The organism is Candidatus Viridilinea mediisalina, assembly GCF_002532535.1.
GTDB classification, from domain to species: Bacteria; Chloroflexota; Chloroflexia; order Chloroflexales; family Chloroflexaceae; genus Viridilinea; species Viridilinea mediisalina.
Map to the genome: position 1 here is coordinate 1 of NZ_NQWI01000016.1, position 57,671 is coordinate 57,671.

Consider the following 57,671-nt stretch of genomic DNA (forward strand, 5'->3'; position numbering starts at 1 on the left):
GAACAGCGTGCATGCGTGGTCGGATATCGATCTCGTAGTGATCCAGGAGACACAAGAACGCTTTCTCGATCGTAGCACGAGGCTCATCCGCCTCTTGCGGCCCCAAGTAGGGTTAGACATCTTCGTCTATACGCCAGCCGAGTTTCGCCAATTGGCACAAGAACGCACCTTTGTGCGTAATGAGATTGTGGCGAAGGGCAGGGTTTTGTATGAACGAGGCTGAACGCTGGCTACAGTTGTGCTAGGATTGTCAGGACGTCGTGGGGCTTATGTGCTAATAAAGCGAGGGAGCAAAGAAAGATGGGCAAGACAGCGCAATGTATTATATGCCATTCAAAGACCAAATCTCGCAAAAAATATAATCCACGTTCGCTAAATTCTTTGTTTAAGCATAATATTAAGCGATTTTTGCTTGATCCATTCTCTCAGATCAAGAAAATAGGTCGGAAGCCAGTGTTTGGAGGTTATGTAATCGTTTGTGATAATTGTGGACATGGCATGTTAGAACACCCTCCTACGAAGAGTGTATTGCAAGATTATTATCGAGATCAATATTGGTCAGATCGTTTTGTGGATACAATTGACAAAATAGATTTAGAAAAAGAACCGAGAGCTAACGCACAGATGGACGTAGTATGTAACTTTGTAAACTGTCACGATATTAATAATGTTTTGGAAATTGGTGCAGGATCTGCAAAAGCCTCTTTACTAATTCAAAAAAGATACGGTAATAAACCTCAATTACATGTTTGTGAACCTAGTTCTAAATGGGTTGATTATTATAATCATTTCGGCATAAGAAAAATAGCCGATTATTTTCCGTATGGAGATTCTGAAAATTTTATTTTTGACTACATTCATACCAGTCATTGGTTGGAGCATGTACTTGATTTGCATGAGGTATTAATAAATTTGCATCAAGTACTTGCACCAAACGGTTATATTTTCCTTGAAGTACCCAACACTGAACATTTCTATTGGGATCTACCCACAAGAAATGACATTCCACATATCCACTTCTTTACACGTCGCTCATTATTGCAAGCCATGAATTCTTATGATTTTGAGTGCTTATCGATCGAAGAGTATGGGATTACATTCGCGGAAGCACAACAAGGAATACCCTTGACGGCAGATCGTTATGGCCTGTGTGAGCAAGGCTATTGGATTCGTGGGTTGTTTCGTAAAACCCGCTAGATTTCTCACGTTATCATGAAAATCTTGGCACTTATTCCCGCACGTGCTGGATCTAAAAGGTTGCCTCAAAAGAACATAATGTTACTTGCTGGCAAACCTCTCATCTTCTGGTCAGTTAAAGTTGCATTGCAATCTCCAATCATTGATCGGGTGATTGTATCTACAGATTCATCTGAAATTGCGCAGATTGCGCGAAATGCCGGTGCTGAAGTTCCATTTCTTCGTCCTGCTGAACTTGCAGCGGATCATACTGCAGATTTTCCTGTGTTTGAGCATGCACTTGTTTGGCTAGAACAACACGAGGCGTATACACCTGATTTAGTAGCTTGGTTACGACCAACATCGCCACTTCGTACCGTTGAAGATCTTGCATCCGCATTTGACACCTTATTGCGCACGGGGGCCGATAGTGTCCGTTCTGTGGTTGAGGTAGAACACCATCCCTATTGGATGAAGTGGATTGAGCAAGAATGTCTCGTGCCATTTTTATCTTCCAAGGACGAGACAGTATACTATCAGCATCAACTGCTGCCGCCCGTCTATCGTCTCAATGGTGCGGTTGATATAACATGGGTTGCTCAGGCGCGCCTACATGACACACTGTTTGGCAAAACTGTAGCTGCCTATGTAATGCCGCGAGAACGCAGTATTGATATTGATACGATCATGGACTTGAAAATAGCTGAATTATTGATGCAAGAAAGAGGTGATTGAAGTGCAAATCCAACTTGCTAATCGTCGCATTGGTGCAGGACAGCCCTGTTTTATCATTGCTGAAGCAGGAGTTAATCATAACGGCGATGTCCAATTAGCTAAAGAATTGATCTATAAGGCAAAAGAGGCTGGGGCCGATTGTGTAAAATTTCAGACCTTTAAGGCTGAACGGATCATTACCGCAACCGCTCCAAAAGCAGCCTATCAACTACAAACTACCGATCCACAAGAATCACAAATGGAGATGTTGCGAAAGCTTGAGTTGGCGATGAAAGTGTATGGTGAATTACTTGCCTTAGCTAAAAAACTAGATATTTTTTTCATGTCCACTCCTTACAGTGTTGAAGATGTAGATTTTCTTACGGATATTGGTGTTTCTGCTTTTAAGTTGGCTTCTATTCAAATTGTTGAACCCTATTTACTACGTCATGCTGCTCAAAAAGGAATTCCGATGATTATATCTACGGGTATGGCCTATTTGTCAGAAATTGACACGGCATTGCGAACAGTCCGTCGCACGGGAAATGAGCAGATCGTCTTATTGCAATGTACAACCAACTATCCATCACGCTTGGAAGATACACATTTACACGCTATGGTGATGATGCGTGATGCGTTTGGCACCCTTGTTGGTTATTCAGATCATACGCAAAGTGACATTGCTTGCATTGCTGCGGTGGCGCTCGGTGCCTGCGTGGTTGAAAAGCACTTTACTTTAGATAAACACCTTCCAGGGCCAGATCAGTCAACTTCGTATGATCCGCAAGAATTTGCGCGCTTGGTTCGCGCAATCAGAGACACCGAGCTGGTTCTCGGAAGGCGCATCAAGGAACCGACCGCGACCGAACAAGCCAATATGATGGGGATGCGCCGTAGCATTGTGGCCAAGCGCGACCTCCAGCTTGGCGAAGTACTGACCGCAGCCGATCTTACGTTCAAACGTCCGGCCAATGGTCTTGCTCCAGCAACGCTTGATGCGATCGTTGGGCGACGCTTGGTGCGAGCAGTTGCCGCCGATGCTTGTATTGACTTTGCCGATCTGGGTGAATATGATGGTGGTTGATAAGCTCCAGATTCGCTCGCTTGAACCGAATGACGTTGCCGCTTTTGCTACATTTTTGGCTGATGCCGAGGCGAGTGGTGCTGCACATTTCTTTCATCCGCACGACTTCTCGGCAACAGAAGCGCAACGCATCTGTACCTATACTGGTCAAGATGCCTATTATGCGCTCTGGATAGGGCAACGCATTGCTGTCTATGGCATGCTGCGCGGCTGGGATAGTGGCTATGATATGCCTTCATTGGGTGTTATTGTGAGTTCGCAGGATCGTAGGCAAGGTCTAGGGCAATTGTTTATGTCTTTTCTCCATTGCGCAGCCAAGTTGCATGGTGCCCAGCGCATCCGACTCAAGGTCTATCCTGAAAATGAGCCAGCGCTGCACTTATATCAACAACTAGGCTATCAGTTTACGGCGAGTGAAGCCGGTCAGTTGGTAGGATACATTGAGCTATGATGGTAACACCTGCTCCAATTTTTGTGTCTACTGCCTGTCTTCCGCACACCGAACCACTCTTGGCGCGGGTTGTGGCGTACCATAACTGCGGTCTAATGTTTGTTGAGCTTGGGGCCAGGGTCGAGTTAGATTTTGCAGAGCCACTCTGTTCCATCTTGCCAGTTGGATCGTACCTCATTCATAACTACTTTCCACCGCCTGCTATTCCCTTTGTACTTAACCTCGCCTCGGCTGACACCACGGTCTACCAACACAGTTTAGAACTGGTGGAGCAGGCTTTAGAGCTTACCGCACAGCTAGGAGCACCGTTCTACTCGGTGCATGCCGGGTTCATCACCGATCCTACCGCTTTTGGTACGACGAGTTTCGTCTTTCCACCGCCACAGAACCCTGAAGATACAGCGGCTGCGCTCCAGCGGTTCATCAGCGCGATGCATCGTTTAGCTGACACCGCGCAGCGCCGTGGGGTGTACCTGCTGATTGAAAATAATATTTGCTCACACGAACTGGTCGGGAAACTCCTGCTCCAGAATGCTGATGAGTTCTTGCAGTTCTTCCAGGCGTTACCGCATCCCAATCTTGGTATTCTCCTCGACACCGGGCACCTCAACGTGAGCGCACATACATTAGGTTTTGATCGTCTGGCGTTCATTGAGCAGGTAGCGCCATACATCAAAGCGTTTCACATCCACGACAACGATCGACAAGCTGATCTTCATCAGCCGATCCAGCCTGATAGTTGGATTCTTGAGGTACTCAAGCGCCCTGAGTTTGTGGCCCTGCCTATAGTAGTTGAAGCGACGTTTGCCCACGTCACTGCATTGCGCGACCACGTAGCCTGGTTGCGCGGGGAGTTGGGTCGTGATTGATCGCATGAACTGTATCCTCTGCCATTCGCTGGCAACGCCCGAACTTGTAAGTTCGTCTGTGCGCGATGACAACCATTTTAGGGTTGTCCGCTGCCTTACATGCGGCCATGTGCAACTCGACCCACTACCATCAGAAGAAGATGATGCCAAATTCTATGCCGATGATCAACAGACCCGTAGACTTGTCGGTGATGTGGATTTTGATCTACTAAGGAGTAATACTACTACGGACACTCAGCGACGCGTTGATTGGTTGCGTTCTGTCGCCTCGCCACAAGCAGGCGCGGTGTTAGATGTCGGCTGTGGCTATGGATTTTATGTAGAAGCCCTGGTTCAAGCGGGCTATCGTGCAACTGGATTAGATGTCAGCCATGCACGTGTTAGTTTGGCAAGAATGCATACAGAGGGTGAATTTATCAATGGAAGCATTGATGAGGATTTTACTATCCGCTATGCTGCGAGTTTTCATGTAATAACTTTATTTCATGTCTTGGAGCATGTCCGAACGCCGATGAATTTTTTACATGATTGTGCTAAATTGGCCACCTCAGGTGGTAAACTTCTGCTAGAAGTCCCCAATCTAAACGATGAGTTACTTGAGGTGCAAGCTGCATACCGGGCTTTTTATTGGCAAAGAGCACACCTTAGCTACTTTGATCCAGCATGACTAGAATTAACCCTGCGTCGAGCAGGCTTCAAACACTTCACAATTCGTGGCGTGCAACGCTACGGATTGCGAAATGTACTCCATTGGTTAGATGAAGCTAAGCCTCAATTGTCAGCGCCTTCTTTTGAAACAAGTGAACCAATACTACACCGTGCAGAACAACTCTATCGTGCCGATCGCGAGCGATCCATGCGTTGTGATACGCTAATCGCTGAGGTATACCTATGAAATTTGACATTCAACATACGATTACCATCCTCACGGTACCATCAAGCGCTACGATCAGGCAAGTGATGCAAGCCATTGATCGTGGTGCCCTCGGCATTGCCCTCATTGTTGAGCCAGAAACCGAACATTTCGTGGGCCTGGTTACTGATGGTGATGTGCGTCGTGCGCTTTTGAGAGATTGTGGCCTTGAGTCACAAGTGCTTGCGATCAAACACCTACCTTCGGTTACCGCTCCAATGGGAACACCCGTTGAGCAATTGCTCAATTTGTTGGAGGGGGACATTAAAATCGTACCCTTGCTTGATGCGGATGGCAAGGTGGCTGATCTTGTGCGCCTGGATCGCCACGTTCGTCTACCAGTTGCCGAGCCATCGATCGGCGAACGTGAATTGCAGTATGTAAGTGAGTGCATCTTAACTGGCTGGATTTCTTCAGCCGGGAAGTTTGTGACCCAATTTGAGCAGCAGTTTGCGGCGTTTTGCAACACGAGCCACGCGGTTGCTGTATCAAATGGAACCGTTGCCCTACACTTGGCGCTTGAAGTCCTCGGCATTGGCTCCGGTGATGAGGTCATTATCCCGAGCCTAACCTTTGCAGCAACTGCGAACGCTGTCATCCACACTGGAGCAACCCCCGTGATGGTAGACTGCACGCTTGATACTTGGACTATTGATCCAGTTGCAATTGCCGCGCACATTACTCCCAAGACAAAAGCGATCATCCCCGTCCATCTGTATGGGCATCCAGCCGATATGGATCCCATTATGGAACTTGCAACCCAACATGGGCTCTTTGTTATTGAAGATGCCGCCGAAGCGCATGGAGCCCGCTATAAGGGTAAGCCCGTTGGCTCGCTGGGCGACATTGGCTGCTTCAGTTTCTACGGTAACAAAATCGTGACGACAGGTGAAGGGGGTATGCTCACCCTTAACAATGTTACTTGGGATAGCAGAGCAAGGGTATTACGCGATCATGGTATGGATAAGCAGAGGCGCTACTGGCATACTGAGATTGGCTATAACTACCGGCTCACCAACCTTCAGGCTGCGATTGGGGTAGCGCAAATGGAGCGCATTGAGCAGACCTTGGACAAACGGGCTGATTTAGCAGCAACCTATCGGCGCATGTTAGCCGACGTACCAGGTATCACCTTTCCGCCTGCTGCGCCATGGGCCGAACCAGTCTGCTGGTTATACTCAATCTTGATTGATAAGAACCTAGCAGGCTTCTCGCGCGACACTCTAATGAGTGCCTTAGGAGCGGAGGGGATCGATGCACGTCCCTTCTTCTTCCCGCTTTCTGCTATGCCCATCTATGCCGACCACGCCCGCCTGACCAACAACTACCTAGTGACAGATGAGATCTCAGCGTGCGGTGTGAGCCTGCCCTCTTCGTTGAAAATTGGTGAGCGTGATATTGCTACTATTCGTGAGACGATGCTCCTTTTACGTGCTGCTGCGATGAAGTCATGAGGCACGCCCCCCATGCTCTCCGATCTCAAAGGCCTCGCCTCGCGCTCGATTGTCTATAGTTCGGGCGATCTGTTGCTCCGAGCGATTAGTTTCTTGCTGTTGCCCATCTATACGCGGGTGCTTACGCCGACCGATTATGGCATTCTTGCTGTGACGGGCTTGGTTGCGGCAATACTTGCCCTGTTGAGTTCTCTCAGTCTGCACGGGTTTGTTTATCCTACCTACTTTGCCCAGACGAATGAGCTAACGCGCCGTCGGGCTCTAGGCACACTTTTTGTTGCGATTCTGCTCATCGGCTTTACTTTTACCCTCATTACTGATCAGGTTGGTACGCTCCTTTTCCCGCTTATCTTTCCTGATGTATCTTTTCAACCCTACATTCGTATCGCCATCTGGACAACCTTCCTCGCTTCGTGGCAGTTGGTGCCTCTTGCCATCCTCAAAGCCCAAGAGCGGAGCGTTACCTATGTACTCCTTACGGTCGCGGGTTCGCTCTTGCACTCTGCGATCGCGCTGGGCTTGGTAGTCTACCTGGGCCAGGGGGTATGGGGCATGCTGGTTGCGGCTTTTGCTGCTGCCATTCTTATGCTCATTCCGTACCTCGTAGTAACGTTGCGTAACATTACCCTAGCTTTGGAGCGCGAGACGCTCAACGCCGCGCTCATCTTTTCGCTCCCGCTTGTGCCCCACGCCCTCGCCGGATGGCTCTTGCAACTCTCCGACCGCGCCATTTTGCAGTGGTATGTTCCGCTTGAACAATTGGGCATCTATTCACTGGCCTACACCCTTGGCATGCTGATCAGCATTGTGGCTACCGCAATGAATGCGGCCTGGGTTCCCTTCCTCTTTCGAACTGATGCCAACGAGGGGCTTAGTGCTTCTACACGGCTTGGCCAGTTGGCAACCTACTATGCCCTTATCCTCTGCTTCGTTGCCCTTGGTTTTCATCTGTTAGCCGAACCGATCCTTACGATCATGACCCCAGCGAGTTACCATGGGGCGATTGCGCTTATGCCTTGGATGATTGCCGGTCAACTGCTCTCCGGCCTCTATTTCATTCCTGTCAGTTACCTCTTTCTGCGTCGTAAAACGCGGCTGGTTCCACAGATTACAGTCGTTGCTGCCATTGTAAATTTGTTTTTGAATCTCTGGTTTATTCCATCTTTTGGGGTGATAGCAGCAGCATGGACGACCTTTATCAGTTATGCTATAATGCTATTTCTCGCATGGCGTTTGGCTTTTAAGGTCTATCCAGTGGTATATGAATATAGGCGTCTAGCAATAATTGCTCTAATTACGATACTACTCTGGCTTATTGGTCATTACCTTTCTTTGGCAAGTCTTTGGTCATTGGTTTTTGCTAAGCTAGGCTTGCTGCTTCTATTACCGCTACTTCTTGTAGCGTTTGGTTTTCTTTCAACAGGAGAGAAACGGCGGATTGGGTTGTTGTTTCGAAAAAAGATCGCTTAATCTATGAATATTCGCAATCTAACGCATCATCTTAGATTACGTCTTGAGCAATTTCGTGCAATTCTTATTCCTGATACATTTAAGAAGCTTAAACGTTGCGATGTTCTCTTGTGCTGTCATGATGCAAATCGTGGTGAGACATTAGAGGGTTTGGCCTATTCAAGGCTTCTGGATAGTGTTGCTGAAGAGTTAATGCACAAAGGATTGCATTGTGCACAGTTTGCCTTCCACTATAATGTCTTGGTTGGGGCAAAGGCATGGGGTAGGCCCGTTTCAGTTAATCGTAGACGATTCTTAAATGGCTTTATTCTCTTCTTGTTGCGCCGGTTTAAGCATTTGCGCTTGCTAGACTTTGGGAAAGTCGTTGCGTATCAAGAGCAGCATGAGCAACATTTGTATGCTCAACTGCTTGAGCTAACAGATTGTCGCTGTGTTGTCGCGATAAATGCAGCACCCGCACTGTGCCAGGTTGCTCGCCGGAAACGGATACCAGTAGTTGAATTGCTGCATGGTATTGGCTATACGCCTGTGCCATGGGGTTGGGGTACGGCAGCGGCTGATGGTTTGCCAACCAAGATTTTATCCCTGGATGATGTGAGTACCAAGACATTCTCCACACTTAAGCATAAGGGTATCGAAGTACGACAAATCCCACATCCTTGGTTTAAGCGTTTTGTTGATCCAGCGCTACGTCAACAGTTGCCCGCAGAGTGGCGCGTGCTGCCATCATGGATGCAGACTGATCGCAAGATTGTGATGGTAACGTTTCAATGGGGATTTTCTGGTGAAATACCTTATCTAAAAGGCATTTTACCTAATGGCTTGATTCATGATGAACTCATTCGAACCATTGAACTTACACCTTCGGTTCTTTGGTTGTTGAGGCTGCATCCTGTACAATTACGTAGAACATACTATAAAAACCAACATTTATTTATTAGTAAATTAACTAAAAAATACACGAATTGTGAATGGTTTCAGGCTTCAACGCTGCCACTTCCTTTACTTTTTCACAAATGTCATGGACATATCACAATGACTAGCATGACGGTTTATGAAGCTGCATTTTTAGGTGTTCCTTCGTTGCTATTAAGTCCAACGCTTCAATCGGGTGGCATCCATGAAAATAGCTTTCTCGATCTACGCCAAACTGGTTACGCTACACTTGGCACGCTCAATGCTGAGGCGATTGCCGCTTGGGTGAGGCAAACGCAGCGTTGTGCTACGGCGTTTCAAACTCAAGGCGGTGATGATTGGGATGCGACGGTAGAGTGGATGTTTCAACCTAATCAGAGCACATGACCATCCTCACCATCATCGGTGCGCGCCCACAGTTCATTAAGGCTGCTGCCGTGAGCCGCTTGCTGCGCCAGCAGTGCCGTGAGTTGTTGGTGCATACCGGCCAACACTACGACTATGGTATGTCACAGGTCTTCTTTGATGAACTGGCCATCCCTGCGCCTGAGATCAATCTGGGCATTGGCTCGGGTGCCCACGGGGCGCAGACGGGGGCGATGCTTGCGGCTATTGAGCAGGTGTTGCTTGAGCAGCGCCCCGATGCGCTGCTGGTCTATGGTGATACCAATTCGACCCTGGCGGGTGCTTTGGCGGCGGCTAAGTTGGGGGTGCCGGTTGCTCATATTGAGGCTGGGTTGCGTAGCTTCAACCGGACGATGCCCGAAGAGATCAACCGTGTCATGGCCGATCATCTTGCGACCCTGCTGCTCTGCCCGAGCAGTACGGCGGTAGCCAATCTTGAACGCGAGGGGCTTACCAAAGGGGTACACTTGGTGGGTGATGTGATGGCTGATGCGCTGCTGATGGCGTTGGCGCGTGCCCAAGATCGTTCGACCATTCTTGAGCGGTTGAAGCTCAATCCAGGTGGCTACCTGCTGGCGACGGTGCATCGCGCCGAGAATACCGACGATCCCGCACGCCTCCAGGCGATTCTTGCGGCCTTTGCCGCTCTTGACGAGCCGCTGATCTTTCCGGTGCATCCGCGCACGCGTAAACTGATGGGGAGCTACCAGCCACCACCGCATGTGCATCTGATCGAGCCGCTCGGCTATCTCGATATGGTTCGCTTGCAACAGGCGGCACGTATGATTCTCACCGACTCGGGCGGCATCCAGAAGGAGGCATATTGGCTGGGCGTGCCATGTGTTACTATGCGTGATGAAACCGAGTGGGTCGAGACGGTCGAGTTGGGTTGGAATCGCCTCGTCGGTGCCGACACGGGGCGCATTGTGGCAGCGGTGCGCGACTTCACGCCCCCCGCTGAGCGCCCGCCGCTCTATGGCGGCGATGGTCATGCGGCGGAGCGGTGTGTGGCACAGTTGAAAGAATGGCGCTAATATCAGATGAAACAGACGGTTTGCCTAATTTCATTCTCACCCATTGCCTATGATGCGCGAGTTCTACGGCAGATCAAATTCTTATTACCCCACTACGATCTGATTGTGCTTGGCTATGGCGATCCACCAGCACTGCTCGCTCCCCATCCTGGTGTGCGTTGGATCAGCATAGCCCAACCCAATTGGCGCCCGTTGCGCCGCTTGGCTAATCTTGGCCTATTCTTGCGTATGGGTCACTATTGGTCAACTTTTTACTACCTCTGGCATATGAGCCTTAATAGTGCGCGTGATGCTCAACGCAAAGCGGGAAAGTTGCGCTGTGATGTTGTGCATGCCAATGAGTGGGAGGCACTTCCCCTCGCGGCTGATCTTGCCCAACGTAACAATTGTCCACTGGTCTTTGATGCCCATGAATATAGCCCGCTTCAATTCACGACCGGCAGTCTCGCAAGTCGCCTCTTTGCCCCAGCCATTAGCTATATTCTGCATACCTATGGACCTCAAGTGACAGCCTCAACGACTGTCTGTGAACCCTTAGCGGAGCGCTATCGCACAGAGTTTCAGCTTGATCCCATGGTGGTCATGAATGCGCCGGAGTATCGTGAGGTTGAGGGGGCGGATCATCCCGTTGATCCGGAGCGCGTTAGGCTCATTCACCATGGGGCTGCAATGCGTGGGCGTTGTCTTGAAACGATGATTGAGATAATTGCCCTCTGCGATCATCGATTTAGTTTGGATTTTATGTTGATTGGTAATCCAGCTTATGTTGTGGAATTAACAAAATTAGCTCAAGAAATTGCACCAAATCGTGTGCGCTTTCTAAATCCTGTGCAGCCTCATCAAATTCAGAAAACTATTATGAAGTACGATCTTGGTTTCTGCTATATCTATCCATCTAATTATAGCTATTTGGTTTCTCTTCCCAATAAATTCTTTGACTTCATCCATGCTGGTCTTGCAGTCTGCATTGGTCCTTCACCATCAATGGTTGCACTGGGCCAGCAGTATGGTTTTACAGTGGTAGCACCTTCATTTGCAGCCAAGGATGTTGCGGTAACGCTCAATGCGCTTGATGCTGAGCGCATCACCGTGTTGCGCCGTGCTGCTCGCCAAGCGGCGGCGCAACTCAACGCAGAGGTAGAGTTAACCAAGTTGGTACAGATTTACCAGCGTCTTCTTAGCCACGGCTAACTTCTCGCACCCGCTCTAAAAAAGCAGCCATATTCAGCGTTTGCGCTTGGCGCGATAAGCCACTAGTTACGCTGATGGGTAGATCGGGGATGTGTCCATTGCGCTGCTTCGCGTCAAGCCAAATGAGTAGTTGCTGTGCGATGGCATCTTTGTCTTGAAGAACAATGCCCGCTTGACGCTCGTGGATCAGATCGGCTGCCACATTATCGTCCGGGCCGATGCCGAGAATGGGGCGACGTGCACCCAAGTATTCGAAGAGTTTGCCGGTGTAGACGCCGCGCTCGCGTCGGTCGATCCAAGTGAGCAGGAGTAGTATATCTGCTGCTGTCTGTTGGGCAAGCGAAGCGGAATAGGGGATGAGATCATGGAATTGTACTAGGTGTTCAACACCATAGGTGCGTGCTTGTTCTAACATGCTGGCAGTACCAGCATTAAGTGCGCTATAAAAAATGATTTGGATTTGTGCTGCCCGTGGGCCTAATTGTTGGAGTGCGGCAAATAGTGGGCTGGCTTGTTGTTTTTCTGCATGAATAATGCCTGTATAAATAATTTTAAGTTTTGCATTGTGTATCTGCTTGCGTTCTTGCGGATAATCACCTAAATCAAAGCCATGCAAAATAACCTCTGTGGGTTTGTTGTAGCGCCAACGGAGGGTTTGGGCTAGTGGTTCTGATACGGTAATCAGGCCTGCGCTTGTAGCTAGGGTGTGGCGTTCAAACCAAGCTTCGAGTGGCCGACGCCAGTCGGCATATGGATATTGGTGGTTATCGGCCCAGAGATCGCGTAATTCGCCAACCCAAGGGATTTGATAGTGGCTATGTAGGGTGTTAGCAATGAGCAATGAGACAAATGAAGGCCCGCTTGCTAATATGATGTCGGGTTTCCAATATTTCAATAATGTATGGGCATGGGTCATAGCAAATGGAAACCATCCAATCGCAATGTCGGGGAAGAAGAAGATGGTTCTGTAAGCAAAGATGAGCTTTTTGGCTAATATGAGCATCATTCTCTGCTTTGAGCGGATCAGTTGCTGGGTGATTGATGCGAGTGGATGGGTTGGGTATTTGATGAAGGTCAATGGTAGTTTGAGCCATGGGGTTGCAATTACCCACTCAGGTGGTATCTCAAGCGGGAGGGTGGCCGGATAGCCACAGTTGCTCATAGTGAGAATGCGTAGTTCATGGTTGGCTTGTTGTAGGTATTTAGCAGTTTTACTTACACGCACCGAACCAATGTGATTGTATGGAGCAAATACATGTGAAATAATTAAAATACGCATTGAATATATGTTTTCTTCAAGGGTGAGAAGTTGTCTGCCAGTCTTCATCTGAGTGAAGCGCGATAAGCTCCATCGACACTGCATAGACAGTGGTGAGAAGTTGTTTGCCAGCCTTCATCTGAGTGAAGTTCTTGGATGACTAGTCTAACAGATTTTGGCTTTGGTGTCATTTTGGAGTGCGAGTTCCATGCCCACTTCCCTCGTTACCGGCGGTGCCGGGTTTATTGGTAGTCACCTTGTGGAGCGTCTGCTGCTGCGCGGTGACCATGTACGCGTCTTGGATAATTTTAGTAGCGGCCACGCGGCGAATCTGGCGCCGTGGCGTCGTAGCATCGAGTTGATCGAGGGCGATCTGCGCGATCCGGCGGCGCTGGCGCGGGCCACCGCTGGGGTTGAACTGGTCTTTCATCAGGCGGCGCTGCCGCTGGTGCAGCAGTCGGTGGATGACCCCGCGATAACGAATGCGGTCAATGTTGATGGTACGTTGCAGTTGCTGCTGGCGGCGCGGGGTGCTGGCGTGCGCCGGGTGGTGGTTGCCTCGTCGGCGGCGGTCTATGGCGATGATCAGCAGTTGCCGAAGCACGAGGAGTTGCCCATCCAGCCCCTTTCGCCCTATGCGGTGAGTAAGTTGGCTACGGAGCAGTATGCTTGTGTCTTTGCCCGCCTCTATCCGCTGGAGGCGGTGGCGTTGCGCTATTTTAATGTCTTTGGGCCGCGGCAGGATCCCCGTTCGCCCTATTCGGGGGTCATTGCGCGCTTCTGTGCGGCGGCGCGTACTGGGGCTGAGGTGACGATCTTTGGCGATGGCTCGCAGTCGCGCGATTTTGTGGCGGTGGCTGATGTGGTGCATGCCAATCTGCTGGCGGGTGATGCGCCTGCGGCTAATGCTCAGGTGATCAATATCGCTCGCGGCGAGCGGACGAGTTTGCTTGATCTGGTAAGATTACTGGAGGATCTGACTGCTCGTCCGCTACCTGTGCGCTTTGCGCCTGCCCGTAGCGGTGATATTCTCCATTCGCTGGCCACGATTGACCGCGCTCGGGTGCTGCTTGGTTTTGCGCCCCAGGTGAGTCTGCGTGAGGGGCTGCGGCTGACGTTGGAGGCGTGAGGTACTATGTCCCATCACATCGAAACGCTTACCCACTGGGTGGCTACACTTGTCCACCACTTGGTTGCCGCTGGCGTTCGCCATTTCGTGGTCTGCCCTGGCTCGCGGAGTACGCCGCTGGCGCTTGCCGTGGCGCGCCACCCCCGTGCACGGCTGCATGTGCAGCTCGATGAGCGCTGCGCTGGCTTTTTTGCGCTCGGTTTGGCTAAGCAGACGGCCATGCCAGCCGCGTTGATCTGTACGTCGGGGACGGCGGTGGCCAATCTGTTGCCTGCTGTCGCTGAGGCTGATCTTGCGCGGCTGCCGCTGCTGCTGCTCACCGCCGACCGTCCGCCTGAGTTGCGCGATAATGGTGCGCCGCAGACGATCGATCAGGTTGCGCTCTTTGGCGCCCGTACCCGCTGGTTTAGCGATCTGCCATGCCCTGATGCGACGCCAGCGCTGCTTGCGTTTCTGCGGAGTGTCGTTGCGCGCGCTGTGGCCACGAGCCTGGCTGCGCCCGCTGGCCCGGTGCATCTCAATCTGCCTTTCCGCGAGCCGCTGATCCCCGATCGGGAGTTGTTGGAGCGGTTGTTTGCCGCAAAGGAGCGCATAGTAACGCTAGGCAGTGTGCCAGCTTCCCCCCTTGCCCACAACGCAGGGGGTGAGGGCCAGCCAAGCGATGCCAATAGCCTATCCGCCGAACGCATAGTAACGCTAGGCAGTGTGCCAGCTTCCCCCCTCTTCCAGAACGAGGGCGCGAGGGCAGGGGGTGAGGGCCAGCCGAGCGATGCCAATAGTCTATCCGCCAAAAGCATAGTAACGCCGAGCAGTGCGTCCGATTCTCCCCTTGCCCACAACGCAGGGGGTGAGGGCCAGCCAAGCGATGCGCTGTTGTTGGGTGGGCTTGTGCCAATTCAGGTTGCCTACGGCCCGCGCACTGCGCCGCCGACGCTGCTTGCGTCTTTGGTGCAGCGCCTGGCGGCGACGGAACGCGGTTTGATCCTTTGTGGCCCGAGTTGCCCGCCTGGCTTGGCGGCGCAGGTGGTGCCGCTCGCTGAACGTTTGGGTTTCCCCATTCTCGCCGATCCGCTCTCGGGGGTGCGCTGCGATCCCCATAATAGCAACATCGTCTGTGCGAGCTATGATGCCTTTCTGCGCGATGAGACCTTTCTGAAGCAGCATGCTCCCGAGCTTGTGCTGCGCTTCGGGGCGATGCCCACCTGTAAGCCGCTGCTGCTCTACATCCAGCGCTACCCGGATGCCTACCAGCTTATTGTTGATGAAGGGGCGGGTTGGCGTGAACCGACGAGCCTGGCGGCGGAACATTGGGGCGTTGATCCGCTGAGCCTCTGTGGTGCGCTCAATGAGCGCCTCGCCGCGACGCAGCCCCACACCACCCCGTGGCGCCAGGCGTGGCTCAACGCCGAGCGGGTGATCCGCCGCGTGATCCAGGAGGCGCTGGCGAGCCAGGAGCGCATCAGTGAGCCGGGGGTCTTTGCCCGCTTGGCGACGCTGCTGCCCGCAGGGGCGACGCTCTTTGTGGCCAATTCGATGCCGATCCGCGACTGCGACACCTTCTTTCCTGCGTTGTCCCATGCGATCCAGATCGCGGGCAACCGGGGGGCCAACGGCATTGATGGTCTCGTCTCGACGGCGCTCGGCATGGCGGCGGCGGGGGCCAAGCCGCTGCTGATGGTGCTGGGTGATCTGGCGCTCTACCACGATGCCAATGGTCTCTTGGCAGCCAAGGCGTATCATCTCGATGCGACGATTGTGCTGATCAACAACGATGGTGGTGGCATCTTCTCCTTCTTGCCGCAGGCGAGCGAGACCGATCAGTTTGAAGCGCTCTTTGGCACGCCCCACGGCCTCGACTTCGCCCCCTTAGCCCAACTCTACGGCGCTCGCTACACCCTCGCCCAAGATTGGCCCAGCTTTGCTGCTGCGGTTACCGCTGGCTTGCGGACGGGCGGCCTCCATCTGGTCGAGGTGCGTACCGAACGCAAGCAGAATGTCGCCGACCATCGGGCGCTCTGGCCGCTGGTGAGCGCCGGGTTGCGCGCTGCGGGGTGTTTTGGCTACAACATGTTGGGCTGAACCAAGAGAGATTACAGATACGAAGGATTGCTACTTCTTTTTGCATTACAACAAGTTACAGCCCATGTAAAAGATACTGTAATCGTCACCGATCTCTATCCACGAATTCGCGGGCAGTTACTTTCTCTTGTAGAGTTGTTGACTGCTTCTCGCTTGATCCGCTTTCTTCCGAATGCAAAAAGACAAAAACCAGTTGATGCATGGTGGGCGGTATCCCCTAGATTGATTGCGGAATATCTTCAAATCCTTGGTTTTAGTCGTTTAGAAACGACTTTTCATAAGCAGATATACCATGGGAAAGAGACGAAACTGTATACTATTGTTGGCCAGCGAGAAAAATTCTAAAATAAACAAGATATGCTTGTTGATATTTAGTTATATATCTTGTTCAAAAACATGCCAATTACCTCATGAACACTCCGCATAACCAGTAACGCTCAAGCCCATTGGGCCGCCATGTGCGGCAATCTCCAATCTCCAATCTCCAATCTGAAATGGGATAAGCAACCTTTCTCCCCCTCCTGACGTCTTACCAACCAGGGAAATAAGGAGGGTTCTATGTTGCTGCTTATTCTACGGATTATCTATTTCTTTGCCTTTGGCCTCTGGTTTAGTGCGCTCTGGGCTTCGGTGGCTTGGGTCTTTTGTGTGACCATTGTGGGTCTGCCGGTGGGCCTCTGGATGTTGAATCGCTTGCCGCAGGTGACGACGCTGAAGCCGCAGCGTGATCAGTTTGTGGTTACAACTACGGGTGAGGTCTATCGCACGTCGCTGCCGCAGGTGAATCTGTTGGTGCGGGCGATCTGGTTTGTTTTGGTGGGCTGGTGGTTGAGTGCCCTCTGGATGACGGTTGCTTGGGCGCTCTGTACGGTGATTATTGGGCTTCCTTTTGGTTTTTGGATGTTTAATCGGGTGCCTGCGGTGATTACGTTGGCGCGTATTTAGGGGTTGTCCACATGTTGTGGATATGGTGTGGAGAAGTCCACTAGATGTAGTGGGGCTGTCGCGCTAAGACGATTGTAGATTGTAGATTGCAGATTGCCGAACAATGGCGTCCCAATAGGTTTTAGTGTTCTTGATAATGCGGCATGTTCAAGGGTAATTGGTCTAAGACCTGATGTGGGGCGAAGTTCCACATCAGGTTTTTTGTTCGGTTTTGTTAGCGCGAAAAAGCTCTGGGCCGCGCCGCTTGGCTTCGACAGGCTGGTTTCGGCAGGCTCAACCACCGAGCCAGCGGCGCGGTGGCTGAGCCTGCCGAAGCCACCGCGAGGTCGCCTGCCAACCCAAGGCTTGCGCTAACAAGGATTTTTTGGAGGAGGCGAAGCCTTCCCCAAACCCCCGCCGCGATGCGTTTTTTAGCGCACTCGGCCCCCAGGCTGTGGCCCGTAGCCGGTTAGTTCGACATAACCATGGCCGCTGAGTGGTTGTTCGCCTTGTGTGCCGCGTATCCGCACTGCGCCTTCCCAGTAGATGATGCTCAGGGGGAGTTCTTGGGCGTTGAAGGTTGGTTCGATCTCGAGGTTTATGGCGTGGTCGCGCAGGTTGAGCCGCCAGCCGACTGGGTAGGTGGCTCCGCTGCGTGGGCTTGTCCATGTGTTGAGGACTTCGAGTTCTATGTGTTCGGGGACGAGCGCTTGGCTTTGGCCGTCGGTTGCGATCAGGCTGCCGAAGCTGTAGCTGAGGCCGGTCGGGGTGCGTACCTGGGCGTACATGAGCTCGCGCCCGTCCTCAAGCTGGATGCTGAACCAGTCCCAGCCGCTGGCGTCGCCCTCAAGGGCGCTGGTGCCCCATTCGTGGTCCATCCAGCTTGTTCCGCTGACGTTGTGGCGCTCGCCTTCAAGCATGATGCTGCCGCTGGTGGCCATGCGGCTGAGTGAGTAGTAGAACGAGGCGTTGCCTGGGGTTGGCCCTTTTTGGCTGAGCCCGGCTTCGCCGTGGAGTACGGGGGGCTTTTCGCTCACGAGGTTTAGGTCGAGCGCGACGGGCCCTTCGGCGGCTTGTAGGTGCATCTGCATACCTGCTGGGCCGCTCCCTTCAGCCGACCAGTCTTCGAGGAAGACGCGGAAGGGTTCGCCGGTGGCACCCGCTAAGCCTGCCGCGCCGCGACTGAAGCGCTCATAGGCGTACAAACGCTCGTTGGCGCTGTCGCTGAGTGCTAGGTGGGCCATGTAGATCTGGTTGGTGCCCCAGGCTGAGTCCCGTGTGGGCGCATTGGGGCTGAGGGCGCTGCGGAAGAAGGTGAGCTGGTAGCCAAAATGGCGCGCCCCAGCGTAGAGGTTGCCGGTGTAGTACCACCATTCGAATTGGTACGCTGGGTGCGGCCCGTGATCGCGGGGAAAGCTGAAGGGCTTTGGGCTGTAGGCCCGCGCAAAGCCTTCGCTGGTGCTGCCCAATAACTCCACTGCATCAAATTGTGCGCTGATGGGCGCTTGGTTGGTGGTGCAAGCCACGAGGCTGAAGAGCAATATCAGGCTTAATGCGATTCTGAGCATAACTTTTTCCTTGTTCGAGCGGTAGATCATGTAGAGGGTATGTTTGGGGCTGTCGCCCTAAAATCCGCTTTGGGGCTATGCCCCAACCCTACTTCTTGCGTTCGTGTTAGCGGCGCAGCCGCCAACACGAACGAAAAAGAGTTCTTCGGGGGAGGCTTCGCCTCTCCCAAACCCCCGACCCTACATGGTATGAATAAGGAGTATGTATGATCTCGCAAGACCCCGAGGATGATGCGCGGGTGTTGGTGGTGGTGGTGACGCGCCCGCGTGATTTGGCGCTGGCCCGTGAGGCGGGTTGGTATCGGGTGCCGCTGGCGCGGGTGCCCTCCCGCTTGGCTGCCGATTATCTCGCGTTTTATCAGACGGCGGCGTTTGGGCCTGAACGCTGGGCGGTGCGTTACTATGCGCCGGTGTTGCGCTATCGGATTGCGACGCGCCTTGAGTTGTTGCCCGATGAGCCTGAGCATCCCCGTGCTGCGGAACGCTACTACCGGATTGAGTTGGGGCCGTTGGCTGAGTTGCCGCTGCCGGTGCCTGCCGCCCGGCTGCGTCGGGTTGCCTTTATTGCGACTACCTTTGGTCAACTGCGGCGGGCCAGTGATGTGCGTCAACTCTTTCATCCCGCTGAGGATGCGCGCCTTGATCCTGATCTGTGGGGCGCTGGCTTGGCTGGGCGTAGGTTGCGTTGAGGTGAGAGAGGTTTTCCAGAGGTACAGAGGTTTTTACCACAGAGGCACAGAGAACACAGAGGGGGGCATGAGGTGAAGCTATCGCGGCTTTGCCTTTGCGCCCTCGCGCCCTCGCGCCCTCGCGCCCTCGCGCCCTCGCGCCCTCGCGCCCTCGCGCCCTCGCGTCTTCGCGTCTTCGCGTCTTCGCGTCTTCGCGCCTTCGCGTCTTCGCCTCTTCGCCTCCTTCCCTACCCATAAAAATCACTAAAGCCCTCCTGATCGAGGCGTTCCAGCATGCGGCGCAGGCGGGCGGCGCTTGCGGGGTAGGGGGCGGCAGCGAGTTGTTCGGTACTGATGAGCGCGGCGCGCTGCCAGTTGTTTATGTCGCTGCCTAGCGTGAGGCTGAGTAGTTCGTTGAGGGCGCGGCGCAGCCGTGGCCCCTCTTCGCCCCGTAGCCGTGGTAGGATGCGCTGTTTCAGTTGCAGATCGAGCGCCTGGCTGGGGCTGAGCGTGCCTTGGGCCTGCTCGATGAAGCGTAGGATGTCGCCAATCGTGCGGTAGCCAAAGGCATGCCCCGCCGCCGCCATGCTCTGGTGAACCGCCACAAGGGTGGCCCAGAGTTGCTCGTCGAGTGGGCCGGGATAGTTGGCGCGAAAGCCCGCTAGGTCTACATCGGTCAACTCAATCACATTGGCCCGGTCGAGCAGCTTGTCGCTCAACGCAAAGGTGCTCTCGTCCACATTGACGGTGCCGATGATCCGTAGATTCAGGGGCAGGCGCAAGGGGTTCTGCAGGTGGCCCCCGCCAACCAGAGGGACTTCGCTGGTGGGGGTGCCGAGATCAATCAGGCCGTCGCTCGTCTCCATGGCCGAGAGCAGCGGCGCAAGGTAGTATTCGGGGCGGGCTAGGTTCAGTTCGTCGAGACAGAGATAGTAGGGCTGTTGCGGATCGGCAGCGGCTTGCAGCAGAAAGCGCAGGCAGGGTGTTGCGTGGTAGCTGCCGGTGAGCGCATTGTAGTAGCCCAAGAGATCGCGGGCATTGTGCCAATCGGGCTGCACTGCCACCAGCAGGTAGTAGGGATTGGAACGGCCAGGCGCAAGATCATAGACCGCATCGGCATAGAGGCGCGTCAGGCGCGTTTTGCCCGTACCGCTGATGCCGGGCAAAATGACCAAGGGGCGTGTTTGCAGCGCCACATGGTAGGAGCGCAGGGTCAATTCGTTGATCGTAAAGCCACGGGCACGCATCCGTTCAACCAGGAGCTCAATCGGGGGCAGCCCAGTGAACGCATAGGCATGGCTATGTTCGCGCAGCAGAGTTGGGCGCAATGGCTCATGGGCCTCAACCTGCTCCATGAGCGCCTCGTTGAGCGGCAAGAGCGCCAGGACATCAGCAATCAGGCGTGGTGTGAGATCGGGCGGCAGGGCATCCCAGGGGTAGACAAAGCCAGCCCAGAGGTAGCTTGCACGCTGATGGGCGAGGTAGCGCTCGATCCAGAGGGTGTCGGGCTGCTCAACTGCGGCCTGAGCAAGCGGCTTGGGCTGGGCAAAACGAGCCTGGCCGATCTGCTCAATCCGTTCGATCAGGGGCAACCAGACGGGCCGCGCCAGTTCCCAGAGGCGCGCCAGTTGGGGCTTACGCGACCCCCAGAGTTGCAGACCCACCAGTAGCGCCTGTTCGGCGGCGCTCACCGCCAGCAGCACCCCGGCACCACGGGGCGGGCGATCAAAGGCAACCCAATAGTCGTTAATCGGCACACGTCGCCCCGGCCCGCGATGGATCGCACGCTGGCTCTTATAGCTGACCTCATAGAGCGGCCACTGGCGCGGCAGCGCCTGCTGGGCTGCCGTCGCCACCTCAGTGGCCAACGCGGCCAACTGTGGGTGCAACTGAGCCTGAACCGCCTGCCACCGCTCCGTAACCCCAGGGACGCTCAGTGCGGCAAGGGCATCTGTAGAAAAGATCATATGCTGAGGATGCGTGAGGCGAGGATACGTGAGGCGAGGGGGCGTGAGGCGAGGATGTGTGAGGCGAGGGGGCGTGAGGCGAGGATGTGTGAGGCGAGGAGGCGGGTGGCGAGGGGGCGGGTGGCGCGTCTTCGCGTCTTCGCGTCTTCGCGTCTTCGCGTCCTCGCGTCCTCGCATCCCGGCACTACGCCGTAGGCGGCTTAAAATAGCGCCGGTCGCCCGGCAAGCTATCGGAATCGTCGTCGCTACGCTCGTGCGCCGAGCCAAACTGGGCATAGAGCAACTCCAGCATTGCGTGGAGTTCAGCACAGAGCTCCTCGAAGGTCAAGGCGAGCAGATCGGCATCATAGAGCGCATCGTTCAGATTCCAGACGCGCAGGGCGGTAATCGTACGCACGCGGGCGACACCGCCGGGATCGAAGGAGATGATACTATCTACCCGCATGACCGCGCTGTCTTCCACGAGGGAGCTATGCAACTCTTGGATGCCGTGGGCAACCAAAGGCAGACTAGCCACATCGCGTTGTTGGTCAAAATTGAGGGGCAGAAAGTAGGTCACCTCGACATCAAGGGAAGGCCCGGCGTAACTTTGGGCAAAGAGGCGTTCATCTACAAAGCGCTCAATGTCATCGAGCGAATCGCCGCCGCGCAGCGAGAAGACGGTAAACTCTGGCGACCAGCGAAACGCAATCACCGCACGCAGGGGCGGCTCTTCGGGGCCACTATCGTCCTCAAGCTCATCAGGCAGGCATGTAATGGTCAGGCTACGTCCGAGCGCATGGGTATCGAGTAACTCTTGGGTATAGGCAATGTTTAAGCCTGAGCGTTCGATAGCCCCAAGGAGAACAGCAACAAAATTTTCATAGGTAAGCAGCATGGATGCCCTTGGCTAAGCGTTATTGGGTTCATTATACACCCTAGTGGCAAAGCAACGGGGCAATCAACAACATCCGCTTCCCTTAGAAGTTTCTGCTTCCCTAACAACATGGCCCAACAGTGCAAGGCCCATCATTGCCAGCGGAAAGAGCATAAAGCCCGCCAGCAGTTCGGGCAGAATAAGCGTATAGAGCAGCCCGGCAACCGCTGTTGCGCTGATTGTCATCACAAGGCTATTGACCATTTGCCCCCAGCTCAGGAGGATGCGAGCCACTGCAAAGAGTAGCCCTAATGCCGCTGTAATAGCTGCAACCATGCCTAGCGTTGGTGAGCGAAATACCCATGCACTAACAAGTTCGACCAAGCTGAAGCTGAGGGTGGCATATTGCACCACCGCAAAGAAACCATTGTAGCGTTTGCCGATGTTGGTGTCGTTTGGGTTCATACTGGGGATGGAGCGGTTTTGCCGCTGCCAGAATTCAGAAGCTGTCTGAAAAGCTCGTGGGCACACGCCGGAGTGCCGGCTTTAGCCGGCTGAAGCCGGCACTCCAACGCCAGTTCATAGACTTTTCAGAAGCTTCTCACCCTCAACCCTCGTAGAGCTTCACCAGTTGTTGCACCGCTGCGGTGACGGGCAGTTCGCCCGCGACTACGGCGGACTCAATGGCGGGCATCTGGTTGCGGACGGCGGGGTGGGCGTAGAAGCGGCTACGCAGGTAGTCTTCGATCAGGCTGCTTACCCAGTCGCGGGCTTGGGCGCTGCGCCGTTCGGCAAAGGCCCCCGAAGCTTCGGTTTCGCTGCGGAATTGCTGAATGACCTCCCAGACGGCAGGGATACCTTCGCCGCTGAGCGATGAGCAGGTGTAGGCGCGGGTGCGCCAGCCGCTGGTTGCGGGGGCCATGTAGTGCAAGGCCCGGTTGTAGTCGGCTTGGGCCCCCTTCGCTTTAGCCTGGTTGTCGCCGTCGGCTTTGGTGATGACGAGGGCGTCGGCCAATTCCATGATGCCCTTCTTGATGCCTTGGAGCTCGTCGCCCGCTCCGGCGAGCATCAGCAGCAGGAAGAAATCCACCATGCCGCGTACCGTCACTTCGCTCTGCCCGACCCCAACGGTCTCGACGAGGATCACGTCGAAGCCTGCGGCCTCACAGAGGAGCATCGTCTCGCGGCTCTTGCGGGCCACCCCGCCCAGGCTGCCGCCAGTGGGCGAGGGGCGGATGTAGGCGTTGGCATGGCGCGAAAGCAGCTCCATGCGCGTCTTGTCGCCAAGGATGCTGCCCCGCGTCAAGCTGCTTGAGGGGTCTACAGCGAGGACGGCGACCTTATGGCCCGCCTCGCAGAGCATGTGGCCGAATGATTCAATGAAGGTGCTTTTGCCAACACCGGGCACGCCGGTGACGCCGATGCGCAGGGCGTTGCCGGTGCGTGGCAGCAGCGCCTGGAGGACTTCCTGGGCCTGGGCGATGTGGCCCGCTGCATTGCTCTCGATCAGCGTAATCGCCCGCGCTAGGATGGTGCGGTCACCCGCAGCCACCCCGGCAACATAGTCTTCGGTGGCGAGGCGACGGCGGCGGGCACCCGGGCTGGCACCGCCACCGCCGCCGCTACTCTGACCGGGCAGCCCGTCGTGGCCACCCTTGACACCGCCCATCACCGAGACGGCGAAGATCTCGTCGTTCGGCTGCCTACCTAAACTCATGCCGTAATACCTTTCAAAGGGGCTTACCCCACCCCTCATCACACCTCTTCCAGCCGTTCGCGCAGTTGCATCAGCAGCTTCTCGGCGGCGACGGGCACGACGGTGCCGGGACCAAAGATCATCGCAGCCCCATGCTCGCGTAGGAAGGCGTAGTCTTGGGCTGGGATGACGCCGCCAACCACTACCATGATGTCGTCGCGCCCCTGCTTGCGGAGTTCTGTGACCAACTGCGGTAGCAGGGTTTTGTGACCAGCGGCCAAGGAGCTCATGCCGACAATGTGGACATCGTTTTCAACCGCTTGGCGCGCCACCTCTTCGGGGGTCTGGAAGAGCGAACCAATGTCTACGTCGAAGCCGAGGTCGGCGAAGGCGGTGGCTACCACCTTGGCCCCACGGTCGTGGCCGTCTTGACCCATCTTGGCGACGAGGATGCGCGGACGCCGCCCTTCGTGCTGGGCAAACTCGTCGGCCAGGGTGCGCACACGGCTGACGTGTTCGGCGTCACTGTATTCGCTGCTGTAGACGCCTGAAATGGAGCGGATGACCGCTTGGTAGCGTCCAAAGGCTTGCTCCATGGCCAGCGAAATCTCGCCAAGGCTGGCCCGCGCCCGTGCGGCTTCGATGGCGAGGGCCAACAGGTTGCCTTCGCCACTCTGCGCGGCGGCGGTCAGTGCCCCCAAGGTAGACTGCACCCGCGTCTCGTCGCGCTCGGCCCGCAGCTTGGCCAGGCGCTCAAGCTGGGATTGGCGTACCGCAGTGTTGTCCACTTCGAGGATTTCGATGGGCGCTTCTTGGGCGAGGCGGTACTTATTGACGCCGACAATCGTCTCTTGGCCCGAATCGATGTGGGCCTGACGACGGGCCGAAGCCTCTTCGATACGGAGCTTGGGCACGCCCGCTTCAATCGCCTTGGCCATGCCGCCAAGCCCTTCAACCTCTTCGATATGGGCCCAGGCGCGGCGGGCCAGGGCATCGGTGAGGTGTTCAAGGTAGTAGGAACCGCCCCAGGGGTCTACAATCTTGCAGATGCCGGTCTCTTCCTGCAGGAAGAGTTGGGTATTGCGGGCGATACGGGCCGAGAAATCGGTGGGTAGCGCAATCGCCTCATCGAGCGAATTGGTATGCAGCGACTGAGTATGGCCCAAGGCCGCCGCCATCGCCTCGATGCATGTACGCGCCACATTGTTGAAGGGGTCTTGCTCGGTCAGGCTCCAGCCCGAGGTTTGCGAGTGGGTACGCAGCGCCAGCGACTTGACCTCCTTGGGCGCGAACTGCTGGATGATCTTGGCCCAGAGCAGCCGCCCGGCGCGCATCTTGGCCACCTCCATGAAATAGTTCATGCCCACGGCCCAGAAGAAGGAGAGACGCGGCGCAAAGCTGTCAATCGTCATGCCCGCCTTGATCCCAGCGCGTACATACTCTAGCCCATCGGCGAGGGTATAGGCCAACTCCAGATCCGCCGTTGCGCCCGCCTCTTGCATATGGTAGCCAGAGATACTAATGCTATTGAACTTGGGCATGTTCTGCGCCGTATAGGCGAAGATGTCGGCAATGATCCGCATGGATGGCTCAGGCGGGTAGATGTAGGTGTTGCGCACCATATACTCTTTGAGGATGTCGTTTTGGATGGTGCCGGTGAGCTGCTTATGGCTCACGCCCTGCTCTTCGGCGGCAACGATATAGAAGGCAAGGATGGGCACCACCGCGCCGTTCATGGTCATCGAGACCGACATCTGATCGAGGGGGATGCCGTCGAAGAGGATTTTGGCATCCAGGATCGAGTCAATGGCCACGCCAGCTTTGCCCACATCACCCACCACGCGGGGGTGATCCGAATCGTAGCCACGGTGGGTGGCCAAGTCAAAGGCGACCGAGAGCCCCTTCTGGCCAGCGGCGAGGTTGCGCCGGTAGAAGGCATTGCTCGCCTCAGCCGTCGAGAAGCCCGCATACTGGCGCACCGTCCAAGGCTGGGCGACATACATGGTCGGATAGGGGCCACGCAGATAGGGCGGCAGACCAGCGGTAAAGCCAAGGTGTTCCAAGCGATCCATATCCGCCGCCGTATAGAGCGGGCGCACCGGAATCTGCTCCATCGTCTGCCAAAGCTGCTCATCGAGGCTACGCCCTGTCGTAGCCTCCGCCTCCGCCTGCCAGCGCGTGGCATCGGCAGCCGCTGTGGGGCCATTGTAGGGCATAGAGGTAAAATCGGGATTACTCACGAGGCCACTCCTTTCGTCTGCTGGAGGTGCGCGAGGATCGCATAACAATCGGCACGCAGGTGGATAAACTCGTCCACGCCAGCGGCGCGGTGGGCCTCAAGCTGCTCGCTGGGATAGCCCGCCAAGATGACGGTCGTTTCTGGATTGGCCGTCTTGAGCAGCTTTGTCAGCGGCGGCACCAGTTCAGGATAGCGGTCGTCGGTGGCGCAGATGACCACAATGGGTGCGCCGGAGGCTTGGGCGGCTTCGGCGGCCTCTTCAGGGCTTGTGAAGCCCGAACCGCTGATCACCGCAAAGCCCCCCGCCTCAAAGAAGCCGGTGGCAAAATCGGCGCGGGCCTTGTGCTGGGCCAGCGGCCCCATGCCTGCCAGGAAGACACTGGGGCGTGCGCCGGTACGGGCTGCATACTGTTCGGCATTCTGGCGCAACGCCTCAAACTGCTCACTGGCGCGATGGGCCGGCAGCGGCGTAATGCAATTGGTAGGACTCGTGGGGCCGCGCAGGGTCACGGCCAGCTCGCCAATGGTTGCACCCAGGCGGGCCGCAGCGACCGCACCAGTGATCCAGACTTGGGGCGCATTGCCTGCAACCTCCGCGAGGGCGCTCTGTAGGGCAGCGGGATCGCGGGCGGCACGCAGGTGGCCCACCTCAGTGCTACGCTCCACCTGAAGCGCGGCATAATCCACCGTGCGGGCGGTGGGTTGCTGCTCCTTGAGATTGACGAACATATTGGCCCCAATGATCACCTCGCGGCGTTGGCCAATCTGGCTGAAGCGCTCATGGCGCGTCGCAGTAATCTGGGTCTGTGGCAAGCCCGCAGCGAGTGCGGCGACCATCCCGCCCTGGCCCTCCACCTCTTGGAAGAGCGTCCAAGCCAAACGCGCAATCTCATCGGTGAGCTTCTCAACCGCCCAAGCGCCACCAGCGGGATCGATCAGGCGCACAAAGTGGCACTCCTCTTGCAGAATGATCTGCACATTCCGCGCAACGCGCCGCGAAAACTCATCAGGCAGGCCCAACGGCTCATCGAAGGGGCTGACATGGAGGCTCGTGCAGCCCCCCATCACCGCCGCGAACGCCTCAGAGGTTGCCCGCAGCATATTGTTGTAGGCATCATTGCGCGTCTTGGTCCACGCAGAGGTACGAGCGTGGATGTGCATACGCTGGGCCTGCTCATCGCCCCCAAAGGCGGCCACAATCCGCGCCCAGAGCATGCGGGCGGCACGCAGGCGCGCCATTTCAATAAAGAAGGGCGCACCCACCGAGAAGGCGAACTGCATGCGTGGTGCGACACGATTGACCTCAAGGCCACGCTCCTGCATCGCCCGCAGATAGGCCACGCCGGTTGCCAAGGCAAAAGCGAGGTCTTGCACCACACTTGCACCAGCATTGTGGTAGGGATGGGTCGCAACCTCAATCGTCTGCAGGTGGGGCGCATGTTCAAGCGCCCAAGCGGTCAAGGCGGCCAACTCGTCATAATTCTGGGCCAGCGGCCCCTGGAGCGCACCGTGGGCAGCCAGCACCGCCAGCGGATCCATCAGCAAGCCACCGCGCAGATCAGCGGGATCGCCCTCATAGGTAGCGAGCAGCAGAGCCAACAGCGGCAAACCCGCCGTACCTGCCGCCATGCGGATGGGCGTCTTGGCAAGATCAATACCCTCCAAGAGTACCAACAGATCGGCACTAGAGGCCAGCGACGTACCCCCCTGACCGACAATCGGCACCGGGGCCTGATCGGGATCAAAACCATGGCGGCTCGCCTGGTCAAGGATGACATGGAGCATACTCAAGCCGCGGGGCAGATCCTCATGGGCCGCTTGGTTGACGGCACTCGCCGTCGGATAGGGCAACTCCTGGGCGACCATCCAGGGGTGGGCGAGGTAGCCTTCGGCCTGGGTACCACGTAGGAACGGAGCTTGGCCGGGCAACGAAGCGACTTGGGGCAACTCGGCAACATCAGCCGCATTGTAGATCGGCTGAAGCTGCAACCCCTCATAGGTCTTCGTCAACAACTTCTTCTCGAACGGAACGCCTTTGAGCGTCTTTTCGGCAGCAGCACGCCATGCCTCATAGCTTGCCGGAGCAAACATATCAAAAAGTGGCGTGGCCGCATCGCCAGGCGCTTGAACCGTGGGGTCGTGCGTCATCGATCCTCCCTGCTTCATCTGGTTCGTAACCGAGTTACGCTGCTCATCGCGTGGGGATGGCGAAATTATAGCATAGTGGCACGCCTTTGGGGGCTTGGGAGTCAAGGTAGTGCAATTGTTAAGCTTAGGGCACATTTTCTTAACCATCAGTACGCACCGGACTCAGTACAATCATAGAGAATGAGGTGGGCCACCCTGGCGGGGGGTCGGGGGAGGCGAAGCCTCCCGCGAAGAACTTTTTTTCTTCCCACGGAAGAAAAAATTGTTGTTAGCGCGAAAAAGCCTTGGGTTGGCAGGCGACCTCGCGGTGGCTTCGACAGGCTGGCTTCGACAAGCTCAGCCACCGAGCCACCGAGCCACCGCGCCGCTGGCTGAGCCTGTCGAAGCCAAGCGGCGCGGCCCAGAGCTTTTTCGCGCTAACAAATTGTTCTCTGGGGCATTACAAAGGAGTAAAGGAGTAACTGATGCGTATCGGGATCCTCACTGGCGGTGGCGACGTTCCTGGGCTGAATCCCTGTATTAAGGCAGTGGTCAACCGGGCCGCCGCGAATGGATGGGAGGTCATCGGTATTCGGAATGGTTGGGCAGGGTTGCTCAACTACAACCTGGACGATCTGGAAGATGCGGCGCAATGGGTGCAGACTCTCACGCCCACGAGTGTGCGCACGATTGATCGCTCTGGTGGCACCCACTTGCACACCTCGCGTACCAATCCGGCACGGGTAAAACCTGGGACTATGCCCAGTTTTCTCAAAGATAAGTTTGAGTTTACCGTTGAAGATAAGTTTGCCGATGCGACGCCCCATGTCTTGCGCGTACTGGAGCATCTTGGCATTGATACGCTCATTCCAATAGGTGGTGACGACACCTTGAGCTATGGGGTACGTATGCACCAAGAGGGGGTGCGCGTGATTGCGATCCCGAAGACGATGGATAATGATGTCTTCGGTACCGACTACTGCATCGGTTTTAGCACGGCGGTGACGCGCAGCGTCGAGTTCATCAATGCGCTACGCACCCCCGCAGGCAGCCACGAGCGCCTCGCGGTGATCGAGCTCTTCGGGCGCAACAGTGGCGAGACAGCGCTGATTGCGGCCTATTTGGCCGATGCCGACCGGGCGCTGATCAGTGAGGTGCCCTTCGATATTGAACGGGTCGCTAAGTTTGTGGTTGAGGATCGTCGCTCCAACCCAAGTAACTACGCAGTAGTTGTCGTCTCTGAAGGGGCCAGCATGCTCGGCGGCCAGGTGGTCGAGTATGGCCAAGAGGACGCCTATGGCCACAAGAAGCTCGGCGGCATCGGTCAGATCGTGGGCGAAGCCCTGCAGAAGCTCACCGGCATTGATGTGGTCAACCAGCAGCTTGCCTACCTGATGCGCGCCGGAGCGCCCGACTCGCTTGATCGCATGGTCGCAACCTCATACGGCCACTTGGCCATTCAGCAACTCGAGAAGGGCCACGACGGGGTGATGGTCGCTCTGCAGAACGGCGTCTATACCACTGTCCTCGTAGACACTTGTACACGCGGTTTGAAGCGCGTGGATGTGCCGGAGTTGTACGACACTGAGAGCTACCGCCCGCACATTACCCACCTGATCGGCAAGCCGATGTTCTTGTATTAGGCTGTGCTCTTTGTCCCATGTTGATGGCATTGCCGTCAACATGGGACAAGCAGTGTGTTGCAATCCCCAAAAACCACCTATGTGTTCCGTGTTGGTGGCGAAGCCACCAACACGGAACACATAGGTGGTTTTACACATCCAGATCCGTCACTTCACTCGCATGGGTCTGAATGAAGCGGCGACGCGGCGGCACCAGGTCGCCCATGAGCATGGTGAAGGTCTCGTCGGCCAATTGCGCATCCTCCAGATTCACCTGCAGAATCACGCGATTCGCCGGGTTTAGCGTCGTCTCCCAGAGTTGCTCGGCGTTCATCTCGCCGAGACCTTTGTAGCGCTGGATGCCGACCCGTTGCCGTTCCGTTTCGCTCAATTTGCCCAAATAGGTGTCGCGCTCGGCATCCGAGTAGGTGTAGACCTGCTCTTTGCCATGTTTGATGCGGTAAAGGGGGGGTTGGGCGATGAAGAGGTGGCCACTGGTAATCAGTTGACGCATGTGGCGGAAAAAGAAGGTGAGGAGCAATGTTCTGATGTGGCTTCCGTCTACGTCCGCGTCCGCCATCAAGATGATCCGATGGTAGCGCAACTTATCGGGGCTAAACTGCTCTCCAATCGCGGTGCCGATGGCCGTAATCAGTGCCTTGACTTCGGCATTGGAGAGCATCTTGTCCATGCGGCTCTTTTCGACATTGAGGATCTTGCCGCGTAGCGGCAGAATCGCTTGGAAGCGTCGGTCACGTCCCTGCTTGGCGGTGCCACCGGCGCTATCGCCCTCGACGATGTAGAGTTCGCAGCGGGCCGGGTTGGTATCGGAGCAATCGGCCAGTTTGCCAGGGAGCGAGAAGCCCTCCATGGCGCTCTTGCGCGCCGTCTCTTTTACTTTCTGGACAGCCAAGCGTGTACGGGCAGCCGCGAGGGTCTTTTCGATGATGCGTCGCGCCTCGCTTGGATTCTCGTCAAGCCAGGCGGCAAAATCGTCACCGATCACGGTCGCCACCGCGCCCGCCGCCTCAGGGCTCACCAATTTCTCTTTAGTCTGCGAGCTAAAGAGCGGATCCTTCAACTTCACGCTGATCACGGCGGTTAGCCCTTCGCGCACATCATCGCCCGTGAGGTTGGCCTCATTCTCCTTGAGGATACTCTTGGCGCGCGCATAGGTGTTGATCACCCGCGTGAGGGCGGTGCGAAAGCCTGAGATGTGTGCCCCACCGTCGGTGTTGTTAATATTGTTGGCAAATGCGTAGACCGAATCACTATCATAGGTGCCGGTATACTGCATTGCCACTTCAACCGCTACATCATTGACCATGCGTTCCGCATAGAAGGGCTGCTTGTGCAACGTCGCTTTATCTTTATTCAAATGGCGCACATAGCTAATAATCCCGCCCTCAAAGTAGAAGTTGACCTCACGCCCATCACGCTCATCGCAGAAGCGGAAGTGCAAACCTTTGGTCAAATAGGCCATCTCGCGCAGACGTTGCGAGATCGTCTTAAAATTGTAGTCAATGCCATCCTTAAAAATGGTTATATCGGGCTTGAAATGGATACTCGTGCCCGTTCCTTCGGCGGGGCCAACCGCCTGCACGGGGGCTTGCGGCTTGCCAATGCGATACTCCTGCACCCAGAGTTGACCGTGGCGACGCACCTCAGCCCGCATCCACTCTGAGAGCGCATTGACCACCGAGAGGCCCACGCCGTGGAGCCCCGACGAGACCTTATAGCCCCCGTCGCCAAACTTGCCCCCGGCGTGCAACTCGGTCGCGGCCAATTGCAAGGCCGAGACCTGATGCTTGGCATTGATGTCTACGGGAATGCCGCGTCCATTATCACTCACCTGTACCGAGCCATCGGCATAGATGACAATCTCAATGCGTGTGGCATAGCCAGCCAGGGCCTCGTCTACCGAGTTGTCAACGACCTCCTTGATCATATGGTGCAGACCATTGACGTCCGTGGGGCCAATATACATACCGGGGCGCTTGCGTACCGCTTCGAGTCCCTCTAGCACGGTAATCTGGTCGGCACCATAGGATGGCGTTAGGCTTGCGATGCTCTCTTCGTTGCTCATAGGGTATGCTGACTTTCTATATCACATCCAGCGCTGACGATAAAATTCCAAGCGTGCGGCACAGAGCCCACTTCCAACATAGGCGCTCATCAAGATTGCAAAGGTCAACCCGAGTGGGTTGACGGCAAGCTGCCGCCAGACAATACTCAGCCCGCTCACAATGACGTAGCTCAAAATCAAGAGCCCCAGTGTCCCTGCCATGTTGTGTCGTACCATATTGACACTGTAGTAAATGGCGCGTAACGGCCCGGCACGGCTAATCAGAATCGCTTCGGGCGCAAAACCGGTATAGATGTAGGCCCAAAAGATGACGACATACCAAGCGAGCAGAATGAGCAGGGTTGTCTGGGGTAGGGTCAAGATCACCAAGGTCGAGAGGGCGAGAAAGGGCAGCGCCAAAATGAACCCCACCCCCAAGAGGGCCACTAGGTAGCCAATAATGGTGAGCGCCACCCGCAGCGCATAGCGCAGGCTCGCGCGGGGGTGACGATGCACCTGATGAACCACTTCGCTCAAGAGGGTCAAGAAGTAGCTACTGAGCAGTAGCGTCAAAAGGTTGATCAAGACCACCACGCCGAGCAATTGGCCCATGCTACTCAGCCCAACGGCGCTCTCACTCGCCTCTAGGGGTGGGGGCAGTACGGGCACGAAATTGAGCCATGCCAACACCAAGCGCAGATCGCTCAACAAGATCCGTTCGATCAACACCTCTGCTTGCCCTGGTGCCTTGATGAAGTCTTCCAGTGCGGCGAGGCGCGTCTGCATCCGTTCAGCCAAGGCACCCAACCCCAAGGGCGCACCAAGCCACAGGTAGAAGCTGAACCCAGCCGGGATCGTGATTACCCACAGGCGACGGTTCAGCGCCCGGTAGCCCGCACCGACCGTGTCGATCAAGTTGGGGGTTTTGGGCGTTGCAATGCTCAATGTAGCCTCCTCATAACCTACCCATTATACCACATTGAGCCGCTGATGAAAAGGCGAAAACGCGCATTTGTTCGGTTTGCCTGCTTTTGTTAAGCCCTCCGGCGGCGCGGAGGCGGCTTCGCCTCCCCAGAAGAACTTTTTTTCTTCGGCTTTGGCGGCTTCGCCTCCCCAGAAGAAAAAAGCGGGTTTGGGGCATAGCCCCAAAACAGGTTTGAGGGCGATAGTCCTAAACGTAATGAAAAAAGGGAACGTGGTTCCCTCACGTACCTACTCAGTGCTATACTGAGAGAAGCAATCTGCTGCATCAGATGGAAGGAGCTTACCCATGCCTACTGGAACCAACGGAGCTTTGCTGACAAGTTTGCGCCAAAATTACTTAGAAGCACTCGTCTCAGGCAGTGGTCGTGCTGCCGATACGGTGGTCGAGACGGCGTTAGATGCCGATCTGAAGGCGCAACAGATCTACCTCGACATCTTTCAGCCGAGTGCCTATGACATTGGGCGGCTCTGGCAGGCCAATCGGGTGAGTGTGGCCCAGGAGCATGTGGCGACGGCGATCATTGAGCGGCAGATGGGCGAGTTGTACGCCTATTTTAAGCCCCGGCGATCGTTCAAACCCCGTAGCTCTGCGAAGCCGCCCACGATTGTGCTGGGCTGTGTGCCCGATGAGTGGCACCGCGTAGGGGTACGCATGGTCTCCGATTTCTTTGAGGCTGCTGGCTGGCAAGTTCACTACCTGGGTGCTAATGTGCCTGTGCCTGCGCTGGTGGGGATGGTGCGCGAGACCTCCGCTGATATGGTGGGCCTTTCGGCTGAGATGCTCTTCAATCTGCCGCGCGTCAGTGAGTTGGTGCGCTCCCTTGACGAAGTGGGGCTCGGTGGCATCCCGGTGATCGCTGGTGGCATGCCCTTCATCGAACAACCCGAACTCTGGGCCGCACTGAGCCTCCATGGCAGCGCTGGTGATGCTGCTGCTGCGGTCGCAACCGCCGAGCGGGTGCTCAACCTCCACCAAGCCAAGGCCCGCCCCGAACCCGCCGCTGCGGCGGCGCTACGCAGCTACCGTGAGGAGTTGGTGTTAGCCGCGACCAACCGCTGCCTTGCGGCAGGCGATCCTGCCGACCGTGCCCTTTTGCAGGCTGGGTTCAGCTATGCCGTCCGCATGCTCGAGGCAACCCTCAACGCGGGCACGCCTGCGCCACTAAGTGGCCAAGCCGCTTGGGCCACCGAACGGCAACCCCACGATGGCGTTAGCCCAGAGCAACTCCTGAGCCGCTGTGCGCACCTCTATGTCGTGCTTGGTGAGATTATCCCCGCTGTTGAGGCGCAGCAAGCCCAAGCCTACCTCGACTACCTCACGCGCGAGACGGCCCAGCGTGCCGGGATCGAGGAGGAGTGATTGGGAATGCCCCAACTGACCCTCACCCCAGTCACAGATAGGGCTTTGGGATGCCATGGATGGCCCTCACCCCCTACCCCCTTCGGCAAGCTCTGGTTCGACAGGCTCACCAACCGGGCACCGCCTCTCCCACAACGTGGGTTTAAGGGCGGACAGAATTCTTGTGCGGGTGCCTACGGATTCCTGATGGAGATGCGCCGGTTGGCCCTCACCCCCCTTCCCCCTCTCCCACAAGTGGGAGAGGGGGCGAAGACATTGAGATTCTTGGCGTTACAATGAGGTTTTTGCGTGGCAACGTACATATTTTCTGTCCGCCCATAAAACGTTGTGGGAGAGGGGCGAAGGCGTCGCTGTTTTTGTGCGTTCCTTTGCGCTCTTGTGCGGCTATCGGCTATCGGCTATCGGCTATCGGCTATCGGCTATCGGCTATCGGCTATCGGCTATCGGCTACCGGCTACCGGCTATCGGCTAGGCATCCTGCTCCTGCTTCCCGTCAGTCAACAGGTTGGGGCGTGTTTCGGCCTCAACGGTGACGGTCGTCCTGCCATTGAGCATGCGCTCGGTGATGCGTAGGGTATCGCGCATGAAGAGATCCATATTACTGACTGGCCAGACAAAGCGGGTCAAGCCATTGCGTTGCAGGATGCGAAGCCAATTGAAGGGCCATGTGCCGATGTGCTGCCAGTTGACCATAATTACATTGGCCATAAAGGGGCGCATGGTGTCGGCAGCGGTGCTGCCTTCAGGCGGATTGATCACTGCGAGCAGTTGGCGGCGCAACTCCTCGGCCCGAGTGAGCGCCCGCACGGTGCCACGCCCGCGCAAGGCCGCTTGGCAGCCCAAGCGATAGCCATCATCAAGACGGGCTTGGGGGAGCCAGTTGCGTTCAACGTCGGTTACTGGGCTTAGTTGGTCGGCACCATCAATGATACGGCACTCACACATGGTGCAGAGGCCACTCCCATCACAATAGAAGCCAATATGAGCCGCGTGGCGTCGTGCCACCGAAAGCAGCGGCTCACCCAATTTTGCGTCCATCAACTCATCGTTCATCTCAACCTGGGGCATGAAAAGCCTCCTTCGCCATAGTGGCCTGGAAGAAAAAGGGGGGGGTTGGGGCGTAGCCCCATGCGGTGGGGGTTTGGGGGAGGCGCAGCCTACCCCAAAAAACGCTCTCGCTTTGGTGTTGGCGGCGAAGCCGCCAACACCAAAGCAACAAACCGGGTCTGGGGCGTAGCCCCACATACCCATGGCGCCTAAAACCGTACAATCATGGATTGATCATGTGCCTGATTCGATTGTAGCACAGAGTAGCGCGAGTGGCGTGGTATACTAACGTGCAGTTTTGATTTTGCCGTCCAGAGGAGCCGTTTATGAGCGACCCCCTCAGTGCTGAGTTGGCCGCGCTGACATGCGATCTGATCCGTTTCGAGTCGATAGCCGAACGTCCCGATCAATTGGCAGCCGTGATTGACTATGTGGCCAACTATGTGGCTGCGCTTCCGGGTGTTACGATTGAGCGTAGTGTTGCTCATGATAAACCAACATTGGTGGTTACGCTGCGCGAGGGGCGGGCGCCTGCCTTGATGCTCAATGGGCACCTTGATGTGGTGGTGGCGCGGCAGAACCAGTTTACCCCCGAGTTGCGCGGTGAGCGCATCTACGGGCGTGGTGCCCAAGATATGAAGGGTAGTTGTGCGGTGATGCTGCGTCTGATCCGCGATCTGGCCGCGTTGCCTACGCCGCCTGATGTGGGCTTCCAGTTTGTGAGCGACGAGGAGATTGGCGGGGCTCATGGTACCGGACGCCTCTTGGCTGAGGGGTGGCGCTGTGGTTTTATGCTCTGCCTTGAGCCAACTGATCTAGATGTACTCTATGAACATAAGGGGGCTATGTGGATTGAGGTGCGTCTCAATGGCCAAGCTGCCCACGGCTCACGCCCTTGGGAGGGGCGTAATCCAGTTCAGGCGCTGACCCAAGGGCTGCTTGCGCTTGAACAACACTATCCCTCACCAACCAGTGAGGTCTGGCGCACCACCATAACCCCGACGCGCATCAGGGTGGGCGGCGCTTCGCGCAACCAAGTGCCCGCTGAAGCCTCCTTGACCCTCGATATTCGCCATGTCAGCCAAGATCGCCCAGAACAGTTGCTTGCAGCCGTGCAAACATGCTTTCCCAACGGCGAAGTCGTGGTCGCCTCAACGGGCCCAGTCCTCTACACCGATCCCGAACATCCCCAGGTACGCCAGCTTGCTGCCCTGATCACCAAACGTTTGGGTCGTGTGCCGCGCTTCTACCGCGAACACTTCTCAACCGATGCGCGCTACTATACCAACGCGGGCATCCCCGCCGTCTGCCTTGGCCCGGTTGGGGCGGGCCTCCACTCTGATGATGAATGGGTTAGTGTGGCGAGTTTAGTTGATCTGTACCATATATTGCGTGAGTATATGCATATGCTTTAGAAGCTGTCTGAAAAGCTAGTGGGCACGCGCTGGAGTGCCGGCTTTAGCCGGCTGAAGCCGGCACTCCAACGCTAGTTCATAGACGTTTTAGACAGCCTCTTAGACGGAAATGGCCTACCATGAGCACATTAGATGCAGTTGCACAACTCCTACAGCAGATGAATCGAGCCGAAAAGGCCCAATTACTTCAGTGGGTGGTGCGTGATTTAGGCGATGCATTCCCCGGCATTGAGAGCAATCCAGGGGTGTGTGGTGGTGAACCTTGCATTGTACGTACACGCATACCTGTTTGGCTCCTTGTACAGGCGCGACGCCTTGGCGCTAGTGAGGCTGATCTTCTGCACAGTTACTCAGCATTGCGAGCCGAAGATCTTGCTAATGCATGGTCTTACTATCGGACACACCATGCTGCAATTGATGCTCAGATCATTGAAAATGAGGCTGCATAAGCTATGGCACGGCTTTATGCCAATGAGAATTTCCCCTTTCCGGTTGTTGTCGCCCTACGCAAGCTTGGCCATGATGTATTGACAAGCCAAGATGCGGGAAATGCTGGTCGGGCTGTTCCTGATGAAGAGGTACTGAAATTTGCGATAGCACAAGGTCGAATATTATTGACGATCAATCGCAAGCATTTCATTAAATTGCATCGTGTGTCAGCAAAACATGCTGGTATTATTGTGTGTACATATGATCCGGATTTTGTCGGTCAAGCCAATCGTATTGCTGTATTTTTACAAACTCATGCTCCTCTTGATAATGAGTTAATACGAATTAACCGTCCTGTTTGAGGTTTTTATTATGCTGTATGCTTTACAAACAATCCCGGGCCTGGGCCAACTTGCGTGGCACGAGGCTGAACGTAAGTTGCCATTGGGTGATGGTGGCGGGCCGCGTCTGGTTGGCTTGCGGGCTGTGCCGGGTCGGAACGATCTGGTGTTGTTCGATCATCGTGGTGCGGCCAAGCCGCTGTTGGCGCTCCGTAGTAGCGAGGATGTCTTTGTGGTGGCTGCCCGTGCCTTTCGGGTGGCCCCCGATGAGCGCGGTTTGCGCCAGATTTATGCGGCAGTGCGCTATGGCGATGCGATTGCTCCTACGGTTGATCAGTGGCGACGCACGCTTGGGACGCGCCAGCAGGGGGGGACGTTTCGCGTGATTGCGCGGAGCGTTGGCAAGCAGAAGTTTCTGCGCCGCGACCTGGGCCGGGCTGTGAGCGATGCGGTTAAGGATGGCTGGCCGGGCCGCTGGCGTTTGGTGGACGATGATGCGGATCTGGAGGTCTGGGCCACCCTTGTGGATCAGGAGTTGATCTGCACCCTGCGCCTCTCGGATGTGCGGATGCGCCAACGTGGTAAGTTGCGCCACCTGCCTGCTAGTCTGCGCCCGGCCCTTGCTGCCGCGATGGTCAGTCTGACTGAGCCTGAAGCCGATGATGTCTTTGTTGATCCGATGGCTGGCGCAGGCACGCTGCTGGTTGAACGGGCCGCTGCGGGACCCTTTGCCGAAATTCATGGCGGTGATACCAGCCCTGAGGCTTTTAGTGCGCTGCAAGAGAATGTGCGTGGGGTGCGCGGCAAGATCCATGTGAGTCGCTGGGATGCCCGGCGTTTGCCTTTTGCTGATGGTGAAGTGGATAAAATCGCGGTCAATCTGCCCTTTGGCAAACAGATCGGTGCGGAAGCACGCTTGCCGGAACTCTACCGCGCAAGCTTGGTTGAGTTTGTCCGCATCCTACGGCCCGGCGGGCGGTTGGTTGCTCTTGTGGGCGAGCCCCGTGCCCTTGAACAGGCCCGCGCTGGCGCGGCGCGCGCCCTGCGCCCCGGCGCTCGCCATCGGGTTATTGTGCTGGGCAATGCAGCGACCATTTGTGAATTTACCCGAACATGAACCAATGGTTTCTCTCTTGGCGCAATGCTGGTGTGGCCCTCACCCTCTATCTGGCGCTGGCACTGCTGATGACCTGGCCCACGCTACTCCATCTGACCAGCGCTGTGCCTGGGAATGGCTTTGATACCTGGCAGAATATGTGGAATATGTGGTGGCTGCGTGAAGCTTTGCTCACTGGCAGTAACCCCTATTTCACCCCCTACCTCTACCACCCCCACGGCGCTAGTCTGCTGTTGCAGACGCTCAATCCGATCAACTTCCTGATCAGCCTGCCTGTCCACGCCCTCTTTGGGCTGGTGGCTGCCTACAATTTTGTGGTGATCTTTTCGCTCACCGCCAGCGGCTTTGCGACCTACCTGCTGGCTCGTTCGGTCTTGGCCGAGAACGCGATCAGCCTCACCGTGAGTCACGTGGCGGCGTTGCTGGCTGGTACGATCTTTGCCTGTAGCGGCTACCTGCTTTCACAGGTTTTGGGCAGCCACACCCATATGCTTGCTGCGTGGCCAATTCCCTTGGCGGTGCTGGCCTTGCGGCGGGCCGCAGCGCAGCCAAGGGTGGGTTCAATTGCCCTAGCGGGCGGGCTGATTGCGTTGACGCTCTTGAGCGATTGGCAGTATCTGCTCTTCACGCTGATCTGGGCCGCGTGGTATGCTTTGGCGCTGTTGGTTGCCTACCAAGCTCCGTCTGTTTCTAGTGCAACTCTGTGGCAGAAGGTGAGCCTGCGTGTGCGTGGCTCTGGCCTCGTTGCAGTTGGGCTTGCCATCGCTTTGGCACTGCTGCTCATCGCCCCGCTGGCCATTGCTACGGCACGCTTTTCGGCCCAGGTGCCGAGTGCCGAAACCGAAGGCGGTGAGTATTTTCGCCTTGAACACTCCTTTGACCTCGCCGATTTCTTCATTCCTAGCCAGATCCATCCCTTCTGGGGCCGTGTGGCCGAACAGTTGCAGAGCTATAAAGAGCGCACCCACATCCAGAATAAGACCGCCTACCTTGGGCTGGTGACGCTCCTCTTGGTTCTCGTTGGCCTGCGTAGCCGCACAGGGCGCTTCTGGTTGGCGAGTGCGCTCTTGTTTGCGCTGCTGGCTATGGGGCCGCAGTTGCAGGTCTTGGGCAACCTGACCGGCATCCCATTGCCGGGCGCGATCCTCTATGAACTGCCGTTGGTGCGCATCTCACGCTACCCCATGCGGTTTATTGTCTACACGATGCTTGCTTTGGCTATGCTCGCCGCCTTGGGCACGGGTTACCTCCTTAGCCGCCTTGCCCAGTCCTCACGCCCACAGATGTGGCGCAACCTTGTAGCCACAGGCTTGATCATGCTGGTAGTGCTCGACAACCTGACCACGCCCTTTCCACTGGTGCGGGTCTATATTCCAGAGATTTATGCCGAAATCGGGCGTGACGCAGAGAAGTATGCGATCCTCGAAGCGCCCTTCTACTACAATACCAGCCCGGTCTTTATGCTCTACCAGGTGGCTCACCAGAAGTACCTTGTGGGCGGCTACACCTCACGACGGTTGCCCTACCCGCTGGTTGAGCAAATTCCCACCGTGCGGATGTTTGCCTACGCCCAACCTGCGCCCGACATCATCGCCCAAGCTCCCGCTGAGATTGCGTCGAGTGTCTTTCGTTACTTCAATATTCGCTATCTGATGCTGCATAGCGTTGGTGGGGCGCTACGCTATGAGGAGCTGGAGCAGGTCGCACGCGCCGCCTCAGTTGAGGGGCGTCCGGTTGCGCGTGAAACGGCAGCCTTACGCACTTCCGACGCAAGTCGTGCCTCTGGGCTGCTGCGGGCACCCTTTACCATTGAACAACCAGCCGCTGGCTCGGTCTTGGCCTACCGCGTAGCGCCCCCAAGCGAGCCGCTGCCCTTCTTAGGGATTGGCAGTGGCTGGTCGGCACCACTGGTAGCGGGGGCCAGCGTGGAACGGCAGATGAGCGATGCTATGGCCGAGCTTGTGATCTACAGTGCTGAAGCGCAGACTGTGCTCTTTTCGATTGAAAGCACTGGCACTGGCCAGCTTGAACTGAGGGTAGCAGGCGTTACCCTCAGCACGCTAGAGCTGCATCCAACTGCCACACCGCACCACGTAGAACTCAGCATCCCCCGTGGGGCTACGCAACTCTGGTTGCATGCGAGCCACCCTGAGACCGTGGCGGTGCAAATGGTTGATCTGGTGCGCAAAGGAAACGTTCTGTCCCCCTAGCGCGTCTCTGGCAGCAGCGTATAATCGGGGAAGTTGCCATAGAGCCGCTCGTTGGGCTCGCCTTGAGTGACCGACTGCACGAGGTATTTGCCGCCAACGAAACAGCCCTTCCACGAGGCACCCATGCCGCCAAAGACCTCTTCGCGGTCGCCACGCGAGCGCACTTGGTTGATGCCAACCTTGAAGGAGCGCAGTTCACCCGCTACCATGCGGGCAATCTGGGGATCGTCGGTGGCAATTGAGGAGACGAGGTTGCCATTGGAGATGTTCATTTCGCTGATCATCTCTTCGATGCGATCCACAACCACAATGGTGTCTACCGGGCCAAAGGGTTCGTTGTGGTGGAAACGGGCGTTACGCGGCACATTGAGCAGCGTGATCGGCGCAAGGTAGGCGGAGTTGTCTTGGCCCGGCAGGAAGCGGTTGGGATCAAGTTCGCCCTCGAAGAGGCTGATGGCACCCAGGCCAATCGCCTCCGAGTACATCACGCGCAACTCTTCAACCTTGCGGCTATTGATCAGCGGCCCAAAGTCGAGCGTGGGCAACGGATCATCGGGGCTATCTACGAGCAAGGGATGGCCAATCTGCAACGACTTCACGGCTGGCAGGTAGGTGTCGAGGAATTTGGGGAAGAGGCCACGCTGCACCACGAAGCGGATGTAGGCCGTACAACGCTGCTTGCCGTAGGCAAAGCCCTTCTTGATCTGTGCGGCTAGGGCGGGCCAATCGGAGTATTCCCAGATACCGTAGCAATTGACCCCCTCCATCTCAAGCATATAGCGCTTCTCGCGGTCGTAGAGGCTGGCCGCAATGTCGCGCCCGTTGGACTTGCCGCCCACAAAGGCGAGACAAGCGACATCGGGGTTACGCACGAGCGCATCGGAGAGCAGGCCGCCGGAGCCGCTGACGAGCGAGACGGGCAACCCAGCCCGGCGTGCCAGCGCAAAGCCAAGAGTGAGCGCAAACATCCCGCCGTCGGTAGGCGTCTTGGCAATCGCCGCATTGCCCGCCAGAGTCTGAACCAGCACCGAGTGCATGAGCACCGAATAGGGGTAGTTCCACGAAGCAATATTGGAGATCAGGCCGAGGGGCGTGCGCCCCGCCAGCATAGGTTCAATCGCACCAAGATACCACTCAACCCCAGAGATACAGCGATCAATATCGTCACAAGCCAGCGCAAATGGCTTGCCGATCTCCCACATCAACAGATGGGCAATCAGATCGCGGTGGGAGCGCAGTTCTTCAAGGCAGGCAGCCACACGGCTTTTCCGTTCATCGAGATCAACCTGCGACCAATGGGTATGTTCTTGGGCCGCGAAGCGCACGGCTCGCTTGGCCAGATCAAGGTCAATCATGGGCATACGCCCAAGCTCATTGCCATCTACAGGATTGGCATAGTGCTTGCCATGGCCCGGATGACTCCAGTCGCCGCCGATGAGATTGAGCACATGCCCATCGGCCCCAAACGCTTCGGGCGCAGCAGCGCGCAAGCGCGCCAGCAATTGGTTCCACTCAAGACCAGATGCAATCATTTTTGGCATAGGGTGTATCCTTTCAAGCTACTCCTCGATTCCTGTTGAGCATACCGCATACACAAGCGTACCAACGTCCATTGCAAGGCCATATCTGGCGCTCTGTTCCCTGTTCCCTGTTCCCTGTTCTTTGTTCTCTGTTCTTTGTTCTTTGTTCTTTGTTCTGTTCTTTGTTCTGTTCCCTGTTCCCTGTTCCCTGTTCTCTGTTCCCTGTTCCCTGTTCTCTGTTCCCTGTTCTCGTAAGTATAGCATAGTCATGTTTACGCCCATGTTCACGCTGCTGTTCACGCTATGGCGTTATGCTCATGGTGTGAACCGCAAGACAAGGATTAAGGAGCAACCAATACCATGAGCAACTGGACTATCGATAATGCCCATTCGAGCATCGCCTTCACCGTGCGCCACATGATGATCTCCAAGGTGCGCGGGCGCTTTCAGACGTTTAGCGGAACGGTAGCCTTTGATGAGCAGAACCCAGCCAATTCTTCGGTGAATGTTCAGATTGAGGCCAGCAGCATTGATACCCGCGATGCCAAGCGCAACGAGCATCTCACCTCGCCCGATTTCCTTGACACAGCGAACCATCCTTCCATGAGTTTCACGAGTAAGCGCATTGAGGTGCTTGATGCGAACCATGGCAAGATTATTGGCGACCTTACGATCCGGGGGGTGACGCGCGAAGTAGTGTTGGAGACTGAGTACAACGGGCAGGCCAAGGCACCTTGGGGCACCACCAGTGCCGGGTTCACCGCGAGTACCACGATCAACCGTAAGGATTGGGGCCTCACCTGGAATGTGGCCCTCGAAACCGGCGGTGTGCTGGTGGGTGAAGAGGTAAACATTGAGATTGAGTTGGAGCTTGTCAAGCAGGAAGCGCAAGCAGAATAGCTCCATGTTCGCCCAATGAGGGCATGGGAGAACATGGTTCTCCTATACCTAAGCGACTGTCTGAAAAGTCTATGATTTGGCGTTGGAGTGCCGGCTTCAGCCGGCTAAAGCCGGCACTCCAGCGTGTGCCCTCCGGCTTTTCAGACAGCTTCTAACGAAAGAAAGAGGTAACACATTGACAATCTTAGGTCTACACCACATTACCCTGGTAGCCGCCAATGCCCAACGCACCGTAGATTTTTACACCAAAACACTGGGCTTACGCCTGATTAAACAGACGGTCAACTTTGATGATCCTGGTAGTTACCATCTCTACTTTGGCGCTGCTACGGCCAGCCTGGGCTCGGCAATCACCTTCTTCGAGTGGCCCCAAGCGCCCAAAGGCATGCCTGGCATTGGAGGCACCCACCATGTCGCCTTGACGGTGGCCGGGCGTGATGGGCTGCTGATGTGGAAGCGCTGGCTCCAGGATCGCGGCATTGCGGTTGATGGCCCCTTTGAGCGCCACTACTTTAGCTCGATCTACTTCCAAGACCCCGATGGGGTGATTGTGGAGCTTGCTACGGCTGGCCCGGGCATGACGGTTGACGAAGCGCCAGCGGCGCTGGGCACCAGTTTGTGCCTGCCACCGGAGCAGATGTTGGCCCACAACCGCGATACGGCAGCCATCGAGCGTCTGACCTGGCCAGAGCCCGTAGCAGCCTTGAGCCCAGAGATGGAATTGGGTCATGGTATGCACCATATCACCGCCATCTCCAGCGATATTGAGCGCACCCACGCCTTCTTTGGCGAACTACTCGGTATGCGGCGGGTCAAAATGACCAACAACTTTGACGATCCCACATCGGCCCATTGGTACTGGGGCGACGACGAGGGCCGTCCAGGAACACTGCTGACCTACTTTGAGCGCAAGCCCGCCACCAATCCACGGGTGCGCATGGGGGCCGGGCAGACCCACCATTTTGCCTTGGCCGTCGCTGATGAAGCCAGCCAGTTGGCTTGGCGCGAACGGCTACTCGCCGCCGGGCTGCGCGTCAGCCCGGTGATGGATCGGGTCTACTTCAAGAGCATCTACACCCACGATCCCGACGGCCATATTGTCGAGTTGGCCACACGCGGCCCAGGCTTCACTGTTGATGAACCACTCGATCAGTTGGGCAGCCGTCTACAACTGCCCCCCTGGTTGGAAGGCCAGCGCGAGAGCATCCAACAGGTATTGCGCCCGTTATCTGAAAAACTATAGCAGAGAGTTGCGTTATAAGGTAGAATAAGGAGGTGTTAGGAAAAAGTAAAGCCTCCCCAGAACCAATGTTCACCGGCACGGCGGTACGACTTAATGCTTGAGCATCCTGATCAACCTGCGCCAACTGACCAGATCGCTGACGACGCTGTGCTACGCCGGATGCACTTCTTTTCGCTTGCCAACGAGTTGTTAGCAATTGCCGATGCGAGTGGGCGCTTGCGTGATGTCAACCATGCATGGGAACAATGCTTGGGCTGGCAGCGTAGTGTACTCGTCGGCTCTTTGCTCACCGATCTGCTCCATGTGGATGATCGTGCCCGTGTGGCCGATGCCTTTACACGGTTGCTGCAAGTGCCCGAAGTAGCGCATGTCGAAGCGCGTTGCCTGACTGCTACTGGCGAAGCACGCCTGATCGCCTGGAGCCTCTCTTGCGATCCCCAGGCTGCGGTCTGTTACCTCGTCGGGCGTGATCTGACCGCCCAGCGTCAGGTGGAGCGGGCCCTGCACGAAAGCGAACTGCGCTTCCACCAGCTTGTAGACGCCTCACTCGACGCGATCTGCGTGATTGATGTCCGCGAAGAGCGCATTGCCTTCTTCAATCGTGACGAGTTCTGCGGCTACCACCAAGCAGATTTGAGCCGTGAGGTGATCAACTATGTCCATAGTGATGATCGCATCCATGTTCGTGATCACTATCGCAAGCTGTTCAACAATGCCTCCGACCACCATAGCCTCCATGTGATTGAATACCGCCTCTGGCGGCGTGATGGCGGCCTTGAGTGGGTGCATAGCCGTTCGACCGTGCTGAGTTGCGAGCTTGATGGCAAACCGCGTCAAGTGGTTACCCTCTTACGCCTGATCACCGAGCGCAAACATTCACAGCAACTGCTCGACTACCAAGCTCACTACGATCCGGTCACCGGCCTGCCCAATCGCTTTGCCTTTACCGACCGGCTGGAACAGCAGGTGGTGGCGGCCCGCTCGGTTGCCAATAGCTTTGCGCTCTGCATGATCGATCTCGACCATTTTAGCCAGATCAACGATTCACTTGGCCACACCGCTGGCGATGAGGTTTTGGCCCAGGTAGCCGATCGCCTACGCCAGACCCTCGACCCTACTGATCTCTTGGCGCGCATGGGTGGCGATGAGTTTGCCGTGATTCTCCAAGAGGCGCCGAGCGCCGCCCAGATCGCACAGACCGCCCTGCGCCTCTTGGCGGTGCTTGAAGAACCAATTATTATTGCTGGACACGAACTCTTCGTCAGTGCCAGTATGGGCATCAGTCTCTACCCCAGCGATGGGATGGATGCAACCACACTGCTGAAGCATGCCGATAACGCGCTCTACCGCGCCAAAGCCACCGGGCGGAATGGTGTCAGTTGGTTTGTGCCTGAACTTGGCCGTGCCACCCTCGCCCGCCTTGAACTTGGCAACCAACTGCGGCGGGCGATCACCCAACGCCAATTTGAACTGCACTACCAGCCCCAGATCTGCCTGATGACTGGGTGCGTCACCGGCGTCGAATCGCTCATCCGCTGGCGCCACCCCGAACGCGGCTTGCTACCACCGGGCCAATTCATCCCCGTGGCCGAAGAGAGCTACCTGATGTCACGGATCAGCGCCTGGGTCTTGCAGGAGGCATGTCGCCAAGCTGCGGCATGGCGGCTGGTTGGCCACCCGCCTCTGCGCCTGGCCGTCAATATTTCGGCACGCCAATTTGAACGCGACGACGTGATCCAACTCGTCTCAGCCGCCCTCTGGCAGAGCGGCTTTGACCCCAGTTGGCTCGATCTCGAGATCACCGAGAGCGTTCTGATGCACGATCCCGAAGGAAGCGCCCGCCGCATCATTCAGCTTCGCGCTATGGGCGTGCGCATCGCCATTGACGATTTTGGCACGGGCTACTCATCGCTTGCCTACCTGCAACGCTTCCCGGTTGACACCCTCAAGATTGATCGCTCCTTTGTTGCCGCCCTCGGCAACGGCCCAGAGGTAGACCCCGGGCCTTCTGCGTTGCTCCAAGCCATCGTTGCACTGGCCCATAGCCTGCACCTCACCGTCGTCGCCGAAGGGGTCGAAACCCCCGCCCAGCACGCACTCCTACGCGAACTCGGCTGCGACGAAGCCCAAGGCTACCTCTTTGCCTACCCGCTCACCGCCGAAGAACTCTGGCCGGTGATCCATGAGCTAGGCGTTTGTCCAGGCTAAGAGGTATAGCGAGATACAGAGAATTGAACCACAGAGGCACCGAGGGCACAGAGATGCTGTTGGAGCGAGCATCCTCATCCAAAATACCGCTATCCAAAAAACCTCCTACCTCTGTGTTCTCTGTGCCTCTGTGGTTCAACCCGAGGGATAGCGAGATACAGAGAATTGAACCACAGAGGCACCGAGGGCACAGAGATGCTGTTGGAGCGAGCACCCTCATCCAAAAAACCGCTATCCAAAAAACCTCCTACCTCTGTGTTCTCTGTGCCTCTGTGGTTCAACCCGAGGGATAGCGAGATACAGAGAATTGAACCACAGAGGCACCGAGGGCACAGAGATGCTGTTGGAGCGAGCATCTTCATCCAAAATACCGCTATCCAAAAAACCTCCTACCTCTGTGTTCTCTGTGCCTCTGTGGTTCAATCCTCAGTGTCCTCTCCTCTCCGCTCTTCTCTCCCCTCTATGAACTCTCTCTCTCTCTCCCGGCGGCAGTTCCTCAGCTTAACCTTTGCCACCAGCATCGCCCTCACGGGCTGTAGCGCTGAACCAACGCCCCCACCAACCTACACTGCACCGCGCTGGCCCGCAGGCAAACGGGCCGCCGTGGCCTTCACCTTCGACTGGGAGACCGCCATGGGCGGGTTGGTTCATTCCCGCTCGGTTGGCGATCCCAATGTGGACGAGGACTACCTCGTGCGTGCTCAACGCATGCGCGAGGGCGTCGCAACTACCCGTGCCATTTTTGCGCCTCATGGCGTGCGTGCCACCTACTACGCTACTGGCTACAACTTCCTCATGGGCAACCGCGAACGCCGCCGCTTCATGGGTGATCCCACGTTTACCTGGGCAACCCCAGAGCATGGCTGGCTCTCTGAGCGTTGGGCCACCACCCCCTGGTTTGCCGATGATCCCTTTGGCACCGTCGAGAGCCACCCGGAGTGGTACTTTGGCGACTTGGTGGCACCCCTGCTCGCCGACGGCCACGAGATTCAGAGCCACACCTTTAGCCATATGCACGGCGGCTTGGCCGACCTCACCACATGGCAGCAAGACCTAGAGACATGGAACAGCGTCGCTGCCGAACGGGGCGTCGCCCCAGCCACCTCCATTGCCTTCCCTTGGAGCAGCAGTGCCGGCATGAGCGACAACACATGGACACTGTTGGAACAGGCGGGGATTACCAGCGTAACACGCATGAGTAACCAGACCCAGTATAGTCTGTGGGAGCACGCTGCCAACGGCCTTGTGCTTGACCCATGCTGTCGCTGGTTGCCCGGACGGGAAGGGCGCATCCTGGCCTACCCCGACTTCTACCTCATCCCCCGTCACGAGGAGTTGGCGCTTGAACAGTTGGAACAAATCATAGCAGTTGGTGGTATCATAGACCTTTGGGCCCACACCGAAGAGGTCGTTTCAGCCGAACAGATGGCCACATGGCAACGCATCGTCACTCACGTTGCCAACGACGAGCGCCTCTGGGTCGCCCCGCTAGGCGAAATCACAGCGTGGCTACAGAGTGTGGGGTGAGGTGCGCCTCTTCCGAAGAACGTTCTTTCGTGGTGGCGGCTTTGCCGCCACCACGAAAGAAAAAAAGTTGACAGCTCACCCGAAGCCGTGTAAAATAGAACATATGAGTACCTACGACACCCAACACAACCCTGTGGCGTTCGCGCAAAGTGTAAACACATCCCATGACTAGCACTACCGAGCAGGGCTCCCCCCTCTTCCAACGCATCCTTGCTCAATTCAACATTCATCTTTTCGGCCTACGGCTCTACCACTGGCTCTGGTTACTCTTCTGCATCAGCGGGGCGCTGCTCGTCGCGACGCCGCGCATTTTGGCGCAGCCGGTGATCTACTACGCCGCCGCCGAGACACGCTTTGAGCTAGAGCGTTATGGCGCGATCTATGAGCCGGTAGCCCCTAATCTGACGGCCCTCGCGATTGCGCTGCATGATGCTAATGAAGCGTTGCGTCAAGCGGCACTGGCACGCGGCGAGGTGCGTTTTGGTGGCCCCGATTACCGCGTGGATTTTCTTGTTGCCGAGACGCCCGGTAGCGTGGTGGTGCGTGGGGTTGGTGCTACGCCAACTGAAGCACAACAACTGGCCAATGCTGCCGCCGAAGAACTGGTGCGCCAGGTGCGTGCTGCGGGTGGGCGCGAGATTCTGCGTAACATGCTCGGTTGGGAACTATGGCAGGCGATGCAGGCCGAGGGCATGGCCGCCCCCGATCCATTTGCCGTTCTGTTGCGCGAGATCTTACGTACCCAAGCCTTCCCCATGTCGCGCCAGCCTGAACCCTTCGCCGAAGCACGCCGCCTTGCCGACCTGCCCGCCGAAGAGCTAAATGACCTAGCACGGGCGCTTGAGGCGCGCTACGACCTGTGGCGCTTTGCGATCAATACGCGCAACGCGACCCTCGACGCCCTCTGCGGTACGGCGGCGCTCAGCACCACCGCGCCACGCGAAGAGGCGCTCGCCGGTTGTGCCGCCCAGCAACCCCAAGCCGCCGCCGAGCTCGCCGAGCGTGACCGCGAAATTGTGCGTTTGCGTACGCTCGAAAGCGCCCTGCGTTACCTGATCAGCAACTACAACGTCGCCTTCGCCCCCGATCAGCCCAGTGCGGCCCAACGACTCAGCGCCAGCCTGCCCAGCGCCCCCGAACCACGCTACGTGCCCCAACTGATCGCCCTCGCCACCGCCTTCGGACTTGCCTTTGGCATCGGTGGGATCGCCCTCGATCGCAGTGCGGGCATCACCGGCAAAATGGGTGAAATCTGGGCCTACCGCGAACTCATCCGCAACCTCATCCTGCGCGACCTCCGCACGCGCTACAAGGGCAGCGCCCTCGGCTACCTCTGGACCCAACTGGCACCGCTGGGCATGATGTTGGTCTATGTGACCGTTTTTAGCCTCTTGCTACCTAGCGGCTTAGCCATGTTCCCGGTCTTCATCATTGTGGCGCTGCTACCCTGGAACTTCACCGCCGAAGCGATCATAGGTGGCACCCGCAGCATCATTGACAACGCCGCACTAATCAAAAAGGTCTACTTCCCACGCGAAGTGCTACCCTTAGTCACCGTGGGCTCAAGCCTCGTCAACTTTATCCTCTCGCTGCCCATGATGTTCCTCGTCATTGCCTTTGTGCAACTCACAACCATTGGGCGGCTGAATCTAAGCTGGACAGTTGCCTACATCCCAGTGATCATGATCATCCAAATGGTCATGCTCAGCGGCTTCGCGCTGCTATTAGGCGCGGGGGCCGTCTTCTTCCGCGACATGGTTCATCTCATTGGCATCATCATTAACATGTGGTTCTTCTTAACGCCAGTCATCTACCCATTAAGCGTGTTAGGTGATGGGATTATGCTGAGATTGATTCGCTGGCTCAACCCGATGGCCTCAATTATCGAATTCTACCGTGAAATCATCTACGGGAACCCCGTACCTGTCGGCATGATCCCCACACCGGCCCTCCCAGCACTTGGTAGCGTCTTGCGCGTAAGCGTCACTGCGGGTATCATCCTCGTAGTGGGCTACTGGGTCTTCCAGCGCGTCGCACGACGCTTTGGTGAGGAGATATGAGGAGACTGGAGACTGGAGACTGGAGATTGGAGATTGGAGATTGGAGATTGGAGACTGGAGATTGGAGATTGGAGATTGGAGACTGGAGATTGGAGACTGGAGATTGGAGACTGGAGACTGGAGACTGGAGACTGGAGATTGGAGATTGGAGATTGGAGACTGGAGATTGGAGATTGGAGATTGGAGATTGGAGACCGGAGACTGGAGACTTTGTATATCCAGTCTCCAATCTCCAGTCTCCAGTCTCCTATTTACTCAGAAGTTTATTCCGCAATGATGTCAACATCTTACTCATATCAGTAATAATCTGAAAGATATGAGTTTCTTCTGCTTCTTTAATATAACCAAGTCTAACACTAATCATCAACAGAGTTTCTGTCTCCATTAGAGATCCTTTAGCAATGGAAAGAAAACGAGCATAGTCACCAGTCATTGAGCGACCATGGCCTTCGGCAATGTTTGCAGGTACTGAGATAGCTGCGCGCGTAATTTGTGAGGTCAGGCGGTACGCTTCTTTGGGCGGAAATTTATCAGTAATGCGGTATATTTGTTCTACTAAGTCTATGCCCTTTTGCCAGACATGCAGGTCGCGATGTGAGGAAATTTTAGACATGTGGTATGCTCCTTACTGGGTATTGGCAGGTACGCCAGAATGATCTGGATGCGTCCGATGTGTAGAGCGGAATGAAACCCACCCTACTATATATACCGCTCCAGACGCCCAAAAGATACGCTCAATATCCAATATCCAGTATCCAGTATCCAATATCCAGTATCCAAACAATGCCAGTCATCCAATTCAACAACGTCTCCAAACGCTTCATCCTGCACCAAGAGCAGCGCAAGACCATCCAAGAGCGCGTGATTGGCCTGGTGCAGCGTCGCCCGCCCGGTGAGGAGTTCTGGGCGCTGCGTGACGTCAGTTTCAGCATCAAGCCCGGTCAGAGCCTAGGGCTCGTAGGGCATAACGGGGCCGGGAAGAGTACCGCGCTCAAGCTGCTCACCCGTATCCTTGAGCCAACCAGCGGCACGGTCTCTACGAAAGGGCGCATCGCCGCGCTCTTGGAACTAGGTAGCGGCTTCCACCCCGAACTGAGCGGACGCGAAAACGTCTATCTCTACGGTTCGCTGATGGGCCTGGGCAAGCGCGACATGGATCGGCGCATGGAGGGCATTGTAGACTTTGCCGACATCGGGGCCTTCATTGATACTGAGATCAAACACTACTCCTCAGGCATGTATACACGTCTGGCCTTCGCCGTGGCCACTGCGGTTGATCCCGACATCCTGATTACCGATGAGGTGCTGGCCGTCGGCGACGAAGCCTTCCAGCGCAAATGCATGGAGCGCATCTACAGCTTCCGCAGGGCGGGCAAGACGATCATCTTCGTCTCGCACGCGCTCGAAGTGGTGCGGGCGCTCTGCGACGTGGCGGTCTGGCTCGATCATGGTGAGCAACGGGCTGAGGGGCCATCGGGCCAGGTGATTGACGCCTACCTGGCTGAAGTGAATCGCAAGGAGCATGAGCGCTTAGAGGCGGAGCGGCGGAAAGCAGCAGAGCAAACGCCAGAAGCGGAAGCAACCGAAGCACAGGAAGAGGAAGCGCAAAACCCCTTCCGGCGCGGCACACGCGAGGTCGAGATTGTGCGCGTGGAGTTGTTGGATGGGGATGGGGCAGAGCAGGTGGTGTTTCAATCTGGTCAACCATTAACGATCCGCATGCACTACGTTGCCGCAAAACCTGTGGAAGAGCCGGTCTTTGGGATTGGCATTTATCATGAGAGTAATGCATGGCTCACTGGGCCGAATAGCGGCTTTGATGGTTTTACGATTGACCGTGTAGAGACAGAGGGCTATGTGGATTACCGGATTCCGTCGCTCACACTCAACACTGGCCGTTTTCTCGTTAGTGTCGCGGTGGTAGACACTAGTCAACTCCATACCTACGATATCCACGATCGGCTCTATCCGCTGGTAGTGCAGAATGCTGATAGCTCGTGTTACGGTATGGTTCTCATTGCGGGTACGTGGCATTGGCAACACAGATATGAGTGATACAAACACCAACGAACTCTTTGATGCCCACTACTATGCGACTGGCTGTGGAGCAATACCCTACGCACGCAACGAAGCGTGGATGGCGCTGTTCAATACAGTCGCTACTGGTATTGTCACCAAGATTGCCCCTACGAGTGTGCTTGATGCGGGCTGTGCAATCGGCTTACTGGTTGAACAACTGCGTGGACGTGGGGTTGATGCTGAAGGGGTAGACATCTCAACCTATGCGATTAGTCAGGTGCATGAGCAGGTTCGCCCCTTTGTCCGGGTTGGATCAGTGGCAGAACCTTTTGCTCGGCACTACGATCTCATTGTCTGTATTGAGGTACTTGAGCATATGCCCCGCGCTGAGGCCGAGCGGGCCGTTGCCAATTTCTGTGCCCATAGCGCTGATATTCTCTTCTCGTCATCGCCCGATGATTACCAAGAAACAACCCATTTTAATGTTAATCCACCTGAATATTGGGCCGAGATTTTTGCACAGCATGGGTTTTTTCGGGATGTCGATTTTGATGCCTCTTTCATAACTCCTTGGGCTGTTCGTTTTCGTCGTCGCAGTGAGCCATGCGCTCGGATTGTGCGTGATTACGAACGAAGTCTAAAGGAACGGCTGAAAGAGGCTCGTGATCTCCGTACCTTAAACAATGAGCAGCGTACACACATTCGTGAGCTTGAGCAACAATGTGCATATGTAGAGCGTCAATTGTCACGCCATGAACGTGATGTTGATGACGCTGCTCACATCGATGAACTCGAGCGCCAACACGCTCAGTTGCTGGAGCAACTACGCGGCAAAGATGACGATGTGGCTGACCTGCAACACCGTGTGCTGCAACTTGAACATGCATTCGCCATTGCACAACAACAGCGTGATCTGCTCCGCCGTGCGACCCAGTTCGATCGTCAGGTAGATGCACCACTCAGTGGGCGGTTGCACGATTCCTATGCGTATACGCACCACCTTGAGGCGGAGTTGGCGCGACGTGATCAGCATATTACATGGCTTGAAGGGGTGATCCGTAGCTTTGAACAGGGCCGTGTGATGACCTTCATGCGTCGGCTGCTGCGCCGTGGCCCCATCTTGCCACCAGTAACACCACCACCACCGCCTGAAGAGCAACCTCTACTTGATCAAGATCCTGCGGCGCGCTATGCACGCTGGATCGCTGCCCATGAACCCGCTGCGGCCACGCTGCAAACGCAGCGCTCCATGATACAACAGTTTCCTCTACGCCCACTGCTCACTCTGCTGACCCCCGTTTACAATCCGCCGGTTGCTGCGCTGGAAGCGCTCGTTGCATCGATCCAGGCGCAAACCTATGAACATTGGGAGTGGTGTGTCGCCGATGCTTCGACCGACCCGACAATTACCCAGTTGTTGCATCGCTATGCGACCGCAGATCGTCGCATCAAACTCCGTACCCTGAGCCACAATGCTGGCATTAGTGCGAATTCAAACGCTGCCCTTGAACAAGCCACTGGCGAGTTTGTGCTGCTCCTCGATCATGACGACACCCTCGCCCCTGAGTCGCTCTTCCAGGTTGTACAGACGATCAATGCCCATCCTGCTGCCGACGTTATCTATTATGATGAGGATAAACTGAGTGAGGATGGTGCCCTGCGCCATAGTCCTTGGTTTAAGCCTGCGCGCTGTTCGCCCGATCTGATGCTCTCGACCAATTATCTGATGCACGCTACCTTCCGTCGCACCTTGGTTGATCGGGTCGGGGGCTTTGTGCAACAGGCTGAGGGGGCCCAAGATTGGGATCTCGCGTTGCGTTGCCTTGAGCAGACCCAAGCTATCTACCATATTCCCCGCATCCTCTACCATTGGCGTCAAGTGCCAGGCTCGGCGGCCCGCGATGCCAATGCGAAACCGTGGGCACTGGCAGGCCAAGAGTATGCTCTGCGTAGCCATCTGCAACGCTTGGGGGTTGCTGATGCCACGCTGCAGCGCCGTTCACCAAGCGATCTGCGGATCGTATGGCCAACCTATGGGCGGCTTGTCTCGATCATCATTCCCAACCGTGATCAGCCTGCGCTGCTGCGTGCTTGTATCAGTTCGATTTTGCACCATACGAGCTACCCTGCCTATGAGATTATCATCATTGATAATGCCTCAACGGATCCACGTACTCTTGCCTATTATGCTGAACTGCAAGCGCATGAACATATCCGCATCGTGGCTTTTCAAGAATCCTTTAATTGGTCGCGGGCCAATAACCTTGGTGCAGCGCATGCACATGGTGATCTCCTGCTCTTCTTGAATAATGATACCGAAGTGCGCGATAGTACTTGGCTGGAGGAGTTGGTTGGCTGGGCTGAACGCCCCGAGGTGGGGTTGGTAGGGTGCCGCTTGGTGCGCCCCAATGGGACAACCCAACACGCTGGGATGAGTCTCGGACTCGCTGGCCACGCGAGTTCGCTCTTTGATGGTGCGGTGACGCCCCTCTACGGCCCTTTTGGTTCATCCGAGTGGTACCGCAATCTGTTGGCGCTCACGGGGGCTTGTATGCTTACCCGGCGTGAGGTCTTTACTGCCGTTGGTGGTTTTGATCAACGCTACCGTGTAGGCTACAGCGACATTACCTTTAGCCTCGCCGTTCATGACCAAGGGCTGCGTGTGGTCTATACTCCTCATACCACGCTACTGCATCACGAAGGAGCTTCACGGGGCTTGCAGGTACCTGCTGTTGATGTCTTACGGGCTACGTTTGAGCTACTGCCCCGCATTGCTACTGGCGATCCCTACTATAGCCCCAATCTCTCCCCGATTGAATGTTTGCCCGCCGTGGCCGAGCCACAAGGCGAGACCTGGCCGATCCGTATGGCACAGATTATGGCCAACTTTAATCTGATCTATCAGCCGACGCCAGAACACATGCAAATGTTTGCCCAACGCCTCGCCAATCTACCGCCACGCCGCCCGCAGATGCCCGATGCGTTACCACGCTTACTGCTCTGTAGCCATGAACTCTCGTTAAGTGGTGGCCCGCTGATACTGGTTGAATTGGCGCGTTTCCTCGTTGCACAGGGCTACATGGTGACCATTGTGGCCGCGAAGTCTGGTGCGCTCGAACCGCTTGTTGCCGCCTCGGGTTCCCGTCTGCTCATCGTGCCGGATCTCTACAACAATGCGCTCAGTGCTGCCCTCGTGATGCGCGACTATGATCTTGTCTTGTGCAACACCATCTTTGCCTTTCGGGCGATTCACGCTGCCCATATGCTTGGTTTACCCTGCCTTTGGTGGATCCATGAAGCCCAGGTGGGGCGCACCTTGGTGGAACAAGAGGTTTCTGTCGCTGCAGCACTCAATTTGGCAAACGATCTCATCTTCCCCACGGCAACGACGGCGGCACTCTATGCCGATTGTCTGCAGCGCCCACTGCCTGCTCCACTGCCCAATGGGGTTTCGCTCCCAAAGCTTGAACGTACCATGCTAGATAGCCCAACGCAACGTCTCACCATTGTTGTTCCGGCGACCATCGAGCCGCGTAAAGGCCAAGATTGTTTCGTGGCCGCGTTGCAAAACCTGCCTGCACCATTACGCCATACCTTTGATCTCTACTTTATCGGCGTACCGCTTGATCATACGTTTTACCTCGCACTACGCCGCGATCTTGCTGGATGGGATAACGTCTATTTCACGGGCCTCCTGAGTCGTGATGAAACGCTGAACTACCTCGCCCATGCCGATATCTTTGTCTTGCCGTCGCGCGATGAAGTGTTGCCGCTTACCCTGCTTGAGGCAATGGCCTACGCCAAAGCTATCCTGGTCACCGATGTTGGCGGCATCACTGAGGCGGTACGGCATGGCCAGGAGGCACTAGTGGTACCATCCGAAGACCCCGTAGCACTCGCCGCAGAGCTTGAGCTACTCCTTCGGCAACCAGCATTACGCATGCGCCTCGGTAGCGCCGCACGTCTCCGCTATGAGCAATGCTTCACCTTTGAGCAGTTTGCTGCCGCAATGCAGGAGCGTATCAAGTTGCTCTCCTCGCATGAAGTGTAGGACTGCCGCCCTACAACCCCCGAACCCCTGCCAGAAGGCTTCACGTACATGAGCCATGTCTTGTTGGTGAGTACCGATATTGTTGGCCCGTTGATGGCTGGCCCCGGCATTCGCGCCCTTGAATTGGCGCAGGTGTTGGCACAACACCATACGGTCAGCATTGCGGTGCCTGTGGGTAGCGATCCTCCTCCTTGTGCATGTCAGGTATTACCCTATCAGCTTGGTCAAGCTGGAGCACTGACGGATGCGCTTGCCCATGCCGATCTTGTCATTGGTCAAGGGATGATCTTTCAGCGCCATCCCGAGTTGCTTGCTGCACCGCAACCGCTTGCTATTGATCTCTACGATCCAGAGATTATCGAGACCTTGCACCGCATGGCCCTGCTTGATCCCACTGTAGCGGCCCACTATATGGCATCCTATGTTGCCCTGACGGAAGCCCAACTGCGTCGTGGTGATTTCTTCTTCTGTGCTACTGAACGCCAGCGCGACTATTGGCTCGGTGCGCTGAGTCTCTTGGGCCGCTTGACGCCCGCGAGGATCGCGCAAGGTGATCTTGATCTACGCTCACTGATCGATCTTGTACCCAGTGGCATTGCTGCCGCACCACCAACTCAGGCTGCTCCAGTGCTGCGCGGGCGTCATCCCGCTATTCCGCCTGACGCACTGCTGCTCATTTGGGCTGGTGGCCTGTGGGATTGGTTTGATCCGCAATTGGTTGTGCGCGCCGTTGCAGGCTTGCGTAAGGAGTGCCCCCGTTTGCGCCTCTGTCTCTTTGCCGGAGCGCGCCTCAACCCCGATGGCCCGCCGCTGGTGACGCAGAACGCATTGGCGCTACGTACCCTTGCCGCTGAAATGGGCGTTCTTGATCAGACGGTGATTCTGCTCGATACGTGGGTACCCTATGCTGAACGGGGGAGCTACCTGGTTGAAGCTGACATTGGCGTTTCGGCCCATCTGCCCGGCATCGAGACGCGATTCGCCTTTCGCACCCGCCTGCTCGACTATCTCTGGGCGCGCCGCCCGCTGCTTGTCTCTAGTGGCGATAGCTTAGGCGACCAGCTTTGCGCCTTGGGAGGCGGGTTGAGCATCGCGCCGGGCGACCTAGCGGGCTGGATGCACGCCATTCGCACGCTCTACCAACATGCTGAACAGCGTGGCGCAATGGCAGCAGCACTTGATCACGTAGCCCACCAATATACATGGGAGCATGTGGCCCAACCGCTGCTGGCCTTCTGTGACGCCCCACGGCGAACGAGTTCTAGCTATGCTGCTCCGGCTGAAGATCGGCAACACGCCTATATTCGTGAACTAGAGACCACGCTTGCCACTAAAAATGAGCATATTGCCCACCTTGAAACCCACC

The 57,671-nt window shown here is 56.5% G+C and carries 44 protein-coding genes and 1 pseudogene (1 of these 45 running past the window's edge); 32 read left to right on the forward strand and 13 right to left on the reverse strand.

Annotated elements, in window-relative coordinates; genetic code table 11:
- The 12 genes and pseudogenes from CJ255_RS05460 to CJ255_RS05515 form a co-directional block, all read left to right on the forward strand.
- A pseudogene (locus tag CJ255_RS05460) lies at positions 1-223 on the forward strand (nucleotidyltransferase domain-containing protein); the annotation flags it as partial.
- Between the two features lie 77 nt (positions 224-300).
- A complete protein-coding gene (locus CJ255_RS05465; protein WP_097643084.1) occupies positions 301-1,197 on the forward strand; it encodes a class I SAM-dependent methyltransferase in 897 nt (298 codons plus the stop codon).
- A 15-nt stretch (positions 1,198-1,212) separates the two neighbouring features.
- Positions 1,213-1,911: an acylneuraminate cytidylyltransferase family protein gene (locus tag CJ255_RS05470; RefSeq protein WP_097643085.1), complete on the forward strand. Its 699-nt coding sequence runs from the start codon at positions 1,213-1,215 to the stop codon at positions 1,909-1,911.
- A complete protein-coding gene (gene neuB, locus CJ255_RS05475) occupies positions 1,904-2,974 on the forward strand; it encodes an N-acetylneuraminate synthase (RefSeq protein ID WP_217352406.1) in 1,071 nt (356 codons plus the stop codon). Before CJ255_RS05470 ends, neuB begins: the two co-directional genes overlap by 8 nt.
- Positions 2,928-3,425 (forward strand): GNAT family N-acetyltransferase, encoded by a 498-nt coding sequence (locus CJ255_RS05480; protein ID WP_097643086.1) that lies wholly within the window; start codon positions 2,928-2,930, stop codon positions 3,423-3,425. The genes neuB and CJ255_RS05480 overlap by 47 nt, the downstream gene beginning before the upstream one ends.
- Complete coding sequence (locus CJ255_RS05485) at positions 3,422-4,294, forward strand: sugar phosphate isomerase/epimerase family protein (protein ID WP_097643087.1); 873 nt, start codon at positions 3,422-3,424, stop codon at positions 4,292-4,294. Before CJ255_RS05480 ends, CJ255_RS05485 begins: the two co-directional genes overlap by 4 nt.
- Positions 4,287-4,961 carry a class I SAM-dependent methyltransferase gene (locus tag CJ255_RS05490; protein WP_097643088.1) on the forward strand — a complete coding sequence of 225 codons (675 nt, stop codon included), beginning with the start codon at positions 4,287-4,289 and terminating at the stop codon, positions 4,959-4,961. Before CJ255_RS05485 ends, CJ255_RS05490 begins: the two co-directional genes overlap by 8 nt.
- Positions 4,962-5,185: 224 nt before the next feature.
- Positions 5,186-6,661 (forward strand): aminotransferase class I/II-fold pyridoxal phosphate-dependent enzyme, encoded by a 1,476-nt coding sequence (locus CJ255_RS05495; protein ID WP_097643089.1) that lies wholly within the window; start codon positions 5,186-5,188, stop codon positions 6,659-6,661.
- Between the two features lie 12 nt (positions 6,662-6,673).
- Positions 6,674-8,131: a lipopolysaccharide biosynthesis protein gene (locus CJ255_RS05500; protein WP_097643090.1), complete on the forward strand. Its 1,458-nt coding sequence runs from the start codon at positions 6,674-6,676 to the stop codon at positions 8,129-8,131.
- Positions 8,132-8,134: 3 nt separating this feature from the next.
- Positions 8,135-9,433: a hypothetical protein gene (locus CJ255_RS22505; protein ID WP_124681827.1), complete on the forward strand. Its 1,299-nt coding sequence runs from the start codon at positions 8,135-8,137 to the stop codon at positions 9,431-9,433.
- On the forward strand, positions 9,430-10,485 hold the full coding sequence (gene wecB / locus CJ255_RS05510; protein ID WP_097643092.1) for a non-hydrolyzing UDP-N-acetylglucosamine 2-epimerase: 1,056 nt from the start codon (positions 9,430-9,432) through the stop codon (positions 10,483-10,485). Before CJ255_RS22505 ends, wecB begins: the two co-directional genes overlap by 4 nt.
- A 6-nt stretch (positions 10,486-10,491) precedes the next feature.
- Positions 10,492-11,676, forward strand: a complete 1,185-nt coding sequence (locus CJ255_RS05515) for a glycosyltransferase (protein ID WP_097643093.1) — start codon at positions 10,492-10,494, stop codon at positions 11,674-11,676.
- Here the strand turns inward: CJ255_RS05515 and CJ255_RS05520 are convergent.
- Positions 11,663-12,955: a glycosyltransferase gene (locus CJ255_RS05520; RefSeq protein WP_097643094.1), complete on the reverse strand. Its 1,293-nt coding sequence runs from the start codon at positions 12,953-12,955 to the stop codon at positions 11,663-11,665. The genes CJ255_RS05515 and CJ255_RS05520 overlap by 14 nt on opposite strands.
- A 187-nt stretch (positions 12,956-13,142) precedes the next feature.
- On the opposite strand from CJ255_RS05520, the gene CJ255_RS05525 reads away from it, so the two are divergent.
- From CJ255_RS05525 to CJ255_RS05535, 4 genes are all read left to right on the forward strand, one after another.
- The gene (locus CJ255_RS05525; protein ID WP_097643095.1) at positions 13,143-14,063 is read left to right on the forward strand and encodes an SDR family oxidoreductase; all 921 of its coding nucleotides are present in this window, start codon (positions 13,143-13,145) and stop codon (positions 14,061-14,063) included.
- A 6-nt stretch (positions 14,064-14,069) separates the two neighbouring features.
- Positions 14,070-16,142 carry a 2-succinyl-5-enolpyruvyl-6-hydroxy-3-cyclohexene-1-carboxylic-acid synthase gene (menD, locus tag CJ255_RS24075; RefSeq protein ID WP_245863212.1) on the forward strand — a complete coding sequence of 691 codons (2,073 nt, stop codon included), beginning with the start codon at positions 14,070-14,072 and terminating at the stop codon, positions 16,140-16,142.
- A 27-nt stretch (positions 16,143-16,169) separates the two neighbouring features.
- A complete protein-coding gene (locus tag CJ255_RS22510; RefSeq protein WP_124681828.1) occupies positions 16,170-16,487 on the forward strand; it encodes a hypothetical protein in 318 nt (105 codons plus the stop codon).
- Between the two features lie 213 nt (positions 16,488-16,700).
- Complete coding sequence (locus CJ255_RS05535) at positions 16,701-17,087, forward strand: YccF domain-containing protein (protein WP_097643096.1); 387 nt, start codon at positions 16,701-16,703, stop codon at positions 17,085-17,087.
- A gap of 410 nt (positions 17,088-17,497) precedes the next feature.
- On the opposite strand, the gene CJ255_RS05540 is transcribed toward CJ255_RS05535, so the two are convergent.
- Positions 17,498-18,634: a lipocalin-like domain-containing protein gene (locus tag CJ255_RS05540; RefSeq protein WP_097643097.1), complete on the reverse strand. Its 1,137-nt coding sequence runs from the start codon at positions 18,632-18,634 to the stop codon at positions 17,498-17,500.
- 206 nt (positions 18,635-18,840) lie between these two features.
- Between CJ255_RS05540 and CJ255_RS05545 the strand changes: the two genes are divergently transcribed.
- Positions 18,841-19,323, forward strand: a complete 483-nt coding sequence (locus CJ255_RS05545) for a DUF8743 domain-containing protein (RefSeq protein WP_097643098.1) — start codon at positions 18,841-18,843, stop codon at positions 19,321-19,323.
- Between the two features lie 227 nt (positions 19,324-19,550).
- Here the strand turns inward: CJ255_RS05545 and CJ255_RS05550 are convergent, their stop codons facing one another.
- The 6 genes from CJ255_RS05550 to CJ255_RS05580 form a co-directional block, all read right to left on the reverse strand.
- Positions 19,551-21,269: an McrB family protein gene (locus CJ255_RS05550; protein ID WP_097643099.1), complete on the reverse strand. Its 1,719-nt coding sequence runs from the start codon at positions 21,267-21,269 to the stop codon at positions 19,551-19,553.
- Positions 21,270-21,453: 184 nt separating this feature from the next.
- A complete protein-coding gene (locus CJ255_RS05560; protein ID WP_097643101.1) occupies positions 21,454-22,146 on the reverse strand; it encodes a hypothetical protein in 693 nt (230 codons plus the stop codon).
- A 63-nt stretch (positions 22,147-22,209) separates the two neighbouring features.
- Complete coding sequence (locus CJ255_RS05565; RefSeq protein ID WP_097643102.1) at positions 22,210-22,590, reverse strand: hypothetical protein; 381 nt, start codon at positions 22,588-22,590, stop codon at positions 22,210-22,212.
- Positions 22,591-22,732: 142 nt separating this feature from the next.
- The gene (gene meaB, locus CJ255_RS05570; protein ID WP_097643103.1) at positions 22,733-23,842 is read right to left on the reverse strand and encodes a methylmalonyl Co-A mutase-associated GTPase MeaB; all 1,110 of its coding nucleotides are present in this window, start codon (positions 23,840-23,842) and stop codon (positions 22,733-22,735) included.
- A gap of 38 nt (positions 23,843-23,880) precedes the next feature.
- Complete coding sequence (gene scpA, locus CJ255_RS05575) at positions 23,881-26,061, reverse strand: methylmalonyl-CoA mutase (RefSeq protein ID WP_097643104.1); 2,181 nt, start codon at positions 26,059-26,061, stop codon at positions 23,881-23,883.
- The gene (locus CJ255_RS05580) at positions 26,058-28,208 is read right to left on the reverse strand and encodes a methylmalonyl-CoA mutase family protein (protein WP_097643105.1); all 2,151 of its coding nucleotides are present in this window, start codon (positions 28,206-28,208) and stop codon (positions 26,058-26,060) included. The genes scpA and CJ255_RS05580 overlap by 4 nt, the downstream gene beginning before the upstream one ends.
- A 464-nt stretch (positions 28,209-28,672) precedes the next feature.
- Between CJ255_RS05580 and CJ255_RS05585 the strand changes: the two genes are divergently transcribed.
- The gene (locus tag CJ255_RS05585) at positions 28,673-29,830 is read left to right on the forward strand and encodes a 6-phosphofructokinase (RefSeq protein ID WP_097643106.1); all 1,158 of its coding nucleotides are present in this window, start codon (positions 28,673-28,675) and stop codon (positions 29,828-29,830) included.
- A gap of 130 nt (positions 29,831-29,960) precedes the next feature.
- On the opposite strand, the gene gyrB is transcribed toward CJ255_RS05585, so the two are convergent.
- Both gyrB and CJ255_RS05595 read right to left on the reverse strand, forming a co-directional pair.
- The gene (gene gyrB, locus CJ255_RS05590; RefSeq protein ID WP_174714054.1) at positions 29,961-31,895 is read right to left on the reverse strand and encodes a DNA topoisomerase (ATP-hydrolyzing) subunit B; all 1,935 of its coding nucleotides are present in this window, start codon (positions 31,893-31,895) and stop codon (positions 29,961-29,963) included.
- 21 nt (positions 31,896-31,916) lie between these two features.
- Complete coding sequence (locus CJ255_RS05595; RefSeq protein ID WP_097643107.1) at positions 31,917-32,819, reverse strand: hypothetical protein; 903 nt, start codon at positions 32,817-32,819, stop codon at positions 31,917-31,919.
- Between the two features lie 325 nt (positions 32,820-33,144).
- Between CJ255_RS05595 and CJ255_RS05600 the strand changes: the two genes are divergently transcribed.
- Positions 33,145-34,218 (forward strand): cobalamin B12-binding domain-containing protein, encoded by a 1,074-nt coding sequence (locus tag CJ255_RS05600; protein WP_097643108.1) that lies wholly within the window; start codon positions 33,145-33,147, stop codon positions 34,216-34,218.
- Between the two features lie 468 nt (positions 34,219-34,686).
- Here the strand turns inward: CJ255_RS05600 and CJ255_RS05605 are convergent, their stop codons facing one another.
- Entirely contained in the window at positions 34,687-35,286 is a 600-nt protein-coding gene (locus tag CJ255_RS05605; protein WP_165774580.1) for a 2Fe-2S iron-sulfur cluster-binding protein, read from the reverse strand.
- Positions 35,287-35,591: 305 nt separating this feature from the next.
- Here CJ255_RS05605 and CJ255_RS05610 point away from each other — a divergent pair, with 305 nt between their 5' ends.
- From CJ255_RS05610 to CJ255_RS05630, 5 genes are all read left to right on the forward strand, one after another.
- Positions 35,592-36,680, forward strand: coding sequence for a M20 family metallopeptidase (locus CJ255_RS05610; RefSeq protein WP_097643110.1), 1,089 nt, complete (start codon positions 35,592-35,594; stop codon positions 36,678-36,680).
- 119 nt (positions 36,681-36,799) lie between these two features.
- Positions 36,800-37,129, forward strand: a complete 330-nt coding sequence (locus CJ255_RS05615) for a DUF433 domain-containing protein (RefSeq protein ID WP_097643111.1) — start codon at positions 36,800-36,802, stop codon at positions 37,127-37,129.
- 3 nt (positions 37,130-37,132) lie between these two features.
- Entirely contained in the window at positions 37,133-37,471 is a 339-nt protein-coding gene (locus CJ255_RS05620) for a DUF5615 family PIN-like protein (protein WP_097643112.1), read from the forward strand.
- Positions 37,472-37,481: 10 nt separating this feature from the next.
- Positions 37,482-38,567 carry a methyltransferase domain-containing protein gene (locus CJ255_RS05625; protein ID WP_097643113.1) on the forward strand — a complete coding sequence of 362 codons (1,086 nt, stop codon included), beginning with the start codon at positions 37,482-37,484 and terminating at the stop codon, positions 38,565-38,567.
- Positions 38,564-40,777, forward strand: coding sequence for a hypothetical protein (locus CJ255_RS05630; protein ID WP_174714055.1), 2,214 nt, complete (start codon positions 38,564-38,566; stop codon positions 40,775-40,777). Before CJ255_RS05625 ends, CJ255_RS05630 begins: the two co-directional genes overlap by 4 nt.
- On the opposite strand, the gene CJ255_RS05635 is transcribed toward CJ255_RS05630, so the two are convergent.
- Positions 40,774-42,318, reverse strand: coding sequence for an aldehyde dehydrogenase family protein (locus tag CJ255_RS05635; protein ID WP_097643114.1), 1,545 nt, complete (start codon positions 42,316-42,318; stop codon positions 40,774-40,776). The genes CJ255_RS05630 and CJ255_RS05635 overlap by 4 nt on opposite strands.
- A 339-nt stretch (positions 42,319-42,657) precedes the next feature.
- Between CJ255_RS05635 and CJ255_RS05645 the strand changes: the two genes are divergently transcribed.
- From CJ255_RS05645 to CJ255_RS05665, 5 genes are all read left to right on the forward strand, one after another.
- Positions 42,658-43,197 carry a YceI family protein gene (locus CJ255_RS05645; RefSeq protein ID WP_097643116.1) on the forward strand — a complete coding sequence of 180 codons (540 nt, stop codon included), beginning with the start codon at positions 42,658-42,660 and terminating at the stop codon, positions 43,195-43,197.
- 175 nt (positions 43,198-43,372) lie between these two features.
- On the forward strand, positions 43,373-44,440 hold the full coding sequence (locus CJ255_RS05650) for a VOC family protein (RefSeq protein WP_097643117.1): 1,068 nt from the start codon (positions 43,373-43,375) through the stop codon (positions 44,438-44,440).
- 93 nt (positions 44,441-44,533) lie between these two features.
- Entirely contained in the window at positions 44,534-46,648 is a 2,115-nt protein-coding gene (locus CJ255_RS05655) for a putative bifunctional diguanylate cyclase/phosphodiesterase (protein ID WP_097643118.1), read from the forward strand.
- 462 nt (positions 46,649-47,110) lie between these two features.
- A complete protein-coding gene (locus CJ255_RS05660) occupies positions 47,111-48,175 on the forward strand; it encodes a polysaccharide deacetylase family protein (protein ID WP_097643119.1) in 1,065 nt (354 codons plus the stop codon).
- A 164-nt stretch (positions 48,176-48,339) separates the two neighbouring features.
- Positions 48,340-50,235 carry an ABC transporter permease gene (locus CJ255_RS05665; protein WP_097643120.1) on the forward strand — a complete coding sequence of 632 codons (1,896 nt, stop codon included), beginning with the start codon at positions 48,340-48,342 and terminating at the stop codon, positions 50,233-50,235.
- A gap of 247 nt (positions 50,236-50,482) precedes the next feature.
- On the opposite strand, the gene CJ255_RS05675 is transcribed toward CJ255_RS05665, so the two are convergent.
- Positions 50,483-50,848 (reverse strand): four helix bundle protein, encoded by a 366-nt coding sequence (locus CJ255_RS05675; protein WP_097643122.1) that lies wholly within the window; start codon positions 50,846-50,848, stop codon positions 50,483-50,485.
- Between the two features lie 170 nt (positions 50,849-51,018).
- Between CJ255_RS05675 and CJ255_RS05680 the strand changes: the two genes are divergently transcribed.
- The 3 genes in view from CJ255_RS05680 to CJ255_RS05690 are tightly spaced (at most 48 nt apart) and all read left to right on the forward strand, a layout consistent with a single transcriptional unit that may run on beyond the window.
- Positions 51,019-52,290: an ABC transporter ATP-binding protein gene (locus CJ255_RS05680; RefSeq protein ID WP_097643123.1), complete on the forward strand. Its 1,272-nt coding sequence runs from the start codon at positions 51,019-51,021 to the stop codon at positions 52,288-52,290.
- A complete protein-coding gene (locus CJ255_RS05685) occupies positions 52,283-56,305 on the forward strand; it encodes a glycosyltransferase (protein ID WP_165774581.1) in 4,023 nt (1,340 codons plus the stop codon). The genes CJ255_RS05680 and CJ255_RS05685 overlap by 8 nt, the downstream gene beginning before the upstream one ends.
- A 48-nt stretch (positions 56,306-56,353) precedes the next feature.
- Positions 56,354-57,671: the 5' portion of a glycosyltransferase family 4 protein gene (locus CJ255_RS05690; RefSeq protein WP_097643125.1), read on the forward strand. 68 nt of this gene lie beyond the right edge of the window; only the first 1,318 of its 1,386 coding nucleotides appear in the window; the start codon lies at positions 56,354-56,356; its stop codon lies off the right edge, out of view.

Coding starts and splice junctions, on each gene's coding strand:
- CJ255_RS05465 (WP_097643084.1), top strand. CDS start 301: ATGGGCAAGACAGCGCAATGTATTATATGCCATTCAAAGACCAAATCT.
- CJ255_RS05470 (WP_097643085.1), top strand. CDS start 1,213: ATGAAAATCTTGGCACTTATTCCCGCACGTGCTGGATCTAAAAGGTTG.
- CJ255_RS05480 (WP_097643086.1), top strand. CDS start 2,928: ATGCTTGTATTGACTTTGCCGATCTGGGTGAATATGATGGTGGTTGAT.
- CJ255_RS05485 (WP_097643087.1), top strand. CDS start 3,422: ATGATGGTAACACCTGCTCCAATTTTTGTGTCTACTGCCTGTCTTCCG.
- CJ255_RS05495 (WP_097643089.1), top strand. CDS start 5,186: ATGAAATTTGACATTCAACATACGATTACCATCCTCACGGTACCATCA.
- CJ255_RS05500 (WP_097643090.1), top strand. CDS start 6,674: ATGCTCTCCGATCTCAAAGGCCTCGCCTCGCGCTCGATTGTCTATAGT.
- CJ255_RS22505 (WP_124681827.1), top strand. CDS start 8,135: ATGAATATTCGCAATCTAACGCATCATCTTAGATTACGTCTTGAGCAA.
- wecB (WP_097643092.1), top strand. CDS start 9,430: ATGACCATCCTCACCATCATCGGTGCGCGCCCACAGTTCATTAAGGCT.
- CJ255_RS05515 (WP_097643093.1), top strand. CDS start 10,492: ATGAAACAGACGGTTTGCCTAATTTCATTCTCACCCATTGCCTATGAT.
- CJ255_RS05520 (WP_097643094.1), bottom strand. CDS start 12,955: ATGCGTATTTTAATTATTTCACATGTATTTGCTCCATACAATCACATT.
- CJ255_RS05525 (WP_097643095.1), top strand. CDS start 13,143: ATGCCCACTTCCCTCGTTACCGGCGGTGCCGGGTTTATTGGTAGTCAC.
- menD (WP_245863212.1), top strand. CDS start 14,070: ATGTCCCATCACATCGAAACGCTTACCCACTGGGTGGCTACACTTGTC.
- CJ255_RS05535 (WP_097643096.1), top strand. CDS start 16,701: ATGTTGCTGCTTATTCTACGGATTATCTATTTCTTTGCCTTTGGCCTC.
- CJ255_RS05540 (WP_097643097.1), bottom strand. CDS start 18,634: ATGCTCAGAATCGCATTAAGCCTGATATTGCTCTTCAGCCTCGTGGCT.
- CJ255_RS05545 (WP_097643098.1), top strand. CDS start 18,841: ATGATCTCGCAAGACCCCGAGGATGATGCGCGGGTGTTGGTGGTGGTG.
- CJ255_RS05550 (WP_097643099.1), bottom strand. CDS start 21,269: ATGATCTTTTCTACAGATGCCCTTGCCGCACTGAGCGTCCCTGGGGTT.
- CJ255_RS05560 (WP_097643101.1), bottom strand. CDS start 22,146: ATGCTGCTTACCTATGAAAATTTTGTTGCTGTTCTCCTTGGGGCTATC.
- CJ255_RS05565 (WP_097643102.1), bottom strand. CDS start 22,590: ATGAACCCAAACGACACCAACATCGGCAAACGCTACAATGGTTTCTTT.
- meaB (WP_097643103.1), bottom strand. CDS start 23,842: ATGAGTTTAGGTAGGCAGCCGAACGACGAGATCTTCGCCGTCTCGGTG.
- CJ255_RS05580 (WP_097643105.1), bottom strand. CDS start 28,208: ATGACGCACGACCCCACGGTTCAAGCGCCTGGCGATGCGGCCACGCCA.
- CJ255_RS05585 (WP_097643106.1), top strand. CDS start 28,673: ATGCGTATCGGGATCCTCACTGGCGGTGGCGACGTTCCTGGGCTGAAT.
- gyrB (WP_174714054.1), bottom strand. CDS start 31,895: ATGAGCAACGAAGAGAGCATCGCAAGCCTAACGCCATCCTATGGTGCC.
- CJ255_RS05600 (WP_097643108.1), top strand. CDS start 33,145: ATGCCTACTGGAACCAACGGAGCTTTGCTGACAAGTTTGCGCCAAAAT.
- CJ255_RS05605 (WP_165774580.1), bottom strand. CDS start 35,286: ATGCCCCAGGTTGAGATGAACGATGAGTTGATGGACGCAAAATTGGGT.
- CJ255_RS05610 (WP_097643110.1), top strand. CDS start 35,592: ATGAGCGACCCCCTCAGTGCTGAGTTGGCCGCGCTGACATGCGATCTG.
- CJ255_RS05615 (WP_097643111.1), top strand. CDS start 36,800: ATGAGCACATTAGATGCAGTTGCACAACTCCTACAGCAGATGAATCGA.
- CJ255_RS05620 (WP_097643112.1), top strand. CDS start 37,133: ATGGCACGGCTTTATGCCAATGAGAATTTCCCCTTTCCGGTTGTTGTC.
- CJ255_RS05625 (WP_097643113.1), top strand. CDS start 37,482: ATGCTGTATGCTTTACAAACAATCCCGGGCCTGGGCCAACTTGCGTGG.
- CJ255_RS05630 (WP_174714055.1), top strand. CDS start 38,564: ATGAACCAATGGTTTCTCTCTTGGCGCAATGCTGGTGTGGCCCTCACC.
- CJ255_RS05635 (WP_097643114.1), bottom strand. CDS start 42,318: ATGCCAAAAATGATTGCATCTGGTCTTGAGTGGAACCAATTGCTGGCG.
- CJ255_RS05645 (WP_097643116.1), top strand. CDS start 42,658: ATGAGCAACTGGACTATCGATAATGCCCATTCGAGCATCGCCTTCACC.
- CJ255_RS05655 (WP_097643118.1), top strand. CDS start 44,534: ATGCTTGAGCATCCTGATCAACCTGCGCCAACTGACCAGATCGCTGAC.
- CJ255_RS05660 (WP_097643119.1), top strand. CDS start 47,111: ATGAACTCTCTCTCTCTCTCCCGGCGGCAGTTCCTCAGCTTAACCTTT.
- CJ255_RS05665 (WP_097643120.1), top strand. CDS start 48,340: ATGACTAGCACTACCGAGCAGGGCTCCCCCCTCTTCCAACGCATCCTT.
- CJ255_RS05675 (WP_097643122.1), bottom strand. CDS start 50,848: ATGTCTAAAATTTCCTCACATCGCGACCTGCATGTCTGGCAAAAGGGC.
- CJ255_RS05680 (WP_097643123.1), top strand. CDS start 51,019: ATGCCAGTCATCCAATTCAACAACGTCTCCAAACGCTTCATCCTGCAC.
- CJ255_RS05685 (WP_165774581.1), top strand. CDS start 52,283: ATGAGTGATACAAACACCAACGAACTCTTTGATGCCCACTACTATGCG.